Here is a 57,671-nt window from a genome sequence, read left to right as displayed (position 1 = left end):
AAAGCAGGATCAGATGGTTTTTCGTAAAAGTCATTGTTTGTCATGGATGGAAACTAATAGTCATTAGTAGTCATAGATGATTTTGGATGAACTTTTATGAATTTGGCAACAAATCCTGGCGGGCATGCTATTCTACTGCAATCACCGAAATTTCTACATTCACATCCTTGGGCAGCTTTGCAACCTGTACGGTTTCGCGCGCCGGCGGTTCACTGGTAAAAAAGCTTCCGTAAATCTCGTTTACCGCTGCAAAGTCATTCATATCTTTCAGGAATATGCTCGCTTTGACTACATTGGCGAATCCCAGCCCGGCTGCTCCGAGAATATGGCCGATATGCTGCATAACCATGCCCGTTTCTGCTTTGATATCGCCGGAAGCGGCCAGTTCTGCTGCAATCTGACCGGAGACGTACAGCGTTCCATCTACTTTAACCGCCTGGCTGTAAGGCCCGATCGGAGCCGGCGCTTTTTCTGAAAATATAATCTCTTTTGGCATAAAATGGATAAATTGATTTGGTAAAATTACCAAAAATGACGTGCGGATTAAATTATCAGCCCTGAAAAAGCGCTTTAAGCTCCGTTGCTTCGGCCGGATTCATACGGCCGGCCAGAACAAGCCTCAACTGACGGCGGCGGAGTGCGCTTAGATAAAGTTCTTTTTCATCATCCGTTTCAGGTTCGAGATGCGGAACTTCAATGGGCCTTCCGTTCTGATCCACAGCGACAAAAGTATAAAAGGCACGGTTTGTACTTACACGCACGCCGGCAGGAATATCTTCAGCCCATACTTCCAGAAAAACCTCCATGGAAGAATTGAAAGCACGCGTAACCTTGGCATTCATGGTAACAATATTGCCCAGCTTGATCGGTTCGGTAAAAGAAACATTGTCAACAGAAGCCGTGACTACAATGCGGTTGGAATGTTTCTGCGCGGCAATGGCGGCGCAAATGTCCATCCAGTGCAAAAGCCTGCCTCCCATCAGATTATTCAAGGTATTGGTATCATTGGGAAGAACCATTTCCGTCATGGTGACTTCGGACTGATGCGGATGCTTGGGCTTTAACATGTGGTTATGATGAAAGATTAAAATTTCGGGCAACGGGTTTTCTTTCTTTCCTGCGCCTGCATCCGGCTACCGATCAGGTAAGTGGCGCGCATCTGCAGAAAAAGGTAACTGTCTTTGCTCTTGGCACTTCCCCTGTTCCATCCGGGCTGCCGCGGTTCCTGGCCTATTTCGGCAGAACGGTCGGAAAGTCTTCTGGCCAGATCATTCGGCAGCTGATCGGGATTCGGGTATACCGTGCTTGCGTCATCCAGATAATCGGAATTCACAAAGTTATTACAAAGCTCCACACCCAGGCTCAAACGTTCGGAAGTTTTGAAAGAAGTACCGATTCCGGCAGTAAACACCAGCGGCAGACGGTTGTATTTAACGCCTTCCGTTGTAAGCGGCGCAAGTTTGTGCCATTTTCCGTCCAGTTTTGCCTTTGGATTCAGCAGCGTAAATCCTGCGCCTGCCATCAGGTACGGATTAACGCGGGCCTGTCGGTTATACGCAAAAAGATCAGCCTGAATCCCAAGATTGATATCCGGGTTGAAAGTCCTGAAAGAAAGATTGTTCTGAAAGTTCCGGGCATATTTCTGGTCGCCGGACACCTGATAAAACCGCAGTTCTCCGCGTGCACTCACATGTTCCGACAGCCGGTACAATGCGCCAATTGAAATGGAAGGCCCGAGTCCGAGATGCTTCATATTCACGCCGTCTTTCAGATCGCCCGTGTAATAGGCGACGCCGACTCCGCCCGTAAAGCTCAGCACTCCGAAAGGATTGACATACCGATTGCCAAATGAAGATTTTCTCTGCGCGCAGACCTGCATGGCTGTTGTTATCAGCATAGCCAGTAGTAATGCTTTATTTTTCATCATGGCATCGCCTGTAATCTTGTTAATGAGAAATTGCAATTTGTAAAGGAAATGAATTTATGTCAAACACAGGAAATGTCCACAAACATCTTGCCAATATGGAGTGGAATGTAAAATGAATAAAATTGAAAGTAACTTGTGAATTGTTGTAAAAATTATCTGGAAAGTATTACTTTTAAATCGTAAAATTATAACTAGCTAACACTATGATACATACACTTCAAGTTAATGCAATGGAACTGAACAGTCAGTTTATAAAGTTCATAAAAGCAAAGTTCGGTAATCGTAACTTGCGGATTATAGTTGAGGGTATCGAAGAAAAAAAATCAATTGGCCAAATGGAAGTATTTGAAGAACTTGAAATACTTCGTACAAAATTTAGTCAAATTGAAGTGGATACAAATTTAAATTTGTCTTCTTTAGCAAATGAAGTTAATGGAATCAGTTTATGATTTATTTTGATACAGATGTAATAATCCACTATTTTATCAAACAAGATTTAAACAAGCATAATCTGGCTATTAAACTCTTTCGAGAAGCATTTCAATCTAATCAATTCTTCTGTTCACTTTTATGCTTACAAGAGGCCTCATTTGTATTCTCAAAGTTAAATATGCCAAATAGTGATATAGATGTAATGACGAATAAGCTCTTAATATCATCTCCTGTAACGTTTGATGTGGGACAATTTAAAAGAGCAAAGGTTTTGGCAAATGAAATTGGATTTCATAATATAAATGATTGCTTGCATTTAGCAATTGCAGAAGTTCATTGTAATCAACTTTACACTTTTAACAAATCAGATTTTAACCGATTAAAAAGATTAACTAAGCTTGAACTTGTGATTCTTTAAAAATATTGAATTTGATAATAACAAAATAGTGCTGTCACAGATAATGACAGCACTATTTTGTTATAAAGTAATTTCTTACTTCGGAATGTACTTACGCTCTAATCCCTCTTTACGGAACTGGCGCCCGAAGTACTGGAATGAACTTCATTATCACGGACATTTCCCGAGTATCGGACACTGCTTGCACCGCTGGCATCCGCACGCACCGATGAACTGGCAACAACCGCTGCGCTGCTTGCGCCGGATGCATCAATGTTGACGACCTTGCAGGAAAAATCTCTTCCCTTGAATGAAGATGCGCCCGAAACTTCTCCGTTCAGAACATCGCCTTTGCCTGAAAGCACCAGTGACGATGCACCGGACAAATCAAAGCTTACTTTCGGGGCCGAAAAACTCATTGTAACCTGCGATGCGCCGGAAACATCAATATCCATACTTTTAACCCCTGTAAAATCACCCACATTTGCCTTGCACGCTCCTGAAAAATCAACGGCTGTCAAAGCTGGCATGGTGATCTGAACGTTTACAGTTTTGCGGTTTCTGTTCCAGCCTTTGCTTTTATAACCCAGATGCAGCGTGCCATCCTTTACGGAAGTTTCCAGATCCTGCAGATCTTCAGTGCGGCCGCTTGCCGATACGCTGAACCTGCTTCCTTGCTTGACTTCGACTCTGAATGCACTGCCCATGGACAGTTTGTTGAAACCGGAAACATTGAAGCCGCGGGTTTCCTGCGCCAAAGCGTTAATGGAAAAACACAAAGCCAGTAAAGCAGCCAAATGAGATAAAAATAACTTTTTCATAACTAATTCAATTAGATTTTTTAAAAGATGACCGGTATGCAGTAAATGTTGCATGGGTTTAGGAATTATTCCTGTACATTGATTTTGCTGGCGCCGTTGGCATTTCTTTCCAGATTCGGTATCCGGCCCAGTTCTATTCTGGATGCGCCGGATGCTTCCACCTTTGCATTTTCGATATTCATATCGGTTGCGGTTACCTTGCATGCTCCCGATGCATCCAGATCTGCTGAACGTGCCGTTCCTTTCAGATACGCTTTGGATGCACCCGAGACCCCAAGCGTAAGCTGGTCCGTTTCAACATCTATTTCAGTCTGGGTTGCACCCGAGATATCGATATCAAGCTTTTTAAGTCCTTTAAAACCGGTGATCCTTGTTTTGTTTGCACCGGAAAGTGACACGCTTTCCACATTCGGCATGGTGATGATCAGCCCGATTCTTTTCCATTTGTTGCTGTCGAATATACTTAATTCCGATTCGCGTTTTATCTGCAGCGTTTCTCCGTCTGTTACTACCCTCAGATCATCCACATCTTCCTGACTTTCACTGTCTGCCGAAATACTGAATTCGGCTCCCTCGCGGATCAGGATGGAATAAGCACCGCCGATATCGACTTTTGTAAAATTGCCTGCCGGGAATTGCTTGATATAGTTGCCGCGCTCGCCCAGATTGATGTTGCTGTTGTCATCGCCGTTCAGCTCGAACGAGTAATCCTGATTGTTGTTGCCTTCGTTCTCTTCCCGGATGAATCTGGCAGGAATATTAACACAAACCAGTCCGGAATCACTTTTTACAGTCCAGATCAGCTTGTTCCATACCACTTCCTCATTGTCGAGGTTGTAGCGCTGCACATTCCGGAAGTTATCGCCCCAGTGTGACAGCGAATAATAAAAATCACGTGTCATATGGAACTGCCGGTTATATGGAATATTAAGGGTAAGATTAATCTGCTGATCCCGGAAGTATCCGCCTTTGCCGAGCGACGGGCCGTCATTGAAAGTAAACACAGAATCCCTTATGCTAATATCATACTTCAGAGCTTCGGCATTCTGACGGGCATTTTCGCGGGAGTTACCGCGGGAAAAAAGCGTTTTGTCCAGTTTGATGCTATCGGCCCCGCTGTATCCTTCCAGTCTGATATCAACCCGTACATTATCTTCATCGTCCATGTTTTCATGATCAAGGGTCAGCGTGCCTTTTGGCAGAGCATAATAAGCCGTTTGCTGCACTTCACTGCGGCGGGCAAAGTTTCTCTGATACGAAATCCCTCCCACTGTGCTTCCGATAATCCCGACGATCCACAAACCCAGCAACGTAAGCCATACCGAACTTCCTACAATTCTCTTTTTGGACAAAAGCGTAAGGCCAAGCAGTAAAAAGGTAATAAAAGGAATCGCAGCGACAAGCAGTCCGGACAGAATCAGGATACCAGGAAGTTCCTGAAAAATCCGGAACGGTGCCGGCAGGTTTTCAAACGGCGCGGCATTGGTTACGCCGAGTGCCACGCCGCCGCTGATCACAAGTCCAAGCAAAGAAAGCACTGCAATCGCAATCAGTATGGCTCCGATCAGAATACGTACAACGGGGCCGAAACTTCTGAGCAGATTTCCCAGGGCACCAATTATCAGTGCAATGGCACGGAAAGGAAATAACAGAATTTTGGTCACGCCATGCTCTTCACCGCCCTTTTCGTCCAGATTGAGGCTTTGCTTGATATTTGACTCAATATTGGAAAGCGTAATGGGCTCGCCCTGCATTTCCATCTTTTCCGTTAGCGTGTTGGCTGCCGGGGCAATTATCCATAGGACAATGTAAATAATAACACCCGTTCCAAACACAAAAATGGACAATACCCAAAGAAACCGCACTACACCCAGATCCACACCGAAGTAGGAAGCGACTCCCGCCGCTACCCCGCCGACTACCTTGCGGTCCGGATCACGATAGAATTTCTTGATCTTGGTATCTTCTTCCAGCGTGGTTGTTCCCGGAAATGCAATCCACATGGCAATGTAAACCAGCACCATAAAACCGGAAAGCGGACCCAGTTCATCTTCAATATTCAGATTCAGTATGCCTGAACCCGCCGGCAAGCCAATGACTGCAAACAGAAAAGCCAGACGAACCCAGATCGGATCAATCGTAAAGTAGTGCGCCAGACCAGCGGCAACTCCTCCGATCAGCTTGCGGCGAAGGTCTCTGTACAGCTTTCTGGGCGCAGCGGTATGGGCTGTTTCCGTTTTCGGTGCGCTGTAAGATGACGAAGAAGAAGCATACGTTTCCTGTGCCGGTGCGCTATGGGTTTTTGCAGATACCGATTCCAGCGGATCAGCAAATATATCATCAGACTGCTCAATGGCTTCAAAGTCGGCAACGGTTCCCATGGCAGCAATCAGTTCATCAACGTCTGAAAGTGAAATAACCTGCTTGGCCTCCGCTTTCTGCTTGTTGATAAATCTTTCCGCAATCCTTCCTTCAATGTCCGAAAGTATCTCCTTGCTGTCAGCAAATGAAGAAAAATACTTCTGTATCGATGAAAGGTACCCTTTGAGTTTCTCATAACCGTCTTCCTCGATATGGAAGATGATGCCGCCTATATTTATGCTGATTGTCTTTTTCATGATGGTAAAAATCGAATGTCTCTAAGTGATCAGTTAGGGTCCGGAAGAATCGTTGAATCGGTATTGCTTAGTTCTTCTGTCCGGTGAATGATGGTTTGTACCGATTGCGCCAGCTCGAACCATGTAGCCTGCATGGCATCCAGAAATATTTTCCCCTCATTGGTCAGAACATAATATTTCCGCGGAGGCCCGGACGACGATTCCACCCATTTGTAATCCAGCCAGCCCGAATTTTTCAACCTTGTAAGCAGCGGGTACAATGTCCCTTCCACAACCATTATCTGAGCAGATGTCAGTTCATCCAACATATCCGAAGCGTACACTTCGCCTCTGGATATGATATGCAGTATGCAGAATTCAAGAATTCCCTTTCGCATCTGCACCTGGGCATTTTCAATATTCATGTGGATTCATGTGTTTATTAAATGAATAAGTTCATGGCTAATAGACAGGATTGGTACCTTCTACTATACAAAGGTATACACAGGTACTTTGTGATGCAAGGTACCATGTTAGAAAAATATTTGCTTCGGGATGAAAGGTTGCCAAGCTGGTTAACCGGTTGAAAATTCATGTGACATTCCTTCCATAAATTACGTTACTGATAAAATGCAATTAAATCCCTGCAAATACTTATGAGTCAGACACAACTATACATGATTGCCGCAATGAGTGAAAACCGTGTCATCGGGCTTGAAAACAGACTTCCCTGGCATCTTCCCGACGAGTGGAAGCATTTCAGAAAAGTTACTGAAGGCAAAGCTTTTCTGATGGGGCGCAAGAGTTTTGAAGCACCGGACGCACTTCATTCCGCTTACAGAAACGTCATTCTCTCTTCACAAAAACCGGAAAAGACAGAACCGGATGTGGAATATGCAAAAGATATTTCCGGGGCGCTTGCGTTACTTTCCGGCGAAAACGAAGTATTTGTATTAGGCGGCGCAACAGTGTTCAGGGAAATGCTTCCGATGGCTCAAAGACTTTATCTGACAATCGTGCACACGCAGGTGGAAGGAGACGCGTTTTTCCCGGAATTTGATCCGAATGAATGGGTCCTTGCGAGTTCGGAATTTCACGATACGGATGATGAACATGCGTATGCTTTTTCAATGAACCTGTATATCAGAAAAGCTGCCGGATGAATAAAACCTGTAATCAAATGACTTGATGTCCGGATTATCAACGCACACTTTATACCTGATTTGCTTTTTAACGGCTTTTTCAACATTGCTGAAAGCTCAGAAACCTGCCGGAAATGAATGGATCCATACGGCGCAGACCTACCTTCGTATTCCGGTTACCGAAACCGGATTTTACAGCATAACGGGCCGGGAACTTCTTGCAGCAGGATTTCCGGCGGATGCTGTTGCCTGTTCGGCATTGCAGCTTTTCCGGCGCGGAAAGGAAATCGCCATTGAAATTCACAGTAAGGAACCGGAAAAGATTGGCTGTGAAGGCTTTGTCCGTTTTTATGGAGAGCGGAACGACGGCGCACTGGATTCGTCGCTTTACATTTCACCCAACGCAATGCCGCATCCGTATTACAGTCTGTATTCGGATACGGCGGCTTATTTTTTAACCTGGAACCAGCAGGACAAAACCGGAAAAAGGATAACGATGGCAGTACCTGAAAAAGCTGCAGATACGGTTGATCATCATTTTGAAGAAATCACGCATATTCTCCATTCACATTATGCATCCGGCCATTTTTATCCGGCAGGGAGCAGCTTTGAAAACGGCTCGGCACTTTCAGATTATGATTTCGGTGAAGGCTGGACAGGACCGGAAATCAGGCAGGACCAATCTTTTACTATTTCAGAAAATACGAAAAATGCAGTACGGCAGCTTTTCAGTAAAGCCGAAATCGAACTGATTGCAGTCGGACGATCAGCTGGAAACCATGCTTTTGAAATCTGGTCGGGCGACAAAGACAACCTTGCTGAAAAACTGGCTTCGTTTCAGCTGAAAGATTACAATTCCACACGCATTCATTTGTTTTTAAAACCTGAAAACCTGCATGCGGACGGCAAAGTAAACCTTACGCTTTTGCCGGCAAAAAATGAAGGCAGCATTTCCGTTTCATTCTTCAGGTTGAAATATCCGCAGCAAACGCTCCCGACAACCGAAAATGCACAGGAAACATCTTTTTTTGATGACGCTGAAAAAGCACGTTTCTGGAAAAACCGCAATGAAGAAGATGCCGAATTTTATGATTGTTCGGATGCATACAACCTGCAAAAATTAAACCAAGACAGTTCAGGAATTCTGCTCGGCCACGCCCGGAAAGTAATCCGCGTCAGCAAACCTTTGAGAGTACAGAACCTGAAAATAATAAAGTTCAGCAATATTGACCCGCAATCAACGGATTACCTGATCATTACGCACCCGCTTATGCACGTTCCGGTCGGGGACAAAGACCCGGTTCTGGAATATGCAGCTTACCGCGCATCAGCCAAAGGAGGAAATTACAAGCCTTTGATTATGCATATTGAAGAAGTATACGATCATTTTAATTACGGGGAACCCGGCCCGCTGGGATTAAAGAAACTGATTGCATGGATGCATGAAAAAGGCAGGCTGAAATTTGTGCTGCTGATCGGCAGATCCACAGATCCTCAAACCGCGCGTAAATTACCCGGTGCAAGGCAAATTGATATGGTTCCCAACGCCGGCTGGCCGGGCTCCGACCTTGCGCTGGCCATGCGGCCGGACGGCTTTCCGATGGTTCCGGTCGGGAGGATCAACGCATTTTCTTCTCAGGATGTGTCCGATTACCTGCAGAAAGTAAAGGCTATGGAAGCCGGACCTTCGTCTGCCGCGTGGCGTAAAAACATGCTGCATCTCAGCGGAGGAAGATCCCGGGACGAACTTGCGACTTTCAGGGATTATGTCAAATTATTTGAAAAGAAAATTGCCGGCTCGGCTTTGTCGGCCCGCGTTCAAACGATTTCAAAGGAAACCGACGATCCGGTGGAACATTTTCCCATTCAGGACGCTGTGAACAAAGGCGTTGCGCTTGTAACGCTATTCGGTCATTCCAGCCTTGATGTTACCGATATGGACATAGGTCTTGCGACCAACGGAAAGTACAAAAACAAGCCTTTTTATCCGGCTGTCATTGTAAACGGATGTGCGTCGGGAAGTATATTTTATTCGGCTAATACGCTCAGCAGCAACTGGATATTTGCAAAAGAAAGTGGCGCCGTTCTTTTTCTTGCGCATACTTTCAACGGCGTCTCTACTGCACTGAAAAAGTATACGGAATCTTTTTACGAAGTATTGTCAGATTCTGCATTTACGGACCAACCTTTTGGCAGCATACAAGTGGAATCAATCCGGCGTAATTTGAAAAGCAATCCGGACTTGTATCATATTATTACGGCGCAGCAAATGAACCTGCACGGAGATCCGGCGATCAGGCTATTTCCGGCCGCACTTCCGGATTACATGCCGGACATTGACGCTGTTGAATTTTCGGATCAGTACGGAAAGAAGCTGACTGCCGGAAGTGACAGCATCCGGATCAGAATTACCATTTTAAACAATGGCCGTTTCCGGAAAGAAAATTATGATTTACGGATAAAAAGGAGCAGGAATTCAGAAGTTATAAGCACATATAAATCGACGCATGCCGCAATGCCGGATTCTGATACGCTGGAATTCAGGTTTTCAAATGAATTTCAGACTGCGGGAAAAGAAAAGTGGACATTTCAGATTGATCCTGAAAATGTGCTTGCAGAAGAAAACAAGGCCAATAACAGTGCATCCTGTGAAATGGAATTAACAGAAACGGGCGCATGGCCGCTTCTTCCTCTGGCCGGCTTTGTAACCGGAAAGCAAATGACAGAACTCGTGGCCCGGGTTTCTCCTGAAAACGAAAACACCAAAGTCGTTTTTGAATGGGCGGATAATGAAAACTTTCATTCAAGTCATAAAAGCTACGTTACCGCTTCTCACTTGACTGCACGGCATTGGATCCGTATTTATCCGGAAAAAACTTACTGGCGCGTATATCCTGACGGAAAACCGGCATTTCCTCCGCACAGCCGCAGTATAATCTATAATACTGAATTCCAAAATGTTGTACAATGGCCTGAATGTGTGGTTTATTCAGAAAATACCGGAAAGACTGATGTGGAAGAAGGCGATAAATTCCAGTTGAATGCGGCTTTTCAGAATGTCACAAATGTTCCGTTCATTGATTCTGTCGCTGTGCGGATTACGCATAAAAGTCCGGAAGGAACAAGTACTGAAACTGTAAAACTTGCGGCATTGAAAGCAAATGAACTTCAGGAATATAAAACCAGTTTTCAAACTGCAGCGGCAGCCGGAAATCACGAAGTAACGGTTGAGTTCAATACTTCGCGTTTACCGGAAGAAATTTACACAAACAATTCAGTCCGTTATGCATACCGTGTCATTCCGGATCAGATTCCGCCGGTTCTGATCGTACATGTTGACGGAAGGCAATTGTCTGATTACGATTATGTTTCCAGCAAACCGGTTGTTGAAATCCAGCTTTTTGATGAAAACAGGTTTCTCATCCGCAGCGATACTTCGGGAATTGCATTGTGGCTCAAAAAGAAATGTACGGGCTGTACCGAACAAAGCATTTACCTGCGGAATGCCCGGCTGAAAAGTCTTGCGCCGAATCATTTTTTTCTGAGCCTGGATTTCCCTGAACTGGAATCGGGCGAATACATGCTTTTCGTTCAGGCGCAGGATTTAAGCGGCAATCCTGTTCCGGATTACTACATCCATTTCATCGTTGGTGACGTGCTGAAATTAGCGGATGTTTCCGTTTCACCGAACCCGTTCAACGAAGATATCCGGATCAGTATGAACTTTGAAGGGTCATTTGCATCTGAAAAATTGAAATTTTCCGTTTATCATGTTTCAGGAACAAAAATTGCAGAAACAGACCTGGACGCGCATTCAGGGAAAAACGAGTGGTTCTGGAATCCGGAAAACCTGCCTTCGGGACAATATATTTATTCGCTGGAACTGAATGAAAAAAAGTGGTCGGTTTCGGAGAAAGCAAGGGAGGCCATGCGCGGAAAACTGATCCGGGTTCGTTAAAGAGCATCGTTACAGGTTTCATTCCGGCTCGGGATTTTATTTGCAGCTTTTCTTTCCACAAAAACTTCTTATTTTTGTCAATAATAAAATAATTCATACTCTTGAAAGAATACGGTAGTAACGTACAAAAACTTGCCGATCACATCGTAAAGATGGAAGATAAGGCAAAACGCAACCTTTACGCGCACATTCTGATTGAACTCATGCGGCAAATCCATCCCAATATGCGGGATAATCAGGATTACACCAATAAATTGTGGGACGACCTGTACATTATATCCGGCTTCCAGCTGGATGTCGACAGTCCGTTTCCGCCGCCATCCAAGGAAGCATTGGGTAAAAAGCCGCTCAAAGTAGGCTATAACCAGCAAAACCTTACTTACAGGCATTACGGCCGTAATATTGACCTGCTGCTCGAAAAAGCAGTCCAGACCGAAAACAAAGAAGACAAGCTGGCATTTGTATCTTATATTTTCCGTTTGATGCGTTCTTTCTTCAATACCTGGAACAAGGACAACCCGGAAGACAATGTGCTGCTTGTGCAGCTGGAACAGCTCAGCAAGGGTCAGTTGAAAGAAGAAATCGATTATATACGCCAGAACGGACCTGTAGAAGCAGCTCCGAAAGACCGGAACAACAATCAGGAACGAAACCGGGGAAATCATCAGGGAGCCGGCTTCAAGTCACAATCCGGTCATAATCCCGAAAGGCAGGGCGGCAACAATCAGGGGAACGGCAATCCGAACCGAAATCGGCCCAACAACAAGTTTTCGGGCCGGAACAACAATACAAACAATAACAGTAACAATAACAACAACCGCAATAACCGCAAAAAACCTGGAATCTGACTTCCAGGTTTAATTTTATACAGTCCATTGCCCCAAATTCAAATATGGCTTCATTCAAAATAACTGGAGATAAACGCCTGAAAGGTGAAATTGTACCACAAGGTGCTAAAAACGAGGCATTACAAATTATTTGTGCTGTACTTCTGACCAAAGAACCGGTAACTGTTCATAATATTCCAAATATCCGTGATGTAAATCAGCTCATCAGCCTTTTGGGGGACCTCGGTGTCACTTGTACCCGGCTGAGCGATTTGTCCATCCGTTTTGAAGCCAGCAATGTCAATCTTGATTACCTAGAATCGGATGCTTTCCGGCAAAAAGCAGCGGCCCTTCGCGGGTCTGTCATGCTGCTCGGGCCAATGCTTGCAAGGTTCCGCAAAGGAAGGATTCCGCGTCCGGGCGGAGACAAAATCGGGAGAAGAAGACTGGATACCCATTTTCTGGGTTTTGAAAAACTTGGAGCGGAATTCAGTTACGATGAAGCAGACGGCGGTTTTTACAAAGTAGATGCCGCTAACCTCAAAGGCACGTATATGCTGCTGGATGAGGCTTCTGTAACCGGAACGGCCAATGTACTGATGGCTGCCGTAATGGCTGAAGGAACAACAACAATTTACAACGCAGCCTGTGAGCCGTATCTTCAGCAATTGTGTAAAATGCTGAACAGAATGGGCGCAAAAATATCGGGCATTGCATCCAACCTGCTTGTTGTGGAAGGTGTAAGCGAACTGCACGGAACCGAACATACCATGCTTCCGGATATGATCGAAATCGGAAGTTTCATCGGGCTTGCAGCCATGACGCAGTCCGAAATCACGATCAAAAATTGCCAGATTCCGCAACTGGGCATTATTCCGGATGTTTTTCAAAGGCTCGGGATTAAAATGGAATTCCGCGGCGATGACATTTTTATTCCTGCCCAGGAACATTACCGGATCGAAAATTATCTTGACGGTTCCACGTTATCCGTGGCCGATGCGCCGTGGCCAGGCTTTACGCCGGATTTGCTGAGTATTATCCTGATTACGGCTACTCAGGCGCAGGGAACCGTACTTGTTCATCAGAAAATGTTTGAAAGCCGGCTTTTCTTTGTTGACAAACTGATTGAAATGGGCGCGCAGATCATTCTTTGCGATCCGCACAGAGCAACTGTAATCGGCCACAACCGAGAAACGCAGCTTCGTGGGATCCGCATGACTTCTCCGGATATCCGTGCCGGCGTTGCGTTGCTGATCGCTGCCTTGTCCGCAAAAGGAGTCAGTATTATAGATAATATCGAACAGATTGACCGCGGATACCAGAATATTGATGTGCGGTTGAATGCAATCGGCGCTGAAATAGTAAGGCTGTAAGCGTTACATTTCAACGTAATGTAAAAAATAAAGTCTTACTACAGCAAATCTGCATTGTAGTAAGACTTTATCATTTTTAACTTCTGTAAAATTTACCTCTTCTTGTAAGTGCATTGACTATTATCCGCTTTTACAAAATAGGATTTGTAATTGGAAGCTTTCGGGTCCATGCAGCCTTTCAGGTCCAGAATTTCCACTTTCCTGAATTCTACCGGATGACTTTCGCTTTGCAGGGAAATGGAGCCATGATCAAGCAATTGTCCATTTACAAGCAGAGACGCATCGTGGCCACTTACATTTCCGCCGCCGATCTGAGGTTTATTGTATTCCAGCACCATTTCTCCATTAGCAAAATGCTGAACAAGCGAGTCGCCCAGCACAAGCACTTCTGCCCTCACCCATTGGTCACCGTTATAGGTTTTTGACTTGGAAGTAACGCAGTGCTGCGTAATCAGTTTTCCATCCATTACGACATTCGTTCCCGGCGTACACAGGTTACACGTTGTACGCTTCTTGCCATCGCCGCCTAAAAGCTGCACTTCGATGGAAGCAGGAAAATCCTGATCTTTTCCCATTGCAGCAGCAGGCTGCCCGTGTATCATAATGCCGCTGTTACGCCATGCCCAGCCTTCGCCTTTCGGGGCCTGTTCTCCTGTAAAACGGTATTCAACGGCAATGCGGTAATACGAAAAATCCCCTTTGTAGAATATGTGTCCGTATTTCTGTGCAAAATCATCGTACTGGTCGTAACGCACAACCATTTTGCCGTCTTCCACCCGGAACGTGTTGCCATAATTGTTGTTCAGTTCATAACCGCGGATTTTGATGTCCCAGCCATCCAGGTTTTTCCCGTTGAAAAGCTGTTTCCATTCTTGCCGGTCTTTCTTTTCCTGCGCAGAAGCAAACAAGCAAAACAGCGTAAAAAGCATTGTCAATTGTAATTTCATGAATAAAGGTTGGTTAAATGAACTGGTTTGGAGCAGTTTTTTTATCTGGCATTGTATCTGAGGCTGCCGTTGAAGTAAATATACGATCGGAACTATCATTATATAAATTCATGAGTTCAAAAGCAAAAGAAAAAATAGCCGTGTTCTGGTTTCGCCGGGATCTTCGTTTACACGACAACGCAGGTCTTTACCGCGCTCTGAAATCGGATTATCCGGTCATTCCGCTGTTTATATTTGACCGAAATATTCTTGATCAGATTGAAGATAAAAATGACAGCCGCCTCACATTTATTTACAATGCTATACTTCAGATCCGGAAAGAACTGAAAAACAATGGCTCCGATATTCTGGTGCATTACGGCTTTCCGGTAGAAATATGGAAAAAACTCAGTGAAGAGTATGATATTGCCGAGGTTTATACAAATTCCGACTACGAACCTTACGCAACAGACCGTGACAGTGAAGTAGCACAGATTATCCAGAAAAAAAACGGTGTTTTCAAGGCGTATAAGGATCAGGTTATTTTTGAAAAAAATGAAATTCTGAACCAGAAAAATATGCCGTACACAGTGTTTACAGCTTACAGCCGCGCATGGAAAAGTAAATGCAACCGTTTTTATCTGTCTTCTTATCCAACTGAAAAGTACTTTGATAATCTGTACAAATGGAAGGCGCCGGATTTCCCTTCTCTGGAAGAAATGGGATTCAGGAAATCGGACTATAACTTTCCTTCCAGCGTTGTTCCGGTAGAATTACTTCAGAGATATGAAAAAGAACGAGATTTTCCGGCTATGGAATCCACCAGCCGGATTGGCATACACTTGCGGTTTGGAACGGTAAGCATTCGTAAACTGGCTAGAGAAGCACAGGAAAACAGCTCTGTATACCTGAGCGAACTGATCTGGCGTGATTTCTATCAGCAAATCCTGTGGAATTTTCCTTTTGTGGGAACCGGCAAAGCTTTCCGCGCTGCATATGACCGTATCAAATGGCGGTATGACAAGGAAGATTTCAGAAAATGGTGTGAAGGCAAAACAGGCTACCCGCTTGTGGATGCAGGAATGCGGCAACTGAATGAAATCGGGTTTATGCATAACCGTCTGAGGATGGTTACGGCCAGTTTTTTATCCAAGCATTTACTGATTAACTGGCGTCTCGGTGAAGCTTATTTTGCTGACAAACTGCTGGATTATGATCTCGCGGCCAATAACGGCGGCTGGCAATGGGCAGCGGGATCGGGAACGGATGCTGCGCCTTATTTCCGGATATTCAATCCTGAAGCACAGGCCAAGCGATTCGATTCCAAAGGTGAATATATCAAAAGATGGGTTCCGGAAATTGGAACGGATGCCTATCCGGAACCGATCGTTGATCACCAGTTTGCAAGAGACCGTTGCCTGAAAGCCTATAAAGAAGCACTGGACCAGAAGTAAGCGCCGGACTTTTACTTGCCTCCTGCAATTACCGTTACCATATCTTCGGGATTGAGATACAAAGAAGCCATGGAAAGCACATCCTGACTGGTTGTAGCATGAATCTGATCGATGTATTTGTTAAAGAAGTCAGCCGGAAGACCGTCGAGCAAAAGTATTTTCTGGCGGTCGGCTACTTCAAACGCAGTATTGAGCGATCCGGCAAATTCGCCGGCCATAAAATTTTTAACGGTTTGCAATTCGTCTTCCCCAACGGGTTCGGTCTGCAGCCTGTAAATTTCTTTTTTGATTTCGTCGATAGTCTGTTGCGTAAATTCTTTTTTTACATCTGTTGCAATCATGAAATAGCCTTCATTTTTCAACGTAATCAGGTGCGAGGAAATGCCGTAAGTCAGGCCTTTTTCCTCACGGATATTTTTCATCAGCCTGGAACCGAAGTATCCGCCCAGAATTTCATTGGTGACCAGCATTTTGAAATAATCCGGATGATGCCTTGTAAACAAAATGCGACCCATGCGGATGGAAGACTGCACACTTTCCGGCCTTTCCACAACGACTTCCGAATTCTGATATGCAGCTTCCGGAGCGTAACCGGTTTCATCCGGATGACTAATTACCGGTTCGGCACCTAGGTATTTGTTGACTGCCTCCATATCTTTTTCTTCAATCTGGCCGGCCAGCACAACGGTAAACTTTCCGTTTTTAATAAATTTATTGTAATGCCCGGTTATGGCATTCAGCGACAAGCCTGAAATATTATCCTCTTCCTGGCTCTGGCCATAAGGATGATTGCTGCCAAACAACTTGGCCCTGAACGCTGCATTGGCAAGAAAAGCATTCTTTTCCTTGTTAACCCGCAGATTCTGGATGGTTATGTTTCTTAATTCCTGCAGTTCCTTTTCCGGAAAAGCCGCATTCTTAATCAGCTCACTAACGATGGGCAGAACTTCATCCAGAAAGCGCGAAAGGCAATAAACAACAATTCCGATGCGGTCGGAAGAATGCGTCATTTCGGTGAATGCGCCCACTTTGTCAAATGCTTCACTTATTTCCTGTGAAGTAAGGCCGGCGGTTCCTTCCGGCAGCATTTTGATTGCAAAATAGGATGCTCCGATTTCACTTTCCTGCCAGTTTCCGGCTTCAAAAATACATTCCAGCCTGATCACCGGCTGATCGCCAATGTTTATCGCATGCAATGTAAGGCCATTGTCCAGCGTACGGGTTTGGGGTTCCGGCAGGTTGATGGAATGAATAACTTTGAAATCAGGTGCTGTGGTGCGATCAAGTAACATATTCGGCAATGGATATAAAAAAACGAATGACGCTGCAATAACGTCATTCGTTTTCAAAAATTTAAACTTGTTGATTCACTTCGTTATTCAGCGTCGCCAACATCCAGTTTTTCAGCCTTGTTCAATCCAAGTGAAAGTGTGATACGCAGTGTCTGAGCCAATGGGTTTCCTTGTGCTACTGGAAAAAGATAAGCAAAGTCAAAAGCATATTTATCCATAAAACGAGCGCCTGCACCAGCTGTGAAATACTTCATGTTGCCTTTGTTCCTGTTTTCAGCATTGTAACCGCCGCGTACTGCAAAGATGTCGTTGTACCAGTATTCAACACCGGCAGCAATGCCGATTTCCTGCATTTCTTCTTTAAATCCGTCGGGAGCATCCGAAAATGACCCGAAGATTCCTTTCAGGAGCGGACGGGAATTAAAGTCTGTTCCGTCCGGAGTCGGTACCATCAGTTTTCTTGCATCCACAATGAAATTGAAACGGTTGCGGCCATCACCTGTGAATGACAGTCCGGCTCCGACTTTCAGATTGGTAGGAATAAAGTTTTCGGAGTCTGTCCCTGAACCGTAATTGATTTTACCGCCCAGATTGGAAAGTACAGCTCCCAGTGACCATGCCAGTTCGCTGCCGCTTTCTTCGTTTCTCAGTTCTTTGCGGTAATAAGCGCTGATATCACCCGCTGCAACGCGTGCCGGATTCAGTGAAATTCCATTGATTACCGCAGTTCCAGCCAGATTGGAAGAAATATACTTCAGCGTTAAGCCCATCGAGAAGTTCCGTCCAAGCTGACGTGAATACGTTCCGTTGATAGCCATTTCCCTGGAAGTAAAATAACCGTTCTGCTGACCGGTTGAAGTTCTCAAATCCAGTTCACCGTTATTGAAATAATTAACGGATAAAGCAACTGCCTGTCCTTTTCCAAGTTTTTTGTAAGCACTTAAGTAACCAAGCCACATATCATCAACGAGGTTTCGGAGCCATGGCGTGTAAGATGCAGATACCCCGAAGTCTTTGGTGTTGTAAGGAAGCTTGGCCGCATTCCAGTACGTTGCATTGGCATCAGGACTCAAAGCTACACCTGCTTCTCCCAGACCGGCACTTCTCGCATCCGGCGCAAACGTTAAAAATGACAGTGGTGAGTAAGGAATTCTGGATGTGGGTGTAGTCGTAGTCTGAGCAAATGCTGCACCGGTTACTGAAATTAATAAGGAAGATAAACTAACAAAAAATAGTCTCATAGAAATTGGATTTGCGATAGGAAGTCCTTTGGATCAGCTTCTTTTAAGGTGTCAAAAATACAATGAAAGATAATTATTACTAAAAATTAAAGATTATTATATCAGGGATAGCGAATAAGTTTTCCGGATCGCTGGTCAGAAGAATTGTCTTTTAATGACCTGATCTGCATTTGATACAACAGCGGCACGTTGTACGGAATCCGGTTACCTCCAAGATCAAGAGGGTTTAAAGTTTCCTTTAACATGGAATCGCTGTTATAATATTGTCTTAGAAATGTACTCAGACGTTGCCCATTGTTGAGAAATATACTAAAAATAATTTCTACATCTTCATTTACTCTGTTGTGAATAAGTTCGAATGAAAAATTTTCATGAAATGGGTTAGGATAAATTGTCAGCGCATTGAATTGGACTCCGCTCGGGACACCTACTTGAAAATCGAACGCAATTTCGGATAAGTTATTATAAGTATCCCATACTTTTAAGCGAATAACATATTTTCCGGCAGGCATGTTTTCCAGCGGATAGCGAATCGTTCCGGAACGGTAATCATCCAGATCAGCCGTAAAATAATCATTCAGCGTAACGGTAAGCGTATCATTAATCGTTAAGGTGATGCCATGCCCGATTCCAGCATCTGAAATATTGATCCCGTTTTCGTCACTGACCTTTACATACAAAACCGAAGACGGATCCACAGTATCGCCCGGTTTGAAATTCTCACGATCAAGATAGGCTGCGAGCTTCGGCGGCGTACGATCAGGTGCCGTCTGTACACTTCCTCCTACAATTACATTCAGCTGCGCAGCGGCATCGGAAAGCGCATTGCCCGTTTGATATGCATATATATTGGCCCGGCCCGTTCCTGTTCTGTAATCAATATCCTTCGGCATTGTGAAATCGCAGGTGAATTTTCCGTTTACAACCTTCACGCTTCCGCTGAATAACCGGGTGCGGAACTCGGCGTAACTTTCCGGATTACCTTCATTTCCAAGTGTTTTGAAAGCTGATTGCTTGTCATAGATTTCTATCCTTGCAATTCCATTGAAAAATTTGTCGGTGAATCCATTTGCCGGATTATAAATTTCACCCTGCAGACTTACTTTCTGCAAGGCACGCAATGTATCCGGCTGCAAGGTCCAGCGGATTTGCTTTCGGGCTTTTGCCAACTGCATGGACGGGTCTGCAAGCAGCGTGAAGTTCCGGTTCAGACTGCCTGCAAGCGCCTTGTTTTTGGTTTCCAGGAAAATGTCGCCTGTTCTTGCATCCGGGCCGGACTTTATCAGGGATTCATAAAAAGCTTTGCTGAGCGTGAAATTTGTACTGGAATAAACCGGCCGGGTAGTACTTATTGCACCAATTGCAGCTCCTCGCGGGCTTAAAACCATCAACTCAGCGCCTGACACAATTCCCGGATCATCAAACCGCCCGAAATCGCACGTTGCGGTAAACAGCAACGGCATATTGTTCATGCCACGCACCGATTGCATGTCGGCCAGTGTCAAAACCTGTTCTTCGGCCCAGCCGCTTACGCCGCCATGCCCGGTGTAGTTAAGGATCAGCGTTCCTTCATCAATACTTTTCCTGATGGCATTATTTATTTGCGCAGCTTTCTGGCCTTCTCCTGTAGTAACCTGAGGAAAAGCATCCAGAAATAAACGGGAGGACAAAAAGTCATTCTGAACCAGTCTGGCAAGCTGGTCGGCGTGAGACTGATGAATATTCCCGTCTCCGTCATCGGCCACAAAACGGATCGTATTTTTCCAGTTTCCGGAATTGCTTTCAGCAGAATTGTAATGCATCAGCTTGTTTACGACAGTCTGTGCCTCTGAAAATGATTTTACGGGAAGCCTTCCAATGCTGATGTCCACCGTATGATCGCCCGCCGTCGATTCGGCCCATTCGCCCTCGCCGTCTTCCATAAAGCCGAAATAATCATCGGAAGAAAAGGTGTAAACCGGATTCAGCGATTCATCACTTTCATAAACCGGAACCCAGTTGTTGCGCTGCGATTGCGTCTGGTTGTTTAAAAGGTTTTTATAGTCAAAAGTAGCGTCCCCGAACAAAAGCAGGTATTTCAGTTTGCCCGGTTTTTTTCTGTAAAGTGCACGCGCGTAATTCCGGATTGCACTTACATCAGGTTTCCCGGAGGCAAATTCATTGTAGATTTGCTCAGTAGTTACAACTACAGCTTCAAGGCCGTCATTAACTTTCCGGAATTCTGCCAATCTCTTTGCTTCACTTTCCCAGGCAGCAGGCGTAACAATCAACAGATCGGGTGTAGGGTAACTAATGATATTCTGGTTATTGATGAACTGCCATGAAATAGGCGTAAAAGCCTGGTCAAATCTGAATCCGAGCAGTTGCCGGGTATTTTTGCCATTCCGCGCGGTAATTGTCAGAAAAGCGTTTGCTGCCGTATTTTCAGCCATGATTTCCGGACTGGCAGGATCGGTAATATTCCAAAGGTTCCAGCCGGAAGCAACATCTTGAAAACGGTACGTTATGGTGTCTGAATTTTCCGGCAAAAAACGGTAAATCTGCTGGTTATTGTAAGAACGTAATGTTCTTTTTGCATGCAACGCAACATAATTGAGATAAGCTTGCGCTGTACTCTGGCCATTTTTGTCGTAACTGATCCCGATTGCAACCGGATTTTGCAGAGAAGCGTCCGCATTCAGGATATAAGTTGCTTCCGAGCGTCGTCCTTTAATATCATACGTATTGGTACTTACCGTTCCGATTGTGTTCTCACCAATCTGTTTTCCATTAATCTGCCACAAAAATCGTGTTGCTACCTGCGCGCTGCCGATAGCAGAAGTACGCAGTCTGATCTCGGAACCAGGAACTATGCCGGGAATATCTGCTTCTATATTCAACGGTCCTGAACTTAAATATTCGCCCCACCATTCTCTTCCCGATTTCAGTAAATTGGAAATATCTGTTTCATGAAACCAGTAATCTTCAAACTGACTGACTGTTTTTCCGGATATGCCGGCAGTATTTTCAGCCGTTTTGATCCGGCGCCCGGCGGCTTGTCCTACGTTCAGAAAGTAATAACTTGTATCCGTGTAGCAATTTTTACGATGCTGAAACTCTTCTTTCAGTGAATCAAAAGTAATTTCGTCGGGTCCTTCGGCATAAAAATACACCGCGTCATTGTTGTCAAATTTTCCGTCTATTTCCCCTTGCACCCAAATGGCGCTTTCTTTTAAATTACCTGAAAAAGCAGGACCATTTTTTTGTGGCAACATTCCGCCTTTGCTTCCGTATATGCGGATCTGGTCCGGAATAACAGAAACGGGATCAATACCCAGTTCACGCAGAAAATCGGCATCAAGCTTGCAGACACCGGTCTGATTGACGGCCAGTTTGTACCAGTTTCCACTGGATAAAACCGACGATTGTTGTGCAGAGGAAGTATAACCGGATAATAATCCAAAGCAGCTTATGACTGAATGAAAAAGGAAACTGCGCAGATTAACATGCTTCAACCAATGCATTTGCCGGAATTGTATAAAGACGTTGTGATTTTTTATCCCTGCAAAGCACACGCGTCCGGCGTAACGAGCCTCTGACAAACAATCTGTCCTGAAAAACGAAATCGGCTCCTTCATTCAGCTGTACAAGCGTGGTTTTACCGGAATGCAATGCATGTTCATCATATTTGCGAATGGCATTATACAGAACCGGATCGCCTCCGGTAGAAGCTGCAGGGTTTTTTGCATAACGAACCAACGCACTCAGAATGTCTGCCGGAAAAATATTTTCGTTCAGAACCGGCAGCAGTAGTTCACTAAACTCGCGCTTCCACTCTTTTCCGTGCGGCGCAACGCGCTTTTTCAGCCGGCGGTTGTAGTTCTGATGTACGGCACAATGCGCAACTTCATGAATGTAAGTTATCAGAAAATGATATGGATTAAGGTTGGCATTGACCGTTATTCTTGGGACGAATCCTGCTTTTACTGTAAAATCGCCCAAACGGGTTTTACGCGGACGTGACAAAGCAAAGCTGAAATGAAAAGTATGATATAACTGCTCACAATAGGAAATGGCTGCCTGCGGAACGTGGAGGCCCAAGGATATGTCTTTCATTCATTAAATAAAAAAAGAAAAGCTCTATTTTCATAGAGCTTTTCCTGAATTCTGACCTGTACTGCTGATTACTTGATAGAATCAGAAGCAGTTGTATCTGTTGACATTGTAGTAGAATCAGTTGTTGCAGTTGAATCTACAGTCGGAGTTTCTACAGAAGTTACTGTTGTAGTATCAGCCGCTTCATCAGCTGGCTTGCTCGTACAAGCAGCGAAAGTCACCATTCCGGCAACGAACGCCAATGCAAATATTTTTTTCATTTCTCTGGTGTTATTAAGGTTTGATACAAATGTAACAGGATTAATCTGAAATTTTCAAACTTCATGATTGCATTTTCCCAAGAACTTAAAATTTCCTTAGAAAGCTTGTTTCACATACATCAGCTTGCTTCCATTCCTTTATGACAAAACCAATGAAAACTATGCATTTACAAATAAGTAATTGTAACTTAAACAGACAGCAGCTGTAAGTAATAAATAAGAATACAGAATGCAATGAAGCCGGACAAAGGTATTTTCAACTTTATGAACGATAGCAAATGCCTGTTTTTAAAACAAAGTTGCGAAATAGTTCTATCACTTAATTGTATTTTATAGAGAATTCGGCTACTTACAAGTACAATTTGCCGTTTGATCCTGTTGAAAATCAGTATTTGAGTAGTACAATTAAACTTTGAAGCTAAGTTTTATACAGCCATGCGAAAAGAAAATCGTGCGGATAATGGAATGTTACCGGATGCAGCAAGTATTATTTGCAGCTGAAAGAAGCAGTTGTATTTACGCTATATATAAAAAAAGAAAAGCTCTATTTTCATAGAGCTTTTCAAAAATCCTGGCTTGTACTACTGATTACTTAACAGAATCAGAAGAAGCTGAATCCATTGACATTGTTGATGTTGAATCAGTTGCCATTGAATCTGATTCCATCATTGGAGATTCAGTTGTTGCAGCAGATGTAGTATCACCAGCAGATTCGTCAGCAGGTTTGCTTGTACAAGCAGCGAAAGTTACCATCCCGGCAACGAACGCAAGTGCAAATATTTTTTTCATTTCTTGGGTGTAATTAAGGTTCGATACAAATGTAACAGGATTAATCTGAATATTCCCAAACTTTGGTATTGTATTTTTCCAAGAACTTAAAATTTCCTTAGAAAACGCTTGAAATTCTTGGTTTTGTATAATTAAATCTACAAACCTCTCAAAACTTTATCTGATTTTCGGTTAAATGCCTTTACGCACGCGGCTATTTCAGGTAGTAAATCCGGGTTTTGTTCAATTCCGTTTCCTACTACAATGACATCCGCCCCGGCATTTAATGCATTGTCTGCTTTTTCATAGGAATCAATCCCGCCCCCGACAATAATGGGTGTATCCACGGTTTGGCGAACGGCTGCAATCGTTTCGGCTGTTACCGGAAACAATGCTCCGCTTCCGGCATCAAGGAATATGTTTTTTAATCCCAGAAACTCTCCTGCCAGAGCAGTACAGGCAACGATGCCCGGCTTGTCGCGGGGTAAGGGAATGGTGTTGCTTATATAGGAAACAGTTGTAAGCCTGCCGCTTTCTATCAGTAAATAGCCGGTTGGCAATACTTCAATGCCGCTTTGTTTCAGAAGTGGCGCAGCAATTACATGCTGCCCGATCAGCAAATCCGCATTACGTCCGGAAATCAGTGAAAGCAGCAGAATGGCATCTGCAGAAGGATCAATATGAAGGCTGCTGCCCGGAAAAAGGATAGCAGGAATGTCTGTATTCTGGTGAATTGCGGAAATAAGCTGATCAATGGCATAATGGGTAATGAGACTTCCTCCTACAAAAAAGAAATCCACGCCATGTTCTGCCGCATATTCAAGGAATGTCGGAAACGTAGAAAAATTTACTTTATCAGGATCTAAGAGAACAGCAAACGATTTCCTTTTTTCTGTTTTTCTTGTTGAAAGGAGGTCTGCGATTTTATGATTCGCTGTTTTCATTCAGTTTTACGTTCATCTGCAATTATATGGTTAAGCTTCTGACGTGCCCATCCTACTGCTAACGTCCATGCTAAACTTTGAACGGCTTGTCCAACTGCAAATTTGCTTTTCTTTTTATTAATTTTCTTTTTTTCTTCCTCGTACAGATAATCTTCTTCTTCATACTGATGCTTTTTGCCTTTCGGAAGAACTGCTTTCAGCAATACGATGGATGTCACAAGTACGCCTCCAATGATCAAAGCCTGCTTGCTGTACTGCGTTGCGTCACTTTTAAGATCGTTCCACTGAAGTTCAAGCTTGTCACGATAAAGATCTGCATCCAGCATCAGGTCCTGCTTATCTTTATCCGTGTCGGAAGAAAATGGTTTTGTGATCTTTACAGAAGAATCTATTGGAGAACTCATTTCATTATCTTGTTTAATGATGACCCGAAATTTTTAAAGAGGAATTCAAAAATAGTAATTTGAGTGTATTTTTCCCCAAATTACTATTTCAAATCTATCAATCCTCCTTTGCATGCATAATGCGGACGATGATTCCGCGGATAAATTCAATAATCTTTTCTTTGAGAACGATACAGATTGTAAGCAGTAAAGCAAAGAATGCCAGTAAAATCACATAACCAAGATAATCGCTGTCCAGCCATTTGTTCAGGAATGTCCCAAGCAATATAATCACCAAAATAAGTACTGTAAGGCCAATACAAAGCAAAATTGCGGCATATACCGCCATTACAACTGCACGCTCGATTTTATCCCTTGTTTCGATTTTAAATAAATCGATACGGGTTTCGAAATACTTGAAGAGCGTGTCCTTGATTTCCTCTAGTTGACTTAACATAGGCAGTATTTATCAAATCATGTATATCTATTTAAACTCACTTCGAGTTAGATTTTTACACTAATCCAAAAACATACCAAGTATTCCGGAAACAATGGAGACAACCAGACCAAAGAATAATGCGGACATAAACCCGCTTATTGAAAAACCGTCAACAAGATAACTTGCCAGATAAATGATAAATACATTGACAACGATGTAGAAAAGTCCAAGCGTCAGAATCGTAATGGGCAGCGCCAGTATCTGAAGTACGGGTTTCAGGAAAGTATTCAGGATTCCGAGCACAATCGCCACGATTACCGCCGTCATGGTGCCGGCAACTGCAACGCCGGGAACTATGTTAGCTGCGACAATAATAGCCAATGTGCTGATTACAAGACGTATTAACAACTTCATACAACATCCGTTTTTATTGGTGACGGCTGCGAAGTACGTTAATTACCTCATCTAAGTCAATGTTTTTCTGTTCCAGAAGCACCAGCAGGTGAAAAAGAAGATCCGAAACTTCATTTTTAAAAAGATCCTTGTCATCATCTTTGGCCTCAATCACAACTTCAACCGCTTCCTCGCCTACTTTCTGGGCAATTTTATTAATGCCTTTTTTGAACAGGCTGCTTGTATAGGACTCTTCCGACGGGTTTAATTTTCTTTCCCGTATGACCTCTTTCTGAAGATAGTTGAGAAAGGAAGCTTCCCCGATTCGTGTATCCTGGCTATTTTTTTCCCCAAAGCATGTATCGGAGCCGGTATGGCAGGTCGGGCCCGCAGGCGTGGCTTTTACCAGGATTGTATCGCCGTCGCAGTCCGCAGTTATTTCATTTACAAAAAGAAAATTGCCCGAAGTTTCGCCTTTTGTCCACAAGTTTTGTCTGCTGCGGCTGAAAAAGGTTACGGTTCCCTGGCTTTTTGTGATCTCAAGTGCTTCCTTGTTCATATAGCCAAGCATGAGAACCTTGTTTGTATTTACGTCCTGAATGATAGCCGGCACAAGCCCGTCCGATGATTTATCAAAATCTATTGTTGAAAAGGTATCGCTCATTTTACAATTTGATCATTTTGGCAAAGTTGCATTCTTTCCGGTAAATTCAGCTGAATTAATTCTGCATTATCAGCATTTAGAGTACGTAAAATATCCTATTTGGTCATTCTTACCGGCAGGTTTCTGTCATTAAGATATTTTTTCAGGTCCGGAATATCAATTTCGCGGAAATGAAAAATACTGGCTGCCAGGCCGGCATCCGCTTTTCCTGAGGTAAATACATCGTAAAAATGATCCATATTGCCTGCACCGCCCGAAGCAATGACCGGAATATTTGCATTGCCTGAAACCGTAGCCGTCAGTTCAAGTGCGAAGCCGTTTTTTGTTCCGTCCGTATCCATTGACGTAAGCAGGATTTCTCCGGCACCGCGTTCTTCCACTTCCTTTGCCCAGGGAATCGTACGGATTTCCGTAGGCTTGCGGCCGCCGTGTGTATGCACAATGTGTTCGTGTCCGTTTTCCGTCAACGTATAACGCGTGTCAATGGCAACCACAATGCACTGGCTTCCGAATTCCAGCGAAAGTTCGTTGATCAGATCCGGATTGCGGACAGCTGCCGAATTGATGGAAACCTTGTCCGCGCCGGCGTGAAGCAAAGCCGAAACGTCGCCGATGGAAGAAATTCCGCCGCCTACGGTAAAAGGAATGTTGATTGTATGCGCAACCCTGCGTACGAGCTCTATAAAGGTGGAACGTCCGTCAATCGTGGCGGTAATATCCAGATAAACAAGTTCGTCAGCTCCGTGTTCGGCATACATCGCGCCGAGTTCCACTGCATCGCCTGCATCCCGCAGGTTCACAAAATTAACGCCTTTTACGGTCCGGCCGTCTTTGACGTCCAGACACGGGATTATTCGTTTTGTAAGCATAGTTTAATTTGAAAAACGCTGTAGGTCGACGAGACTGATCCGGTTTTCATAAATGGCTTTTCCAATGATCACTCCATAGACATTCATTTCAGCCAGCTTTTCCACATCTCCGATTCCGCTTACGCCTCCGCTGGCAATGATTTTCAGATCCGGGCATTTATCCTGAAGATTCCGGTAAAGGTCAAAAGACGGGCCCTGCAGCAGACCGTCCTTGGCAACATCCGTACTGATCGCATACTGAATGCCTTTTTCGACATATTGTTCTACAAAATCGTAAACCCATATTTCAGTACCTTCTTCCCAGCCGCTGACCGCTACTTTTTCTTTCTTCGCATCTGCGCCCAGAATAATTTTTTCGCCGCCGTGAACGCTTATCCAGTTTTGGAATAAATCCGGCTGTTTTACAGCAATGCTTCCGCCCGTCACCTGCTTCGCACCGTTTTCAAACACGATTTTCAGGTCATCATCCGACTGGACGCCGCCGCCGAAATCAATATGCAGGGAAGTTCTGGAAGCTATTTTATCCAGCACTTTCCAGTTGACCACTTTTTTCGCCTTCGCCCCGTCCAGATCCACAAGGTGCAGACGCTTCAAACCCGCATCTTCAAATTGCAGGGCAACTTCAAGCGGATTTTCGTTGTATATCGTTTTCTGTCCGTAATCGCCCTGCGTAAGCCGGACGCACTTTCCTTCGATCAGGTCTATGGCTGGTATAATTTCAATCATTTTCAACAGGCCGGTTTTATCAGATATTTAAAAAGTTTTCCATGATCTTCTGCCCTGCATTTCCGCTGATCTCGCAATGGAACTGCGCTGCATAAAAATTGTCCTTCTGCAGCATGGCGCTGAAAGGAAGTACGTATTCGCAGCTCGCCACGGTATATTCACAAACCGGCGCCGCATAGCTGTGAACAAAATATACGTAAGCATTATCGGGAAGGTCGCCGGCAAGAACCGTTTTGTAATCCATGATATTGTTCCAGCCCATATGCGGCACTTTCATGCCCGGAACAGCCGGAAAACGTTTTACATCGACATTGAAGATTCCCATGCATTCCGTATTGTTTTCTTCCGAAAAACGGCACATCAGCTGCATACCGATGCAAGTACCGAACACAGGCTGTTTCAGTGAAGGAATGACTTTATCCAGACCCACTTTGCGAAGATAATTCATGGCTGTGCTGGCCTCGCCTACGCCGGGGAAAATCACCTTGTCCGCAGAACGGATTTCTTCTTCGTTGTCGGTATAAAGGTATGTCGCCCCGATGCGGTCCAGCGCGTACATGACGGACTGCACGTTTCCGGCGTTGTATTTGATTATAACTGTTTTCATTCGATCTGTTCTGAATTGAGACAAAAAAAGCCCGATTTTATCAATCGGGCTTCTGGGATACTATGTATTCAACCTTATTACAACACTACTTGCAAAAACACATTACCCAAGACGTCCGAAAGCCAGATGGCTTTGATGAAAACGATGATATGTTTCAGCTACTAACATGTTACAAATATAGGGAATTCTACGTATATCTGAAAGCGCTCTTTTAAATATTATATTAAAATTTGATTAGAAGATCTTGCAAATGCAGCCTTAAACTGCCATATCTCCTTTTACTTTTTGATCCGGTGCTTTTGGATGATTTCAAGTCAGTTGTTTTATTTACAATTCATTCTGTTCGTACCTTGCAGTCACATACAGGATTTTCACAATTCATGAAGCTATTTATTTCACAACTGTTTTTTTTCTTCATTATCTTGACAACTGTCGAATCAAAAGCACAGTCGGGCGAACTGGCGGACCGGCTTTACAATGCGCATGAAACTTACAAGGAAAGCACACTGACACAACGCCGCTTCAAGCAAAAGGACATTCTTCCGCTCATTGCCAAACGGCAGGGAAATCCGCTTTATATCATTGAAAAAGCCGGTGATTCCTTTGAAGGACGTCCTATTCAGATGATCACGGCCGGAAAAGGAAAGAAGAAAGTGTTGCTGTGGACGCAAATGCACGGCGACGAGCCCACGGCAACCATGGCCACTTTCGATATACTGAATTTTCTGGAAGGCAAAAATGACGGCTTCGACGACTTCCGCAAGGAACTGCTTGAAAAAACAACCTTGTACTTTGTCCCCATGCTCAATCCCGACGGTGTCGAACGGTACCAGCGCAGAACGGTTCAGGGCATTGACATGAACCGCGATGCAGCGGCCCGCCAAACGCCGGAAGCTGTAATCCTGAAAGGACTTGTGGATCAACTCAAACCGGATTTCGGCTTTAACCTGCACGACCAAAGCCCGAGGTATTCAGCGGGAAGAAGCCCCAAAGCGGCGACCATCTCTTTTCTGGCCACTTCCTACGATTATGAGCTTTCGATCAATGCAGTTCGCGAACGTTCCATGCAGCTTATTGTAGGCATGAACAAGATTCTGCAAAAGTATATTCCCGGACAGGTTGCACGTTACAGCGACGATCACGAACCGCGCGGCTTCGGCGACAATGTCCAGAAATGGGGAACAACGCTGGTGCTGATCGAATCGGGAGGTTATGTGGGCGATCCGGAAAAGCAATACATCCGCAAGCTTAATTTCATGGCAATCCTTTCCGCGCTGGACAAAATTGCAGACAATTCACTGACGAAGGAAAAACGCGACCATTATTACGACATTCCGGAAAACGGCCGCTGGCTTTATGATCTGGTGGTCAGAAATGCAACCGTAAAGCAATCCGGCAAAAGCTTTACGACTGATCTGGGCATCAACCGCAATGAAGTAAATTACGCCAATGCAAGCAAGTTTTTTTATTACAGTAAAATCGAGGACTTCGGCGATCTGCACCCGCAATACGGCAGCCAGGAAATAGATGCGACCGGACTTACCGTTGAAAAAGGAAAAGTGTATCCGACGGCATACAAGAACCTTGGCGAAATCAGCAAGCTTAATGCATTCAACCTTTTAAAAGAAGGCTACACGTACATAAGGCTGGCTCCGGATGCCGGAACACGTTCGCTTGGGCTGTATTTCATTGCGTCGCCATTGCACGTATTGCGAAGCGGACAGGCCACGCCGGCCGGAACACCCGGACTTGGAAATACAGCTACATTTATCCTGAAAAAAGGCAGTAAAGTAAAGTATGCAGTCGTAAATGGTTTTGTATACGACATGGAAAATTACGCAGCCACAAAAGGTCAGGGAATAATAGAATAAACTTCCCGCATTTTACTTCTTACATTTTCTGTTTTACTTAAAAAACCAAAACCCTCAGAAACAAAATTTGATTGTTAAAGAACAATCATGTTCCCGTAATCCTGCTGTTTTATACTTTTTGTTGTTGCTTTCCTGCGCCGAATAGAATATCTTCGGTTTTGGTTTTTTGTCTTGACAATTATTTTATTTCTGTGATCCTAAATCCTAAAACTGTTTAATGTCCGAATTCCAGGCTTACCTTCAATTGGGTTTCGACCATATAACAGATTCCAATGGCTATGACCACATTCTGTTCATCATGGCGCTCTGTTCCGTTTATACGCTTATCGACTGGAAAAAAGTAATTATTCTGGTAACTGCTTTTACAATCGGGCATTCGATAACGCTTGCACTGGCTACGACCGGGCTTGTCAGCGTTAATCCCGACTGGATTGAGCTTCTGATTCCGGTTACGATCATTATTACGGCCATACTGAACTTTTTTTACAAGGTTCCGGCCGCTTCTTTCAACCGCCAGGAAAAGGCTTCCGGCCTGAGGTACCCGTTTGCGTTGTTCTTCGGACTGATTCACGGTCTGGGATTTTCTAATTATCTGAGGGTATTACTCGGAAAGGAAGCAGAGATATTCAATCCATTGCTCGGCTTTAATGTCGGGCTGGAACTTGGTCAGCTGATTATCGTATTTGTTGTTCTGTCCGTTGCCTTTGTTGTAATCGAGTTGTTTAAAGTGCAGAGAATGAACTGGATCAATATTTTATCCGGAATCATTGTCGGCATGTCGCTTTCCCTTATCCTGAACAATGAATTTTTCAGAAATCTTGCAGGCTTGTCTGTCAATTAAAAGAACCTATATCCAATCACCAATATATATGAAAAAAGTACTGCTCCCTTTACTGATCTTGATGGTTTCTGTGGCCACGATGGCGCAGCAGTTGCCGAAATCACCGAATTATCAGGCCAATGACCGTTTTGAACAAATGGGCACAATGCTACCGACGCCCAATTCATACCGGGCAGCTTCCGGTGCCCCGGGCCGTGAATACTGGCAGCAACGTGCCGATTACGACATCAAAGCAGAACTGGACGACGATAACCGGCGCATTACCGGCTCGGAAACGATTACTTTTTTCAATAATTCTCCGGATGAACTGAAATACATCTGGATGCAGCTTGACCAGAACCTTTTTAAGAAAGACGGCATCGGAGCAACTTCCAGAACCGGCACGATCAGCGAAAAAGGCATGAGTACTACACAGCTTGAAGCAATGAACAACGGAAGAGGCTCATCACTTGACCCGAAAAAAGAATATGGGTATGAAATTGCAGCCGTAAAGGACAAAGCCGGCAAAGCATTGCCATACAAAATCGTGAACACCATGATGCGCATTGACCTTCCCGTTGCCATGAAGCCGGGTACCAATGTGGTTTTCAGCGTAGACTGGAGTTACAACATCACAGAATATTACGGCCGCAGCGGGTATGAGTATTTTCCGAAAGACGGCAATGCCAATTATTTTATTGCACACTGGTTTCCGCGCCTTGCGCCTTATGATGATGTAAACGGCTGGAACCACAAGCAATTTCTGGGACAAGGAGAATTTGCATTGATTTTCGGGAATTACAAAGTAGCCATTACCGTTCCTGCCGACCATGTTGTAGCGGCCAGCGGCGAATGCCAGAACTACGCACAAGTACTTACGGCAACACAGAAACAACGTCTTAAGAAAGCCGAAACTTCCAAAACGCCCGTTATCATTGTAACGCAGGCCGAAGCGGAAAAAGCAGAAAAACGTGAGAACAAGTCGCCGGGAAAGAAAACCTGGATTTACAAAGCCGACAACGTTCGTGACTTTGCATTTGCAAGCAGCCGTAAATTCATCTGGGATGCCATGCAAACCGACGTTTACAAAGATGGCCGCAAAATATGGTGCATGTCCATTTACCCGAAAGAAGGCAATCCGCTCTGGGAGCAATATTCCACCCGCGCTGTTGCACATACGCTGAAATCGTATGGAGCACGTACTTTTGAATACCCTTATCCGGTTGCTATTTCCTGCCATTCCGTTGCAGGCGGCGGCATGGAATATCCGATGATCAGTTTCAACGGCGGTCGTCCGGAAGAAGACGGAACATACAGCGAAGCTGTTAAATACGGCATGATCGGCGTAATCATTCATGAAGTCGGACATAACTTTTTCCCGATGATCGTCAATTCCGACGAACGTCAGTGGGCATGGATGGACGAAGGGCTGAATACATTCTGTCAGTATCTTGCCGAAAAAGAGTGGGATTTCAACTTTCCTACCAGACGCGGCGAGCCTAATCAGATTACCGATTACATGTCTTCCGACAAATCGGTACTTTCCCCGATTATGTCTTCTGCTGAAAACGTAATCGGTCTGGGACCAAATGCCTATGCAAAACCCGCAACGGCACTGAACATTCTGCGTGAAACCGTTATGGGCCGTGAGCTTTTTGATCATGCTTTCAAGGAATATGCTAATCGCTGGCGGTTCAAAAGCCCTACGCCTGCTGATTTCTTCCGCACGATGGAAGATGCTTCGGGCGTGGATCTTGACTGGTTCTGGAAAGGATGGTTTTACGGAGTCGAGCCTGTTGATCAGGACCTTGTAAGTGTTGACTGGTTTAGCATCGATACACAAAATCCGGAAATTGAAAAAGAACTGGCCCGCAAAGAAGCAGCCCGCAAGCAGGCCACGATCAGTAAAATCCGTGATGCGCAGACCAAAGGTGAAACCGTTGTGGCGCAGGATTCCACCATGGCCGATTTTTACAACCGCTATGATCCTTACAAAGTTACGGATGCCGATCGTCAGAAGTATGAGCAGTACTTGGCCGGACTATCACAAAGTGACAGGGAACTGATCCAGAACAATACCAATTTTTATACGCTTTCATTGAAAAACAAAGGCGGTTTGCCGATGCCGGTGATTGTTAAAATGGAATTTGAAGACGGCACAGATTCCGTAGCAACTTTCCCCGCTGAAATCTGGCGCTTCAATGATCAGGAAATCAGCAAGGTTATATCGACGAGCAAGAAAGTGACGCAATGGACGCTGGACCCTTATTTCCAGATTGCTGACATTGATACCGAAAACAATTCTTTTCCGCGTATTGCCAAGCCTACCCGCTTTCAGATATTCAAGCAGCAGCAGCTCAGACGCGCTCCGAACCCGATGCAAATGCAAGGAGCCGGCGCCGGAAAGATCAGCAGCGACCCCAAGAATTAACACCCCGAAAATGCACAATGGCGGCCTTCCGGAAAATTTTCCGGAAGGCTTTTTTTGTCTGAATCCAGAATAAGCTTACTTTGACAAAATCCTTTGAGTCACAACTCATTCAAATGCCTGAATCAAAATCTGAAATTGCAGCATTTGGATTTACAATCTGTAAAAAGCAACTTTCGAACTTCAATCCGTACCAAAATGAACATCGTAATCCTTGACGGCTACACGCTTAATCCCGGCGACCTTGACTGGACACCGCTTACCAAACTGGGAAATGTAACCATATACGACCGTTCCGGTGAAAATCAGATTGTGGAGCGTTCAAAAGAAGCTGATGCCTTGCTGGTGAATAAAGTTGTTCTTTCTGAAAAAATAATAAGCCAGCTTCCAAATGTAAAGTACATCGGCGTGATGGCGACCGGCTTTAATAACATTGATATTGCGGCTACCCGAAAACTGGGAATTACCGTAACGAACGTAAAAGCATATAGTTCAGCTTCTGTTGCGCAACATACTTTTGCCATGCTGCTTTCCCTTGTAAACCGGATTGAAACACACAGCCAGAGCGTTTTTAATGGTGACTGGGTAAACGCACCGGATTTCAGCTATACCAAAACACCGTTGACCGAACTGGCCGGCAAAACCATGGGGCTTGTCGGATTCGGGGATATCGGTTCGCAAGTAGCTCAGATTGCATTGGCATTTGGAATGAAAGTCATTGCTTACCGAAAACATCCGGCTGCTGTAAACGGAGTGGAAATGACAACGCTAGAAAATGTCTTCAAAAACAGCGATGTAGTCAGCTTGCATTGTCCGTTAACAGACGAAACCAAGGAGATGGTGAACGCACAGCGACTTGCAACAATGAAACCGAATGCCATAATTCTGAACACAGGACGCGGACCACTGATCCAGGAAACGGATCTTGCCGATGCACTGAAAAAAGGAATTATTGCCGGCGCCGGACTGGATGTTTTGTCAGCAGAACCGCCAAAACCGGACAATCCTTTGTTGTCTGCGCCGAATTGCGTCATCACGCCGCATGTGGCATGGGCAACGTTCGAGGCCAGAAAGCGTTTGCTGCAGATCGCTGCCGACAATCTGGATAGTTTTATACGTGGCGATCAAAAGAACGTGGTATAAAGCCCTTTCTAAGGAGCTTTATTTTTTGTCCCAATTTTCTTTCATATCCTCGTAGGATTCCTTGCTGACCGTTTTCTCACTCTTCGGTTTGGAAATTCCTTTTTTCTTGCGTGCATTGATGTTGTTGACCAATGAATTTTTAACGCCCAGTTTGTTCTTTTTTGTTGCGGTTTTGCTTTTTGCCTTAGCCATGTTATTGAGGTTTTTTATTTGATTATCTCAATTATTATGCCCGGCCTGTTTCTTGTATGGAAGAAATACTTTTCTAAATTATTGAAATTGCAATTCATTGATTTCGATAATCTACTCGGCTTTCATTTCAATACGTTCTGAATTTAAAAGAACTGCATTTGGAACAGCATTTCCGATGGCAGTTCTTACCAATTTGAAAAGCATACGCTTTTTTTCGGGAACCCTGCGATGTATTCGTCCATATTCTTTGGTTTCATAAATGCCGCTTTGTCACAATGATTAAGTTCTCAAACCGCATTTACAGGAAAGTATAAATCTGAAGCGTCTTCCTAAAATCCTTACCATAAGGTTTTTATAAAAGCAGGATATTAAAAGCAGATTAATCAAAAGTATATTCGGCTATAACTTTGCCTTAATACTATTTATAATATGCCGGTATTAAATCCGGCAGATCCGCATTCCAAAGTTACTTTACCAAAAATCTGAATTAAAAACTATTATGCTAAAAAAATTACTTGTCCTGTCTCTTGTAATTGCAAGTGCAGCCTCATCGTATGCGCAACAGTTTAAAGTTTTACTCTTTACCAAAACGGCTGGTTTCCACCATACTTCTATTCATGAAGGTGTTGCCGGCATAAGAAACCTTGCAGCAAGGCACAACTTTACCGTTGACTGGCAGGAAAATGCTTCTGTGTTCAATGAAAAACAACTGAACAATTACAATGCGGTCATTTTTTTAAATACGACAGGCGATATCCTGAATGCGGAGCAACAAACGGCATTCGAGAAATTTATCCAGTCGGGAAAAGGCTGGGTGGGCATTCACGCCGCAGCAGATACGGAATACGAATGGCCCTGGTATACAAAAATGGTTGGTATGATGTTTAAAATTCATCCGGAACAGCAGACTGCTTACCTTGATGTTGTAGACAGCAACTTTCCCGGCATGGAACGGTTTCCAAAAAGAATGATCTGGACAGATGAATGGTATGAATACCAAAAGCCGTATAAATCCAACGATCTTAAATTTCTGGTCGGCGTTGATGAAAAAAGCTATGATCCGAAAGCCAGCTGGGGCAACGATAATAAAAGTGCAGGAATGGGCGATTTTCATCCGATTGCATGGTACCATAATTACGACGGCGGCAGAGCTTTCTATACCGGTCTCGGCCACATCGGGCTTGTCTACTCCGACCAGACTTTTCTAGATCATCTTTATGGTGGAATTTACTGGGCTGCAACCGGAAAAGGCGTAAAGTAAAAGCAAGAATCCATTTTTAAATAAGTAACAGAAAAGGGGACAGATCATGGAATCTGTCCCCTTTTCTGTTACTGCCATCGGCAAAAGCCACAATTTCGCTTCAAAGCTGTCACAGCATACCCCTTTAAAAGTCGCAGTACCCCCCTTCCAAACCAGCACGGGTTTAGTAAACTTGTAACAACTATTTTTTAATAACATTTTCAACTAACTGTACTTTACTCCAATGAACAGCTCCATATATCCTTGCTTGTGGTTTGACGGAAATGCGAAAGCTGCGGCAGAATTTTACTGCTCTGTATTCAAGAACTCAAAAATCCTGCAGGAAAATCCGGTCGTAGTCACTTTCGAGCTCAATGGCTATAAAGTTATGGGCCTTAACGGCGGACCGAAATTCAGATTCAGCGAGGCTTTTTCATTTGTTATCAACTGTGACACGCAGGATGAAATTGATTATTACTGGCAAAAGCTTACTGCCGATGGCGGCCGGGAAGATCAATGCGGCTGGTTGAAGGACAAATACGGCTTTTCATGGCAAGTGGTTCCTTCAGTACTCAGCAAACTGATGTCGGATCCTGAAAGAGGGCAGCGCGTAATGCAGGCTATTCTGCAAATGAAAAAGCTGGATATTGAAAAACTTGAGAATGCATGATGAAAAGCCTTGCACCTTGTTTGTGAAGACACAAACATAACCGGAATGCGTAGTTTGTGTCCTCACAAACGAAGTGCGAAGCTATTCCGGATTAGATTCTTTCTGATATGTGTGTAAGAAATTTGAATTCGTCTTTTCCGGTCATGTAAAAGCTGGCCGAAGAGAAGCGATATTGCTCAGGAGCGGCAGCCAACTGCCACTTTTCCTGTACCGGAATGTTGTGTATGTATGTCAGTTTTGAAAGGAATATTGTGGATGAAAATACCTGTGTGGCAAGTGAATTCATTTGCCAGAAATGATACTTTCTCGTTCTGAAATCTACCCTGTACTGTTCTAGTAATTCCGGATCATTCTTTCGCAAATCCTTCTGGAAAAGATGACTTGTATATTTCATAAAACTTGCATGCGGATACTCTTTTCCATTGGTCTCAAGTAATTCCCATATCAGGTGAATGTGGTCTGGCATGATTACGAAACCGTAAACTGCCATTTTTCTGCAATGGACCAGATAGTACAAACTGTCAAGTACAACGCATTTATATTTTTCAGATTGCAGTAAATTCCGCTGTTTCGTAATGGTTGCTGTATAAAGGTAAATTTCCCCAAGTTCCATTTTTGAATATTCCGATTAAAGCACATATTTATACTTTACGTAAAAAATGCTTTTTGGTAACAGGGTGTAAAATCCAGTCAGTACATTAAATTCATAGCTGTCTGTACTTTCTTTATTGTCGTCATTTGTGAAGACACAAACGACGACAATAAAGCCAACGCAGCCTAAATGAAAGCATCAAGCTTTAACATAAACCAATGCATCTGAACCGTATATAGCTCAGAATATGAGTTTGTACACAAACAACACCCGGAAATTGACCTTAATCTTTTGGTAAATACAATACAGATGAACAAGAAAATCCATACAACCAATTATACAAATACATTTATTGAAGTTGCGGAAGACTGTCCGGCTGCAAAAGGAGAAGTGCCGCCGATGAAGGGCAATACAGAAACCGTTGCCGGCATACAGTACGATATGATCAGCAAAAACCCTTATGAATATACCTCGGATGATATATTGTTCAGGGTTTATGCCAAACGGAAAGATCTGACGGAAAGCGAACTGGAAGAAGCAAGAAAAGCATTTTTCTCCAAAGGCCAGCCCTGCTTTCGCGCTTCGCCACTGACAAAGCGTTACGGCTGGGGAATTCACTGCGACAACAATGGCAAAGTGGCTTTGTACGGCAATCAAACCGAAGAGTATAACCGGCTTCTAAATGACAAAAAAATAAAGATATTAAAAGCAATGAAATCAGCTAAGTAATGCCCGTTGCCATTTTCAGATCTTCCTAATATCCTTCCGAAAGTTTTACTTCATCTTCAATCTCCTCGTGATTCAGGTATTTACGGATGTTGGAAATGAATTTTTCAACTTTGTCCTGATCTCTGCCCGCATGTTCTGCGCCGGTATGCTGCGTTAGAATAACATTTTCCATTTCCCATAACGGACTGTCTTCGGCAAGCGGCTCTTTTTCAGTAACATCAAGAACAGCGCCTGTTAACTTGCCACTTTCCAGAGCATTTATCAATGCTGCTTCGTCGGTTGTATTTCCTCTGCCCACATTGGCATAAAGACTTCCTTCTTTCATGGCATCAAAAAATTCCTGAGAAACGTATTTGTCAAGATTGCCTGGCAGTGTATTTACAACCAGATCTGTTTCAGTCAGTTGCTGTAACAAGTGATCAAACGAATGAATTTCTGCCTGCGGGTCGCTTTTGGCAGTCATTTGAGTGCTGCAGCCAAATGCCTGCAGAAGTTTATTCACATGTTCTCCGATGGCCCCCGAACCCAGAATAATAACTTTTTTGCCGCTGAGGATCTGAAGTCCGGCGCTGGATTTTTCTCCTACCCACTCCTTTTTAACCTGATTTCTGACCATCTTGGGAATACCACGGTAAAAAGCCAGAATACCGCTTACGATGGTTTCGGCGCAGGGCACAGCGGATATATCACCTACATTGGCCGTTTTTCCTTTGTAATCAACTTCCTTATACTGCTCGAAACCGACATTTTCAAGCTGCCAGAATTTTAGTGCGCCGGGAGTTTCTTCAAACCAGTCTGCGGGCGGATTGCCGATAAGCACCTCGGCAGATTGCCACGCCTCTTTTACTTCCTGTTCTGAAATATCAGATGCAAACAGTACTTCTGCGTCATCAGGCAAGTGCTTCTCTAATTCTGACTGCATTTCCTTTTCCAGCTTGGCGTATACAAGGATCTTCATGTAATTGAAATGATTTGTTTGAAACCTGGTCAAACAAATACCATTCCATAAAAGACAGATTGTAATTTTTATTTGCCTGAAATCTTTTTGCTTATAAAACATTAAAGGCAATTTGCATTGCTGCATTTGTATCCGGACATCTATTTATCCGAATCTGGTTTGCTGTTTGACAATGATCTACAAAAAAATGAATTCAGAAAATACAGGTTGAAAGCACAATCCGGTATCCGAGATTGAGCGGCTTGTCAATCCCGTCTTCTCAATTTGAAATTTACCGGCTTTTAAAATAAAGATCTGCATTTTTAATAAATTGAGCCCAGTCATATGAAGTCATATCATGTACTCCTTCACGGATATGATATGCCAAAGGAGGTTTGACAAACGGCATATTGATGGCCGGAATGGATTCCGGCAAGGCTGATTTCAACTTGTAAAGTCCGTATACTCTTTCAGCCTCTTTTAAAGACAAAAACGTTCCGACAGGATCTGCCCATAAATCCTCAGAAGCATTGGTTACGTAGACAGGCCTTGGCGCAATCAAAGAAACAAGCATATGCTGATCCAGAGGCAATGCACTTTCGTTATCATTGAATTTCTTGTAATTGTCAGCAAACCAATGCGGAAATGTTGTATTGATTGCTTGAATCGTTTCTCCAAAACGGCGGTGAGACAAAGCAGCTCCGGTATTTCCTGAACAATTTGAAACGCACATGGCAAAACGGGAATCTTGTGCAGCAGCCCACAATGATGCTTTTCCTCCCCTGGAATGTCCTGTGAGAACAATCTTTGATGCATCTATGTCCTTATCATTTTCAAAATAATCCATGATCCTGCTGGCGGCCCATGCCCAGGCTCCGATAGCCTTCATACCATTTCCTGCCTTCAACTGCTCGGGATATAACCGCAGAACACCATTCTGGTAGCTGTCTTTATGATCCGGCGCAGCGTCATTTACATGAAATGCAGCAACGGCATATCCTGCATCAATAACCTGTTCGGCCGGCCAGAAACCACTCAGTGTGTCTCTTGTGGGAGAAGTATTGTTTTTCCCTCTGTTATTAATTAGTAAAAAAGCGGGTACCGGCTTTTTTATTCCCGTCGGAACAAACAAAACCAAATGAATCATTACAGTTTGATTATGATTGGTGACAGCAATTTCTACTTCTTTTAAATGAGCTTTCCCATTCATGGAATGCTTGTTTTCATTTTTTATTTTAAACTCGTATTTATCAAATGTTTTCGGCATTTGTCCATAAACATTTTCCTCAAAAAGAGTAAGGATTTCCGGTCGCCGAATATTTTCCCAATCTTTTACATTGGTTACAACTTTTTCACTCTGGGCTTTCAGAACATCAGGTAAAATGTAGGAAGGCACCTTGGCTTCATCGTAATTCTGCGCAATCAATTCAGTAGAAAGAAGTATAGAATACACTAAAATTATAAATACGTTTCTCATCCTTATAATACACATTTGATTCATTTTAACTTTTATACATTGGAGCAGTTATTCATTAAGATGATTTGTTTTATTTTCTCCCGGAGAATTTCAGGAAAGACAAACCTGTTCTGCTGTATTCTTTAATCCTTAATAAGCAGAAACTTGGATTGGAATACTTTTGTAAACCAAGCATTAAAATAATAAGAGGAAAAAGAATTTGATCTCTAAGCAACAACTCGCAAAGTAGCTTTCTATTTATTACTTATTTTTCTTTCAATCACCAGAAGGCTCCTCCGGAGCCGCATAACCTTTTGTTGAATGCTTCTTTGCTATAAACAGATAGCTCCTCCGGAGCTTTTTGTTGTGCTTCTTAAAAGTATTGTTGCTTAGAAATGCTTTTCGACAAAACCTTCGTGCAGCAACAGCCCCAGAGCGGCTCCCTGTTTATAGCCACAAGTCAGCCATTGTCATGGTTAGGCCCCGGCGGGGCCGCCTTATTGCTTGCTGATTACCAGAAGGCTCCTCCGGAGCCGCATAACCTTTTGCTGAATGCTTTTTTGCTATAAACAGATAGCTCCTCCGGAGCTTTTTGTTGTGCTTCTTAAAAGTATTCCTGCTCAGAAATGCTTTTCGACAAAAACCTTCGTGCAGCAACAGCCGCAGAGCGGCTCCCTGTTTATAGCCACAAGTCAGCCATTGTCATGGTCAGGCCCCGGCGGGGCCGCCTTATTGCTTGCTGACTGCAAAAAAAATCCCATTGATATCAAGGGATACTTAACAATTTCAAAATCACAAATTTCACCTGCTAATCGTTCAGTTTAGTACTACTCTTTATGCTTTTTTCCGCCTTCTTCATTCCCGTAGGCATTAAGAAAGAACACCGAAAAGTTTTGTTTTTTGAAGAAGGTAACATTTGCTAATTTTGGTAATCTCATTACCTCCTTCTATATGATTAAATGTTTACTTACCCTCATTCTGTCCTGTTTTTCCTTAACCGTTTTTGCCCAAAGTCCCAGCCTCCGGATTGACAAGGTTTATTCCGAAAATTATTGTCTTGGAACTGAACTCAGCATGGATGTTACCATAAGCGGCGTTTTTCCATCTGACAATAAATTCACCGTTGTAGCTTATAAAGACTGGAACAACCCAGCTAGAAGATGGGAATATCCCGCACAACTTAGGGGCAACAAGCTGGTTACAATCTTAAGAGAACCTGAACTTGCTAATTCACAAAACTTTGGACTTAAAGTAATTGCATCCAGTCCAGAAACTGAAACTGACGCTTATTACTCTTTCAAGGCATTTACAAAATCAACAGTCCGCTTAACTTCAAAATGGGGATACGAAGCGGATACACTGAATTCAACCGATCCGATCGTACTGGCATTTACGACTACTCCGATGAGTCCAGGAGAGATTACATTGAATACAGGTAATAAATTTCAGCTGCACTATAGTGATTACGAATGGGTAAACGGCTATACGACGACTGTCAATCTTCCGAAAACGAAGGACGGCACGTATTTTATTAAAGAAGCCAGCAACGTTTGCGGTTCTATGGATATATCGGGGCAAGTCACAGTCAAGGTAAATTCCATTGATTTCATGCCGGTCAGTATTAGTGCTGCTCCACTTTGTATAGGCAGTGAATTCAAGGTCAAGTTCAGTACGGACAAAGCAGATTTTAATGCAAATACAAAATTCAGGATCAGGTTCAGTTCGGATAACACCTATTTTGACAGCTATGACTACATGGATGCACCGGCCGTCCTGAGTGGCAAGAAAGAGCTGACAGCCATCATTCCCGAAGGTCTCAGCTCAACGATGCTCAACCAGGGCATCTACATTGGTATCGTAACGGAAAACCCTGCTGCTATATCCATTAACAAAGGCTTAAAAATCAATATAAATCCAAAGCCTTCATTTTCATTTACACCGGATTCGCACAATATCAATATAGGAGAACATGTGCAGGTATCTGCAAACCCAACCGGATTTCCTCCTTTTAAGTTTACCTTAACCAACGGAGAAGTTTTTGATTATAATGTTCTGTTAAGCCCTGAAACAACAACTCAGTATCAGGTTAAAACATTTGAATCGGGGTGCGGCATTATAGAAAATCCTTCCCATACGCCGCTTACCGTTACGGTAAAGCCCAGCCTTCTACTTGGAGAGCCTGAATCGACAGGTCCTTCCAGAACATTCTGTGAAGGACAAACCGTACGGATGCGCTTCCGGGCAAATGGTGTTAATCCGCAGACTTCCTATGTTTTGGAAGGCACAACCGAATCGAATGAGAAGTTTGTTTTTCCCGCCAAAGTCATAGGAGACTCACTGGAATTTTTTATCCCTAAAAACACAGCACAGGATCCAAAGCGGGATTACAGTGACTTGTACATGCTTCGGATTGTATCCAGCAATCCGGCACTTGCATCTCCGTACAGCGCTGTAAAAGTTCAAAGTCCGCCTTATATGCTGATGGCAGAAAATTCCCAGAAAAGCGTGCCATTCCCATCTGCTGTCCGAATGGACTACAATTTATATGGCGGAGGGCCATATATTGCAGAAATGGCCGGTGGCACCAAACAGACGTACGAATACCGCAATATCTGGTTTTACCAGTATATCCTGCAGGATACCACTTTCAAGCTTGCTTCTTTATCCAATGAATGCTTTCGGAATAATGATCTTCCTGCTTTTTCATTAAAGGTCGATAATCCTGGTAATACTACGCCTGCATTGTTTGCACGGCTGATCAACAAGGATTATTGTATGGGCGACAGCGTGGAAGTTGAGCTTAATTTTAGCGGAAAGTTCGAAGCTGGCAATCAGTTCACTATTTCCTATCTGAGGTTTGCGCAAGCTGACACTTATCCGATCAGAAATGTTACCAAGCCGGGAATTTATAAAGTAAAGCTTCCTGAAAGGCTGCAAGAAGGCTATGATGCAAGTTTACAGCTGAGTTCCAGCCTGCCCCGTTTAATCTCGGAAACGGACCGTTTTAACCTGAAAGTCAAACCGTCGATGCCTTCAATACAGCCGCAGGCCAGCAAAGATCAACCTGCTAAAATGTTTCTCGGAGAGTCGCCGGGCGTAGCAGTATTTACCAGTGATTATACGCTTATTCATTATGCGCTGGATGGAAAGGAAAATACTATTCGCACAAACCAGAACGGGACCTTTTCCATTCCGCTGGAACTGGCCAGTAACAAGGTTTCGGAATTCAGGCTGAAGTCTGTTACCAATTCATGCGGCAGCTATGCCGGTGAAATAACATCATACTTTATTGGTGTTGCATACAAGATCAATATCAATCCGTATACATTTCCTGTCCGGCAATGTATCGGAAGTGATTCCGAAATTCAGTTTTCGCTGGAAAGCGGCACAGCTGCTCCGTCAACCAAGTTTACACTTCAGATTTCGGCAACCGGTTCGCAGGATACTTACACGGACCTGGCAACTGCAACGGACAGCCACCTGTTCAAATTCGCAGTTCCAAACGTTAAAACCGGCAATTACTATTTCAGGGTGCGTTCCTCCGACAACATCTACTCCGAACCGGTCTATTTTTATATCGGGGATGTACCCACTGCAACATTTCAGGCAGGCTACGAATCAGCACCCGGCGATACAATCGTACTGGCGGACTACGGCTCGCAGGTATATCTCACGACTTATCTGACTGGAAGCGACCCCTGGGGGCTGGTTTACAATGACGGCAGACAGGAACAGGTTACAAGCAACTACACAACCTATGCGCCCACAGTAACAGGTGAACAAACTTTCTTTGTCAGCAAAGTCTGGAATTCATGCGGATATGGGACTGCTTCCGGGAAAGTTACGGTAAAAGTGAAGCCGGGCCTAGAACTGAAAAAATACCCTGAAAACGCAGATGCAATTATCTGTCCCGGACAAAAAGTCCAGCTGGATTATGAAATCAAAGGGATGGAACCTCAAGGCAACAGTTATCTGGTTTTCAGCATTACAGGTGATGACAAAAAACCGGTAAAGCTGGACTCTGTCAAAAATGCAAGCGGGCGGATCGAGCTGAAAATACCGCAAAATATAGTCGGACAAATTTTCTTTATCAAAGCAGAAGTGGCATCATTGCAGCTTTCTAAAACCATTTCGTACCAGATCTATACTTCGCCGGATATTACCTTGTTTGGCGACAATATTATTACGGCCGGCGAATCGACAAATTTGTATGTTCGCGCCAACAATTCATTTGCTTACAGTACTTCCTTCGAACTTTCCGACGGCACTTCACAAGCACATACGGCGCCGTTTCCCGGAGGTGTCACGCAGATTAAGGTTACTCCGTCCATTACAACGACTTTTACTTTAAAAGAGCTGAAAAGTACTTGTGGTGTCGGCAAAGTTTCAGGTTCGGCCACGATTACGGTACAGCCCAGGCTGCCGCAATGGCTTTCCATACAACGTATTGAAGGATTAAGAAAATCAAACATCTGCGGTACGGACACCGTACAGATCTATTTCAACTTAAATGGAAATCAGGCAGGTGTGAATGAATACGAAGTTTTGTTATCAGACAGTACGGGCAGGAATTTCGTTTCCATTCCTACGTCTGGTCAGTTCTCACCTCTTACGGCAGTGATTCCTGCAGGTGTAAAACAGTCTGGTTATTACAGAATTCGCCTCATTTCAAAAAGTCAGAATATTAGCGGAAGTACTTATCCGGAAAGCTTAAGAATCGGATCATACGCGCAGGCCAAGGTACTAACGCCTGCTGCTTACTACTTGCCGGGCCAGCCGGTCAATGTAGTTATTGGTCTTGAAGGAAGTTCGCCCTTTTATTACCGCTTTGGAGACGATAATTTTTCTCTGTACCGCAATACTGCAGGATATTCGGACACGATCCGGCTCACACCTGTAACGCCCGTCGCAACTTACAAGATCTTACAGGTTGAAAATGAGTGCGGAGTCGGAAAAGTTGGCGATCCTTCGTCATTCCAATTTGAATTGATAACTGCTGCCGAGCCTGCTTCCACTGGAGAAGTCATTCAGTTAGGTCCTAATCCGGCAAGCAGTGAGCTGGTGATTCAGTTTGTAAATTCGTCTGCCCGACAACTGGAAATCCTTCATTTAAATGGTACCAGAATGTATACAGGCTTATCCGCGCAACAGAATGCAACGATCGATTTGTCCCACTTCCCGACAGGCATTTACATTTTGCAAGTTCACAGAAAACAACTGGTCAGTACTTACCGGATCATCAAATATTAACATTACTCAACGGAAAACCTTTTTAAAATGAAGTTTGGAAATCTACTTCTGCTTACGCTGCTTTTATGTACCAACCTGGCTGCTGGCCAGAACAATGTCCCGCAGATTTTACTTACAGACGCATATGACCTGTCACTCTGTGCTTATGCGGAAACGAAAATACCTGCTCAGATCAACGGTACATTTAACAGCAATAACAAGTTTTATATCCAGTTTTATGCCCTTTACAACGACAAGCAAATAGCGCGTTATGAGGCCGTTTACAAAAATGGAAATTTTGTTTTTACAATAAATGATGACAAACTGGAAAGCTACACACAATTAAGTTACCAAATATCGTCCACAAGCCCGGTTACACAAACCACTATTTACTCAAGACCTTTTTACAACCGCGGAAAGGTTTTACTAAGCCGCCATGCAGGCGAGCCGGACACGCTGAATGCCGGAACCGAAATTGTCATGCATATTGACATAACAACGAATAATCCGGTTACTGTTATGCTTAGTGACAGTTCTGAGCATGAGATACTTCCTACCGGCAATAATCAGTTGGGAATTGCATTTATTGCTTCAAAAACGGCGGATTTATTTATAGTAAAATCTGTAAACAGCTGTAATGTAGCCGTTCCGTTTTCGGGAAAAGTACCGGTGACAGTCAATCCAATTTCTATCATTCCGACTAAAATCAATAACACGACGCTTTGTGAAGGAAGTGAAATGGAACTGAGTTACGACGAAAACGGCGGCGTTATTCCGGAAACTGCAACCTTCAAACTTCGCTTTCTGAAACTGAGTTACTCGGATAGCAATGAAAAACGAACCTTTGAAATTCCTGCAAAGCGAAAGAGCAACGGCGTGCTTACAGCCAGACTACCTGATGATATCTTACTTTATTCCATGCTTTATCAGGTTGCAATTGTAGTCGATGGACCGAAATTGCTGAGTCCGTATTCAAAGCCGTTTGCTATCTATGAAAAGCCTGTTGCTTCATTCCAGAGTCAGAGTGACTCGGTCCGGCTCGGAGAAGATTTTGCCCTGTGGTTTAATGTTTCGGGTCCAGAACCTTACTCGATCGAACTCAATAACGGCAATTCCTATACGCTTGACAACAATCTGAATCTTAATTTTAGGCTGAAAAAAACCGAAACGTTCTCGATCAAATCCCTTAAAACACCTTGCGGTGTAACAACCGATTTGCCGAAGCAAACGGTTGTAGCAACTGTACTGCCCGGCATTGCCATTGATGCTCCCGTTCAACAAAAACGCGAAATCTGTGAAAATCAGAAATTACGTTTGCCGTTTGTTACGAATGCAGTGCTGAATGCCAGTACAAAATTTACAGTAGAAGGTATTACTTCGAAAAACACGGTTTACCAATTTGAGGCAAAGCTTGTAAATGACTCTATTGAGTTTTTTATTCCGCATTCACCTGCCAGCTGGATAACGGAAGGTTATTTCAGTATAACCGGCTTTCGTATCAAAACGGCAAATCCGTCCTATACTTCCGAGATCAGATATGGATTTACAATCCGGGGGATTCCAAGAGTAACCTACGCAACCAGCAACTCCAGAACACTGCCTTATCCGCAATATTATAGTTACAACCTGATTGTTTCCGGAGGTATTCCGTTTGATCTGGTTGATTACAAAGGAGAAAAAACCTATGTGGACTATTCTGAAAAAGGGGAAGAAGTTTTCGCTGCTGCTTCCGGGAACTTTGCCCCGAAATCCATTGAAAACAGCTGTTACGCAAATAGCGACCTGCCGAGGCTGGACTTAGCAGTCAATTCGTATTCAGCTCAGAAGCCTGTTATCATTGTTCATCCGCCGGTGCAGAAATACTTGTGCGATCCTGACAGCATTGAAGTTTCGTTTGATGGACTTGGCCAGTTTGGTAATGGAAACGAGTTTCAGATCACACAACCGAACAACCCGAATAACGTTTTGCTTGCTGTCAAAAAACCCGGCCGGTATAAACTGCCTGTTTCAGCATTTGTAAACCAGAAATATGCTTTTATTTCCATAAAATCCACTGTTCCTGAAATCTGGGGCACTGCCGGTCTGCCTTTAATTATAGAGAGCAAACCCAAACTGACTTTTTATGAAGGATTTGACGGAACAGCCCAGAACCCCATCGTTCTCGGAGTAGATACCGGGCCTCATTTCAGTATACAGCTTGACAATTTTTCACCTTATACAGCTGAATATACGGATGGAACCAATGACTATCATTCTGAACAAAAATCACAGTACCATACTTTTCGTCCAGCATTGCCCCGATTAAAAGTCACAGCTTTTACACTCAAATCACTGACCAATGTATGCGGAACGACGGATGTGAATCTGACCAGTTATTTATACTGGAACAGTTATAAACTAGGGATGAAATATTTTACTGACAACCATGTATACTGTGCTGGGGAAGAAATAACGGTGCCGTTTACCATTGAAAATGGAAATGCTCCAAACGGCACGACTTTCTATTTACAAGTGAAAAAAGATGAAGAAGAATTCAGGACAATTTTGTCAAACAAAACCGGAGCGGATTTCAGATATTTAATTCCTGAATCCATGGAAGGTACGTATGACATTCGGGTAATTACGGATGAGCAGATCAGTACGGAAGGAAAGAGAATTGTTGTAAACCGGAAGCCTTCCGCAACCATTTCATTCGGTAGTCAGAATACAGTTAATCCCGGCGAGATCAAGTACGGACAGGAAATTACAATAGACTTCAAACTGACAGGCGGCGGCCCGTGGAAAGTAATGGTAAGCGGAATGCAGGAAACTGAATTTTCTGGAGACAGTTTCAGCAGCTTTTACAAGATTACAAAAAGTACACAGTTTCAATTGCAATCTGTCAGTAACCAGTGCGGATATGGCCCGGTTTCAGGAAGTGCAGCGGTGAAAGTGAAACCGCAGATTTTAAGTCTTAAACCTGAAACGGACAATGTCTGCAGCGGAACCGCAATCAATGTGAAATATCAGGTTGCAGGCGACCTTCCGGCGGGAGAAAAAGTCGGGTTTTATCTTACCAATGCTAACAAAACAAGATTTGACCTTACAAAAGTGACAGCTACTTCTGGTACAATTTCACTTCCGGTGTCTCCCAATATGCACAGCGGCAGCTACGAACTGACTTGTTACATAACCGGGACCAATGTTTCATTTTCCCAGCTTGTTAACATCAACAAGGCTCCGGATATTGAATTAAGCGGTAATGCAACGATTAATCCGGGAGAATTTGCTTTTATCAACATTCTTGCAAAAAGTGAAGGTAACCAGCAGGTCAGGATTACACTTTCAGACGGAACGTCAGGGGCTTTTCAGTTTTTCAGCAATTACGGCACTTATAGTATAAAAGTATCTCCAACAGTTACGACTACCTATACGATTGTTTCTTCTGAAAGTAACTGTGGTGCCGTCCGATCATTTGGAAGTGCAAAAGTCATTGTAAATCCACCATCTGACAGAACGTTGAAGATTGCGGGTTTCAACAAAAGTGCATTTTGTGAAAAGGATACTGTTTTGGTTTACTATACCAAATCAGGCACATTTTCTGCTGATAACCAGTTTACGGTTCAGATAATGGACAACCAGGGAAAGGTGGCTAAAAATCTGATTACTACTGGAAAAGAATCTCCGCTGCAATTCATTGTTCCGAGTGGCTTTTCGACTACGGAAGGCTATCGCATCCGGCTTGCTGCTACTGATGGGAATACAGTCTCCGGTGATTTTCAGCAAACTGTGTGGTTTAGCACCAAAGCAAGTGCATCTTTTGCAAGCAGTATTGTTAATCTGGATACAACGCGCAAAGCACAAGTCGTAGTTTTACTAAATGGAACCGGCCCCTGGCGGTACAGTTATGGAAATGACCTTGGTGCAATAAATAGATATGCTGATATTTCGCCTGATACCATGCTGGTTGCAAGCAATGAGCCTTCAGCCTACTTTAAATTATTATCTGTAAGCAATGCATGTGGCATTGGCTCCATTAACGAGCCCTCCGCCATAAAAGTAGAAGTGATATTGGGTGCAGAAGAACCAATTATAGATTCAGATAAAATATCCATAGGCCCAAACCCAACAGAGGACTGGGTAACGGTTCGTTTTGCAACAAATTCCTTGCGAACGTTAACCTTGTACAACTTATCCGGGATTCCATTCTGGATGCAAAACAGTTCTGAAAAAGAGGTTGTTCTAAGTTTGGAGCAATTTCCTTCCGGGATTTATTTACTGAAACTGGAACAGAAAGAAAGAATGCAGATTTTCAGGATCATCAAACAATAAAAACTGAACATTGCAGTAAATGTACAGCAACAGCCGCAGAGCGGCTCCCTGTTTATAGCCATAAATCCAGCCATTGTCATGGTCAGGCCCCGGCGGGGCCGCCTGTCTGCTGATTCCAAGAAGGCTCCTCCGGAGCCGCATAACCTTTTGCCGAATGCTTTTTTGCTATAAACAGATAGCTCCTCCGGAGCTTTTTCTGCCTGCTTCTTAAAAGTATTCCTGCTCATAAATGCTTCTCAACAAAAACATTTATGCAGCAACAGCCGCAGAGCGGCTCCCTGTTTATAGCCACAAGTCAGCCATTGTCATGGTTAGGCCCCGGCGGGGCCGCCTTATTGCTTGCTGATTACCAGAAGGCTCCTCGGGAGCCGCATAACCTTTTGCTGAATGCTTTTTTGCTATAAACAGATTGCTCCTCCGGAGCTTTTTCTGCCTGCTTCTTAAAAGTATTCCTGCTCAGAAATGCTTTTCGACAAGAACATTTATGCAGCATAGCCGCAGAGCGGCTCCCTGTTTATAGCCACAAATCAGCCATTGTCATGGTCAGGCCCCGGCGGGGCCGCCTGTCTGCTGATTCCAAGAAGGCTCCTCTGGAGCCGCGCAATGTTTTGCCGAATGCTTTTTTGCTATAAACAGATAGCTCCGGAGCTTTTTTGTCTGGTGCTCAATTGTACATTTCCGAATTCCTGTTACTCGGACCAGATCATGGCATTTTCTATCATTTGGACGAAATTTTCATTTTGCCAGACTTCCTTGCCATGCCCCATCGAAGTATAGAAAGTTTTGCCTTTGCCAACGTTTCGATACCAGGCAACCGGATGATATTGTCCCATACCAAAGTCCTTATCTCTGATCCAGAGCAGATTGCCATTGGGAATGATTTTATCTCCGTTGATATAAGATAAAATCTGCATGCCTTTGGGCTGGCTCAGGAAAACATACCATTCATCCTGGTTTGTCCAGACAGCGGGCAACTTACGGGTTAATGACGAATCGGAATCAACCTCCACATGCACGTCTGCTTTCTGGAATTGCGGGTTGAGTGGATGATGAGAGAATTTTGTGCCGAGTAAATGAGTTTGATACCATGGCCAGTGATGGGAGTCATCTCCTGCTCCGTGAATACCCAGTAGAGTTCCGCCTGATTCTACATACTGGCTCAAAACTTTTTGTTGTTCATCGTTAAGAACTCTGCCGGTAGAATTGTTGAAAATAACAACCTTGAAACGTTTCAATTGCTCGGGATTAAAAATACCGCCTTCTTCTGTTTGATAAATAAACCAATTATTTTTTCGTGCTATTTGAGAAAAAACAGGCAATGACGCTTCAATCGACTCTGCATGTCGAAAACCGGTTGTTTTAGAAAAAATCAGGACAGCTGATTGATCAGGCGGAAAATTTATTGCTGGCTTTTCTGTTTCATATGACACAGGAAAACCATTCTTGATTTTGTAAAAGAATATTCCTGTTGTCGCTCCTGCAAACAGTATGATGCATAATAAAATCCATAAAGTAATTTTAATCGTCCTTTTCATATCTAGTTGTATAAGAGTAACATTGCTCTGAAAGTAACTTCCGGCAAATACCTTAATAAGAGATACCGGAATGACTTTATACTAATGAATGTGGATCAATCACGGCATTTTACCGTGCTGTCTGCTTGCCAAATTTCAGAACTTCACATTTGTTAACATCAACGTGCAACCTGACTGTATTCCCAAACAGCAAAAGCCGCAGAGCGGCTCCCTGTTTATAGCAATGAAAATCAATTATTAAATAATATCGATCTTGGCTGGAATTTGATTTTATTCTATTTTCTGCAATGAACAAGTTTGATTCTTCTGCCTAACATTATATTTGTAACTTTTATTTTGCAGTGTTATAAGTTCAGATTATTAAAAACCGAAAATTAGTGACAACCGGCAAATGTTTAACTTACTTTAAGTAACATTTGATAAAGCCGCTTATATTGCATTGCGACTACTTTTTCAGAATAAGAATTAATTACTTTTTGTCTTGCCTGCTTGGAAAGTACGCCGTTCAAATTATTTTTTAGCACCCAATTGATTCCTTCTGCAAGAGATTCTGAAGAGCCATAGACTGACAAATACCCATTTTGTTTATGTTCAATCATTTCTGATATACCTCCTACATCAAAACCGACAACTGGTGTACCACAGGCAAAGGATTCCATGATTGTATTAGGTAAGTTTTCTTCAAGTGAAGGTATCACAAAGACGGAAGCAGCATTGTAAGCAAGGCTAATTTGTGTCTCACTTGATAGATGTCCCAGAACATGGACAGGAAATGGCAGTTGCTTGAAAATTTCACAATTTCCTGATCCAAAAACAATTATTTCTATTTCATTGGCCGTTTCACTATTATGTTCTTTAAAAATTTGTAATGCTCTTTCAAAATAAATAAAACCCTTCTTAACAGCATCAATTCTCATAGCAGCGAACAAAATCAACATTTTGTTATCAGGCAGATTAAGAAATCGTCTTGCCTGAGATTTTAAAACAGGACAGAAAGTAGCAGTATCAATGGGATTTGGAATAGATGCTGTGTAACAATTAGCAAGCAAGCTACTGCTTTTGGCCCGGTTTGTCAGCCATTTGCTGCAACCAATAGCGGCAAATTCAGTATATGTCTTTTTTTTCAATAACCAGTCTTTATATGATATATCATTGCTAGACGGATTTCGTAAGAATTTACAGTTACCACATGATAATTGATAATTTTCACATTTACCACTATGATGACAACCGCCTGTAAAAGCCCACATGTCATGTAGCGTCCATACAATCGGCTTGCCTAACGATAGTAATTTTTTAAGGGAATGGATAGAAAGGAAACCAAAATTAATCCAGTGCAAATGTATTATATCTGCATTTTGAACAAGTGGATGTGAACTAATATCAATTCCTACAATACCACGATTGAATAAAAAGCGAATTTCTCTGGATTTTTCATACGGAAGAAATAACAGCCTTTCTGCAACGAATCTAAACCAAGCCATTTGTTTTTTCCAGCGTGTTGGTGTGAGTGATATAACAGAGGAGTTTTCAAGCTTCTTTTCCTGTGTTAAAATTACTCCATTTATGTTCAAATGCTTTTCAAGTGCTTTTTGCAATCTGGAACAGGCAATAGCGGCACCACCACTGCTGTCACTTGTGTTAATGAACACTACATTCATATATACGCCGTAATAATAATGTAAGGAGATAGTGCTTTACTTTCAAAAGGAAAAAATCTGATAGTTATTTTTAGTACAAACCAAGTCACGGTAAAGAATAAACGCATATATAGCGGTTGTTTCTTTTTATTTTCTAGCCACAACATAAATCGGTCGGTATAATAAATTTGAATATTCTTTAACCCCAGCTGATTACATATATTTCTCAGATACTCGAGATCCATACATTAAACAAAGTGCTTATAGTAATCATCTTGATCAAAACTTCTTTGAAACCATTTGTTAAGCCCACGAAAGTTTGGCAAAGTGATAAATAATATACCTTGGTCTGAAAGCAAGGAAATATGCTCGTTAATAATGTCTTTATTTTTGTAATGCTCAATTAGTTCATTAGACATCACCAAATCATTTTTTTTGTTAGAACTGTATTTGAACAGGTCTGTTTCTAAAATATCGATTTCACCTTTTTTAATGTTATTAGCTGCTTCCAGCTGATGTACAAGCTGCCGATATATTACAAAATTCAGTAACGTAACCACAATTGACACTTTCTTTCTTATCCAAGCTGAGTAATAGCCGAGAAAGCCTCCTATTTCAAGAAGTGATTCAATTTTGTTATGATCCATAAGCTTCTGCAGTAAAGACAAGAAAGGGTAATTATTGGGAATTTTAAAAATAAGCCCCGTCTTATTTTCCCAATAGTTTAGCCAAAATTGCCTGTCAGTAAGATTGTTCATGCTTTTGAAGCTCTAAGAACATTTAAGAAATTACATATCCTGCTCATTATTTTTATTTGCTGATGGCTGATGCATTTATGAAGACATTAATCGCAGACTAATATTGCTCCACAACTCCCAAATGGAATGTTTTTGCATTTGCATTTGCATTATCGCCAGAGCAGCGCCTTATGAAAACATTGCCGAACAAGCAATCAGTGTCAGGCTTGAATGAATTACTATTTTTAAAATTATTCATTATTATCAATGGCAATTTTATGTACACTTTAGTAGAACCAAAGTTTACAAGAACTTCATGAATTACAGTTCTCCATTTAGCCTGTAGCCAGCTTGCATTATCAAACGGCGGCAAAAGCATAGTAATTTAAAACAACGTCTCTTAATTGGTGTATAAAGACCTTGGGAAGAAAGCAGTAAAAGCGAGCTGACAATAGCAGATATTACAAAATTGTCAGGGTAAGGAAATTATTAATCGACAGGACAATTCCTACAATATTTTTAAAAACTAATGAATAATGGCAGAATAGCTTTGCAGCAGAAGTTTTAAATACCATATCCAACATAGTATTTATACAATAAAAATAATGTATCAAATACCACATCAGATATAAACTCGATTGGTTGCCAATCAATACCTAAGTTACTGCATGGCAATTTTGTTATACCGGATTCTGCCGTATTGCCAACTTCAAGTTTCTGATCCAGCCGCATAGCTGTTAGCATCCGGAATACTCAGGCCTGAAAAGGCCATTGAGGGCGATAATTGTTTTTTCTACAATCGTTCTGCCATCCTGTAATTCGATGTAGGGATTTGGGTCATTAGGGTAAATTTGCTTTATTATTCCCTCAGCCCGTTCCAGTCCGTTGATGTCCAGAATCATTTCTGCTTTTGCTCCGCGGTTTTTGCAATCTGTCAGCATTTCCATAAAGCTCTCATTGACCGATAATGTCGTACGTAAGTCCATGATTTTGTTGTTTACTTGCTTGTAAAGTAGTTAGATTAGGACACAATGTCCCTACTTGATTACGCCCTCAGTCAACAATTGGTTCAATGACTTTTTTCATTCTTTCAATCGTATCATCGTACCTTTGCGGCTTCAAAAAATGAGACGATGATTACAGTTGAAAATTTGGCCGTTGAATTCAGCGGTTCTGTCCTTTTTAGCGAAGTTTCCTTCGTGATTAATCCTACTGATAAAATTGCCCTTATGGGTAAGAACGGAGCGGGAAAATCCACCATGATGAAGATTATTGCCGGTGAACAAAAAGCCAATCGCGGCCATGTACGTGCACCCAAAGATGCTATCATTGCTTATTTGCCGCAACATTTACTTACAGAAGACAATTGTACCGTTTTTGAAGAAGCGGCCAAAGCGTTCAAACAGGTTTTTGAAATGCGTACCGAAATGGAAAAGCTGAACCTTGAACTCGAAACCCGTACGGATTATGAAAGCGATGAATACATGGCCATCATCGAACAGGTTACCGAACTGGGTGACAAATACTACCAGCTTGAAGAAGTCAATTATGACGCGGAGGTTGAAAAAGCGTTGAAAGGTTTGGGATTCAGGCCGGAAGATTTCCATCGGCAAACCAAGGAATTCAGCGGCGGATGGCGTATGCGCATTGAACTTGCCAAAATACTTCTGCAAAAGCCGGATCTGATTTTGCTGGATGAGCCGACAAACCATATCGACATCGAATCTGTAATCTGGCTGGAAGATTTTCTGGTGAATAAATCAAATGCCGTAATGGTGATTTCTCACGACCGTGCCTTCATCGACAATATCACCAACCGTACGATTGAAGTAACCATGGGCCGGATTTATGACTACAAGGCAAACTATTCGCATTACCTGATATTGCGCGAAGAGCGCAGGGCACATCAGATCAAGGCGTATCAGGAACAGCAGAAAATGATTGCCGATAATATGCAATTTATCGAACGCTTTCGCGGCACGTACTCCAAAACCAATCAGGTTTCTTCGCGCGAACGCATGCTGGAAAAACTGGAAATCATTGAAATTGATGAAATCGATAATTCAGCTCTGAAACTTCGCTTTCCACCTTCGCCACGGTCGGGTGACTATCCGGTTACTGTAAAAGATGTATCAAAATCCTACGGGGATCAGGTTGTGTTCAAAAATGCAAGCATGACCATTTCAAGAGGCGAAAAGGTGTCGTTTGTAGGCCGGAATGGTGAAGGTAAATCTACGATGATCAAAGCCATCATGGGCCAGATCGATGTGGACGGAACCTGCCAGCTTGGACACAATGTGAAGGTCGGCTATTTTGCACAGAACCAGGCATCGTTACTGGATCCCAACCTCACTATTTTCCAGACGGTGGACGAAGTTGCAGAAGGAGACGTAAGAACCCAGATCAAGAATATTCTGGGAGCCTTCATGTTTCAGGGTGAAGACATTGACAAGAAAGTAAGTGTATTGTCGGGTGGAGAAAAAACGCGCCTTGCCATGGTGAAGCTGCTTCTGGAACCTGTAAACCTGCTGATTCTCGATGAGCCTACCAACCATTTGGACTTAAAGTCGAAGGATGTTTTGAAAGAAGCACTCAGAAACTTTGACGGAACGCTGGTGCTGGTCTCTCACGATCGTGATTTTTTGCAGGGCCTGTCCCAAAAAGTCTTTGAGTTCAAAGACAAGCGCGTGATCGAGCATTTTGAAACCATTGATGCTTTTCTGGAACGAAACCGGATCAAAAGTATAGCAGATTTGCAGCTTGCGAAGTAACATTTCAGGACTTGCTCCAAGTAAATATGCCACTTCAAAGGCAGCTTTCAATTTGCTTCAAATTACAACATCCTGCGGATTGCAGATATCCAAATCGCCGGCATTCGGTCTAAATCACCGGATGCCGTTTTCAAAACCTCATTTCACAAGTATCTTTCCATCCAGGTTTCCGTTATACTTGGCACATTTCACAACATACTTCCTATCCGGCACATAGCCTTTTCTGATATTCATACCATATATTTCGTTTAACACTTCTTTTCACATCTTTACATAATGCATGCATTTTTCCGGTAAAGAGCTCTGAAGTGTTAAAAACATTTACATTAACTGCAAACGGATTCAGCAGAAGTTTTCCTTCCGTTTAATCTGTATATAGATGGCTTACCGGGTCTGTTCTGTATTGATATCTTCATGATGTGTACTTTATTGATGCAGATGTTATCTGAACGTATTGGGATGTAAACAGGATTTCCAGTACTCGATTATGGACGATAACCGGCCTTTCAGTTCACCGTAATTCTGAGGCTTTTGAAAATATCCCTGAATAGAGCCTTTATATGCCTCATTCACCATCACAGCACTCCCGGATGTTGTAAAATAGACAAACGGTATGGCTTTCTTCTTCAGTTCGGGAGAACTGTCAATGTAATCTCTGAGTTCTATGCCGTTCATTAATGGCAGATTTACATCACAAAGTATCAGGAAAGCCTGTTCGGTAGTCGAGCTAAAATACTGTATTACCTGTGGTCCATTTTCAAAAAAAAGTACTTGATTATTAACTCCCAACTCTCTCAAAGCTTCCAGGGTAATAAACTGATCGTCTTTGTCGTCT

Annotated in this window: 47 protein-coding genes (1 of these 47 only partly in view); 17 read left to right on the top strand and 30 right to left on the bottom strand. The window is 43.2% G+C overall.

Features of this window, described 5'->3' with window-relative positions; all coding sequences use genetic code 11:
* Positions 1 to 127: 127 nt before the first annotated feature.
* From FEM55_RS17520 to FEM55_RS17510, 3 genes are read right to left on the bottom strand one after another with little or no spacing between them, the layout of a single operon-like run.
* Entirely contained in the window at positions 128 to 496 is a 369-nt protein-coding gene (locus FEM55_RS17520) for a Rid family detoxifying hydrolase (RefSeq protein ID WP_138282700.1), read from the bottom strand.
* 55 nt (positions 497 to 551) lie between these two features.
* Positions 552 to 1,067 (bottom strand): acyl-CoA thioesterase, encoded by a 516-nt coding sequence (locus FEM55_RS17515; protein ID WP_138282699.1) that lies wholly within the window; start codon positions 1,065 to 1,067, stop codon positions 552 to 554.
* 17 nt (positions 1,068 to 1,084) lie between these two features.
* The gene (locus FEM55_RS17510; RefSeq protein ID WP_138282698.1) at positions 1,085 to 1,927 is read right to left on the bottom strand and encodes an outer membrane beta-barrel protein; all 843 of its coding nucleotides are present in this window, start codon (positions 1,925 to 1,927) and stop codon (positions 1,085 to 1,087) included.
* Between the two features lie 203 nt (positions 1,928 to 2,130).
* On the opposite strand from FEM55_RS17510, the gene FEM55_RS17505 reads away from it, so the two are divergent.
* Together FEM55_RS17505 and FEM55_RS17500 are read left to right on the top strand one after the other, a co-directional pair.
* Complete coding sequence (locus FEM55_RS17505; protein WP_138282697.1) at positions 2,131 to 2,376, top strand: hypothetical protein; 246 nt, start codon at positions 2,131 to 2,133, stop codon at positions 2,374 to 2,376.
* Positions 2,373 to 2,777 (top strand): type II toxin-antitoxin system VapC family toxin, encoded by a 405-nt coding sequence (locus tag FEM55_RS17500; protein WP_138282696.1) that lies wholly within the window; start codon positions 2,373 to 2,375, stop codon positions 2,775 to 2,777. Before FEM55_RS17505 ends, FEM55_RS17500 begins: the two co-directional genes overlap by 4 nt.
* Positions 2,778 to 2,875: 98 nt before the next feature.
* Here FEM55_RS17500 and FEM55_RS17495 read toward each other — a convergent pair whose 3' ends face one another.
* The 3 genes from FEM55_RS17495 to FEM55_RS17485 all read right to left on the bottom strand — a co-directional run bounded on the left by FEM55_RS17495 (position 2,876) and on the right by FEM55_RS17485 (position 6,599).
* On the bottom strand, positions 2,876 to 3,577 hold the full coding sequence (locus tag FEM55_RS17495) for a head GIN domain-containing protein (protein ID WP_138282695.1): 702 nt from the start codon (positions 3,575 to 3,577) through the stop codon (positions 2,876 to 2,878).
* A gap of 65 nt (positions 3,578 to 3,642) precedes the next feature.
* Entirely contained in the window at positions 3,643 to 6,195 is a 2,553-nt protein-coding gene (locus FEM55_RS17490) for a PspC domain-containing protein (RefSeq protein ID WP_138282694.1), read from the bottom strand.
* Positions 6,196 to 6,224: 29 nt separating this feature from the next.
* Positions 6,225 to 6,599 (bottom strand): PadR family transcriptional regulator, encoded by a 375-nt coding sequence (locus FEM55_RS17485; RefSeq protein ID WP_138282693.1) that lies wholly within the window; start codon positions 6,597 to 6,599, stop codon positions 6,225 to 6,227.
* Positions 6,600 to 6,830: 231 nt separating this feature from the next.
* Between FEM55_RS17485 and FEM55_RS17480 the strand changes: the two genes are divergently transcribed.
* From FEM55_RS17480 to murA, 4 genes are all read left to right on the top strand, one after another.
* Complete coding sequence (locus FEM55_RS17480) at positions 6,831 to 7,337, top strand: dihydrofolate reductase (protein ID WP_138282692.1); 507 nt, start codon at positions 6,831 to 6,833, stop codon at positions 7,335 to 7,337.
* A gap of 25 nt (positions 7,338 to 7,362) precedes the next feature.
* The gene (porU2, locus tag FEM55_RS17475; RefSeq protein WP_138282691.1) at positions 7,363 to 11,274 is read left to right on the top strand and encodes a putative type IX secretion system sortase PorU2; all 3,912 of its coding nucleotides are present in this window, start codon (positions 7,363 to 7,365) and stop codon (positions 11,272 to 11,274) included.
* Positions 11,275 to 11,375: 101 nt separating this feature from the next.
* A complete protein-coding gene (locus FEM55_RS17470) occupies positions 11,376 to 12,122 on the top strand; it encodes a DUF4290 domain-containing protein (RefSeq protein ID WP_138282690.1) in 747 nt (248 codons plus the stop codon).
* A 44-nt stretch (positions 12,123 to 12,166) separates the two neighbouring features.
* Positions 12,167 to 13,474, top strand: coding sequence for a UDP-N-acetylglucosamine 1-carboxyvinyltransferase (murA, locus tag FEM55_RS17465; protein WP_138282689.1), 1,308 nt, complete (start codon positions 12,167 to 12,169; stop codon positions 13,472 to 13,474).
* Between the two features lie 92 nt (positions 13,475 to 13,566).
* Here murA and FEM55_RS17460 read toward each other — a convergent pair whose 3' ends face one another.
* The gene (locus FEM55_RS17460; protein ID WP_138282688.1) at positions 13,567 to 14,421 is read right to left on the bottom strand and encodes a 3-keto-disaccharide hydrolase; all 855 of its coding nucleotides are present in this window, start codon (positions 14,419 to 14,421) and stop codon (positions 13,567 to 13,569) included.
* Positions 14,422 to 14,531: 110 nt separating this feature from the next.
* Here FEM55_RS17460 and FEM55_RS17455 point away from each other — a divergent pair, with 110 nt between their 5' ends.
* Complete coding sequence (locus FEM55_RS17455; RefSeq protein WP_138282687.1) at positions 14,532 to 15,854, top strand: cryptochrome/photolyase family protein; 1,323 nt, start codon at positions 14,532 to 14,534, stop codon at positions 15,852 to 15,854.
* A gap of 11 nt (positions 15,855 to 15,865) precedes the next feature.
* On the opposite strand, the gene FEM55_RS17450 is transcribed toward FEM55_RS17455, so the two are convergent.
* The 14 genes from FEM55_RS17450 to hisH form a co-directional block, all read right to left on the bottom strand.
* On the bottom strand, positions 15,866 to 17,146 hold the full coding sequence (locus FEM55_RS17450; protein WP_138282686.1) for a M16 family metallopeptidase: 1,281 nt from the start codon (positions 17,144 to 17,146) through the stop codon (positions 15,866 to 15,868).
* Positions 17,147 to 17,229: 83 nt separating this feature from the next.
* Positions 17,230 to 18,387 carry a type IX secretion system outer membrane channel protein PorV gene (porV, locus tag FEM55_RS17445; RefSeq protein ID WP_138282685.1) on the bottom strand — a complete coding sequence of 386 codons (1,158 nt, stop codon included), beginning with the start codon at positions 18,385 to 18,387 and terminating at the stop codon, positions 17,230 to 17,232.
* 101 nt (positions 18,388 to 18,488) lie between these two features.
* Entirely contained in the window at positions 18,489 to 21,890 is a 3,402-nt protein-coding gene (porU, locus tag FEM55_RS17440) for a type IX secretion system sortase PorU (RefSeq protein WP_138282684.1), read from the bottom strand.
* Entirely contained in the window at positions 21,868 to 22,482 is a 615-nt protein-coding gene (locus FEM55_RS17435; RefSeq protein ID WP_229209316.1) for a SprT family zinc-dependent metalloprotease, read from the bottom strand. The genes porU and FEM55_RS17435 overlap by 23 nt, the downstream gene beginning before the upstream one ends.
* Before the next feature lie 68 nt (positions 22,483 to 22,550).
* Positions 22,551 to 22,742: a hypothetical protein gene (locus FEM55_RS17430; protein WP_138282683.1), complete on the bottom strand. Its 192-nt coding sequence runs from the start codon at positions 22,740 to 22,742 to the stop codon at positions 22,551 to 22,553.
* Between the two features lie 588 nt (positions 22,743 to 23,330).
* Entirely contained in the window at positions 23,331 to 23,531 is a 201-nt protein-coding gene (locus tag FEM55_RS17425) for a hypothetical protein (RefSeq protein WP_138282682.1), read from the bottom strand.
* 137 nt (positions 23,532 to 23,668) lie between these two features.
* Positions 23,669 to 24,454, bottom strand: coding sequence for a phosphoglycerol geranylgeranyltransferase (locus FEM55_RS17420; protein WP_138282681.1), 786 nt, complete (start codon positions 24,452 to 24,454; stop codon positions 23,669 to 23,671).
* Positions 24,451 to 24,858 (bottom strand): hypothetical protein, encoded by a 408-nt coding sequence (locus FEM55_RS17415; RefSeq protein WP_138282680.1) that lies wholly within the window; start codon positions 24,856 to 24,858, stop codon positions 24,451 to 24,453. The genes FEM55_RS17420 and FEM55_RS17415 overlap by 4 nt, the downstream gene beginning before the upstream one ends.
* A 97-nt stretch (positions 24,859 to 24,955) precedes the next feature.
* The gene (locus FEM55_RS17410; protein WP_138282679.1) at positions 24,956 to 25,294 is read right to left on the bottom strand and encodes a phage holin family protein; all 339 of its coding nucleotides are present in this window, start codon (positions 25,292 to 25,294) and stop codon (positions 24,956 to 24,958) included.
* A gap of 60 nt (positions 25,295 to 25,354) precedes the next feature.
* Positions 25,355 to 25,690, bottom strand: coding sequence for a phage holin family protein (locus FEM55_RS17405; RefSeq protein WP_138282678.1), 336 nt, complete (start codon positions 25,688 to 25,690; stop codon positions 25,355 to 25,357).
* Between the two features lie 13 nt (positions 25,691 to 25,703).
* Positions 25,704 to 26,333: a bifunctional phosphoribosyl-AMP cyclohydrolase/phosphoribosyl-ATP diphosphatase HisIE gene (hisIE, locus tag FEM55_RS17400; RefSeq protein ID WP_138282677.1), complete on the bottom strand. Its 630-nt coding sequence runs from the start codon at positions 26,331 to 26,333 to the stop codon at positions 25,704 to 25,706.
* Positions 26,334 to 26,428: 95 nt separating this feature from the next.
* Positions 26,429 to 27,202, bottom strand: coding sequence for an imidazole glycerol phosphate synthase subunit HisF (gene hisF, locus FEM55_RS17395; protein ID WP_138282676.1), 774 nt, complete (start codon positions 27,200 to 27,202; stop codon positions 26,429 to 26,431).
* Between the two features lie 3 nt (positions 27,203 to 27,205).
* Positions 27,206 to 27,928: a 1-(5-phosphoribosyl)-5-[(5-phosphoribosylamino)methylideneamino]imidazole-4-carboxamide isomerase gene (gene hisA, locus FEM55_RS17390; protein ID WP_138282675.1), complete on the bottom strand. Its 723-nt coding sequence runs from the start codon at positions 27,926 to 27,928 to the stop codon at positions 27,206 to 27,208.
* Positions 27,929 to 27,947: 19 nt separating this feature from the next.
* Positions 27,948 to 28,535 (bottom strand): imidazole glycerol phosphate synthase subunit HisH, encoded by a 588-nt coding sequence (gene hisH / locus FEM55_RS17385; RefSeq protein WP_138282674.1) that lies wholly within the window; start codon positions 28,533 to 28,535, stop codon positions 27,948 to 27,950.
* Between the two features lie 380 nt (positions 28,536 to 28,915).
* On the opposite strand from hisH, the gene FEM55_RS17380 reads away from it, so the two are divergent.
* From FEM55_RS17380 to FEM55_RS17365, 4 genes are all read left to right on the top strand, one after another.
* Positions 28,916 to 30,406, top strand: coding sequence for a M14 family zinc carboxypeptidase (locus FEM55_RS17380; RefSeq protein ID WP_138282673.1), 1,491 nt, complete (start codon positions 28,916 to 28,918; stop codon positions 30,404 to 30,406).
* 217 nt (positions 30,407 to 30,623) lie between these two features.
* Positions 30,624 to 31,247, top strand: coding sequence for a HupE/UreJ family protein (locus tag FEM55_RS17375; RefSeq protein WP_138282672.1), 624 nt, complete (start codon positions 30,624 to 30,626; stop codon positions 31,245 to 31,247).
* 28 nt (positions 31,248 to 31,275) lie between these two features.
* Positions 31,276 to 33,657: a M1 family metallopeptidase gene (locus FEM55_RS17370; protein WP_138282671.1), complete on the top strand. Its 2,382-nt coding sequence runs from the start codon at positions 31,276 to 31,278 to the stop codon at positions 33,655 to 33,657.
* A gap of 195 nt (positions 33,658 to 33,852) precedes the next feature.
* Positions 33,853 to 34,797 (top strand): D-2-hydroxyacid dehydrogenase, encoded by a 945-nt coding sequence (locus FEM55_RS17365; RefSeq protein WP_138282670.1) that lies wholly within the window; start codon positions 33,853 to 33,855, stop codon positions 34,795 to 34,797.
* 18 nt (positions 34,798 to 34,815) lie between these two features.
* On the opposite strand, the gene FEM55_RS25015 is transcribed toward FEM55_RS17365, so the two are convergent.
* A complete protein-coding gene (locus FEM55_RS25015) occupies positions 34,816 to 34,989 on the bottom strand; it encodes a hypothetical protein (protein WP_171036600.1) in 174 nt (57 codons plus the stop codon).
* 499 nt (positions 34,990 to 35,488) lie between these two features.
* Here FEM55_RS25015 and FEM55_RS17360 point away from each other — a divergent pair, with 499 nt between their 5' ends.
* Positions 35,489 to 36,250, top strand: a complete 762-nt coding sequence (locus FEM55_RS17360; RefSeq protein WP_138282669.1) for a ThuA domain-containing protein — start codon at positions 35,489 to 35,491, stop codon at positions 36,248 to 36,250.
* A gap of 223 nt (positions 36,251 to 36,473) precedes the next feature.
* Positions 36,474 to 36,899 carry a VOC family protein gene (locus FEM55_RS17355; protein ID WP_138282668.1) on the top strand — a complete coding sequence of 142 codons (426 nt, stop codon included), beginning with the start codon at positions 36,474 to 36,476 and terminating at the stop codon, positions 36,897 to 36,899.
* Positions 36,900 to 36,990: 91 nt separating this feature from the next.
* Here the strand turns inward: FEM55_RS17355 and FEM55_RS17350 are convergent, their stop codons facing one another.
* On the bottom strand, positions 36,991 to 37,512 hold the full coding sequence (locus tag FEM55_RS17350; protein ID WP_138282667.1) for a transposase: 522 nt from the start codon (positions 37,510 to 37,512) through the stop codon (positions 36,991 to 36,993).
* 288 nt (positions 37,513 to 37,800) lie between these two features.
* On the opposite strand from FEM55_RS17350, the gene FEM55_RS17345 reads away from it, so the two are divergent.
* The gene (locus tag FEM55_RS17345) at positions 37,801 to 38,220 is read left to right on the top strand and encodes a DUF6157 family protein (RefSeq protein ID WP_138282666.1); all 420 of its coding nucleotides are present in this window, start codon (positions 37,801 to 37,803) and stop codon (positions 38,218 to 38,220) included.
* A 25-nt stretch (positions 38,221 to 38,245) separates the two neighbouring features.
* Here the strand turns inward: FEM55_RS17345 and FEM55_RS17340 are convergent, their stop codons facing one another.
* Positions 38,246 to 39,178, bottom strand: a complete 933-nt coding sequence (locus FEM55_RS17340; RefSeq protein ID WP_171036599.1) for a D-2-hydroxyacid dehydrogenase — start codon at positions 39,176 to 39,178, stop codon at positions 38,246 to 38,248.
* Between the two features lie 271 nt (positions 39,179 to 39,449).
* Positions 39,450 to 40,610, bottom strand: a complete 1,161-nt coding sequence (locus tag FEM55_RS17335; RefSeq protein ID WP_229209315.1) for a dienelactone hydrolase family protein — start codon at positions 40,608 to 40,610, stop codon at positions 39,450 to 39,452.
* Between the two features lie 1,077 nt (positions 40,611 to 41,687).
* On the opposite strand from FEM55_RS17335, the gene FEM55_RS17330 reads away from it, so the two are divergent.
* Positions 41,688 to 45,863, top strand: coding sequence for a T9SS type A sorting domain-containing protein (locus FEM55_RS17330; protein WP_171036598.1), 4,176 nt, complete (start codon positions 41,688 to 41,690; stop codon positions 45,861 to 45,863).
* 27 nt (positions 45,864 to 45,890) lie between these two features.
* Positions 45,891 to 50,153 (top strand): T9SS type A sorting domain-containing protein, encoded by a 4,263-nt coding sequence (locus tag FEM55_RS17325; RefSeq protein WP_138282662.1) that lies wholly within the window; start codon positions 45,891 to 45,893, stop codon positions 50,151 to 50,153.
* 689 nt (positions 50,154 to 50,842) lie between these two features.
* On the opposite strand, the gene FEM55_RS17320 is transcribed toward FEM55_RS17325, so the two are convergent.
* From FEM55_RS17320 to FEM55_RS17305, 4 genes are all read right to left on the bottom strand, one after another.
* Positions 50,843 to 51,688 carry a ThuA domain-containing protein gene (locus tag FEM55_RS17320; RefSeq protein WP_138282661.1) on the bottom strand — a complete coding sequence of 282 codons (846 nt, stop codon included), beginning with the start codon at positions 51,686 to 51,688 and terminating at the stop codon, positions 50,843 to 50,845.
* Between the two features lie 395 nt (positions 51,689 to 52,083).
* Complete coding sequence (locus FEM55_RS17315; protein WP_138282660.1) at positions 52,084 to 53,349, bottom strand: glycosyltransferase; 1,266 nt, start codon at positions 53,347 to 53,349, stop codon at positions 52,084 to 52,086.
* A gap of 227 nt (positions 53,350 to 53,576) precedes the next feature.
* A complete protein-coding gene (locus FEM55_RS17310) occupies positions 53,577 to 54,086 on the bottom strand; it encodes a class I SAM-dependent methyltransferase (RefSeq protein ID WP_138282659.1) in 510 nt (169 codons plus the stop codon).
* A gap of 716 nt (positions 54,087 to 54,802) precedes the next feature.
* On the bottom strand, positions 54,803 to 55,051 hold the full coding sequence (locus FEM55_RS17305; protein ID WP_138282658.1) for a hypothetical protein: 249 nt from the start codon (positions 55,049 to 55,051) through the stop codon (positions 54,803 to 54,805).
* A gap of 147 nt (positions 55,052 to 55,198) precedes the next feature.
* On the opposite strand from FEM55_RS17305, the gene FEM55_RS17300 reads away from it, so the two are divergent.
* A complete protein-coding gene (locus FEM55_RS17300) occupies positions 55,199 to 56,836 on the top strand; it encodes an ABC-F family ATP-binding cassette domain-containing protein (RefSeq protein ID WP_138282657.1) in 1,638 nt (545 codons plus the stop codon).
* Between the two features lie 441 nt (positions 56,837 to 57,277).
* Here the strand turns inward: FEM55_RS17300 and FEM55_RS17295 are convergent, their stop codons facing one another.
* Positions 57,278 to 57,671: the 3' portion of a response regulator gene (locus FEM55_RS17295; RefSeq protein ID WP_138282656.1), read on the bottom strand. It continues 32 nt past the right edge of the window; 394 of the gene's 426 nt are visible here — the last part of the coding sequence; its start codon lies off the right edge, out of view; the stop codon is at positions 57,278 to 57,280.

The organism is Dyadobacter sediminis (assembly GCF_005860765.1).
In the GTDB taxonomy this organism is placed as follows: domain Bacteria; phylum Bacteroidota; class Bacteroidia; order Cytophagales; family Spirosomataceae; genus Dyadobacter; species Dyadobacter sediminis.
This window is presented reverse-complemented; position numbering and strand designations above follow the sequence as displayed.

Bases quoted from the DNA above. Each gene is read 5' to 3' on its own strand.
- FEM55_RS17520 (WP_138282700.1), bottom strand. From the start codon at position 496: ATGCCAAAAGAGATTATATTTTCAGAAAAAGCGCCGGCTCCGATCGGG.
- FEM55_RS17515 (WP_138282699.1), bottom strand. From the start codon at position 1,067: ATGTTAAAGCCCAAGCATCCGCATCAGTCCGAAGTCACCATGACGGAA.
- FEM55_RS17510 (WP_138282698.1), bottom strand. From the start codon at position 1,927: ATGATGAAAAATAAAGCATTACTACTGGCTATGCTGATAACAACAGCC.
- FEM55_RS17505 (WP_138282697.1), top strand. From the start codon at position 2,131: ATGATACATACACTTCAAGTTAATGCAATGGAACTGAACAGTCAGTTT.
- FEM55_RS17500 (WP_138282696.1), top strand. From the start codon at position 2,373: ATGATTTATTTTGATACAGATGTAATAATCCACTATTTTATCAAACAA.
- FEM55_RS17495 (WP_138282695.1), bottom strand. From the start codon at position 3,577: ATGAAAAAGTTATTTTTATCTCATTTGGCTGCTTTACTGGCTTTGTGT.
- FEM55_RS17490 (WP_138282694.1), bottom strand. From the start codon at position 6,195: ATGAAAAAGACAATCAGCATAAATATAGGCGGCATCATCTTCCATATC.
- FEM55_RS17485 (WP_138282693.1), bottom strand. From the start codon at position 6,599: ATGAATATTGAAAATGCCCAGGTGCAGATGCGAAAGGGAATTCTTGAA.
- FEM55_RS17480 (WP_138282692.1), top strand. From the start codon at position 6,831: ATGAGTCAGACACAACTATACATGATTGCCGCAATGAGTGAAAACCGT.
- porU2 (WP_138282691.1), top strand. From the start codon at position 7,363: ATGTCCGGATTATCAACGCACACTTTATACCTGATTTGCTTTTTAACG.
- murA (WP_138282689.1), top strand. From the start codon at position 12,167: ATGGCTTCATTCAAAATAACTGGAGATAAACGCCTGAAAGGTGAAATT.
- FEM55_RS17460 (WP_138282688.1), bottom strand. From the start codon at position 14,421: ATGAAATTACAATTGACAATGCTTTTTACGCTGTTTTGCTTGTTTGCT.
- FEM55_RS17455 (WP_138282687.1), top strand. From the start codon at position 14,532: ATGAGTTCAAAAGCAAAAGAAAAAATAGCCGTGTTCTGGTTTCGCCGG.
- FEM55_RS17450 (WP_138282686.1), bottom strand. From the start codon at position 17,146: ATGTTACTTGATCGCACCACAGCACCTGATTTCAAAGTTATTCATTCC.
- porV (WP_138282685.1), bottom strand. From the start codon at position 18,387: ATGAGACTATTTTTTGTTAGTTTATCTTCCTTATTAATTTCAGTAACC.
- porU (WP_138282684.1), bottom strand. From the start codon at position 21,890: ATGCATTGGTTGAAGCATGTTAATCTGCGCAGTTTCCTTTTTCATTCA.
- FEM55_RS17435 (WP_229209316.1), bottom strand. From the start codon at position 22,482: ATGAAAGACATATCCTTGGGCCTCCACGTTCCGCAGGCAGCCATTTCC.
- FEM55_RS17430 (WP_138282683.1), bottom strand. From the start codon at position 22,742: ATGAAAAAAATATTTGCATTGGCGTTCGTTGCCGGAATGGTGACTTTC.
- FEM55_RS17425 (WP_138282682.1), bottom strand. From the start codon at position 23,531: ATGAAAAAAATATTTGCACTTGCGTTCGTTGCCGGGATGGTAACTTTC.
- FEM55_RS17420 (WP_138282681.1), bottom strand. From the start codon at position 24,454: ATGAAAACAGCGAATCATAAAATCGCAGACCTCCTTTCAACAAGAAAA.
- FEM55_RS17415 (WP_138282680.1), bottom strand. From the start codon at position 24,858: ATGAGTTCTCCAATAGATTCTTCTGTAAAGATCACAAAACCATTTTCT.
- FEM55_RS17410 (WP_138282679.1), bottom strand. From the start codon at position 25,294: ATGTTAAGTCAACTAGAGGAAATCAAGGACACGCTCTTCAAGTATTTC.
- FEM55_RS17405 (WP_138282678.1), bottom strand. From the start codon at position 25,690: ATGAAGTTGTTAATACGTCTTGTAATCAGCACATTGGCTATTATTGTC.
- hisIE (WP_138282677.1), bottom strand. From the start codon at position 26,333: ATGAGCGATACCTTTTCAACAATAGATTTTGATAAATCATCGGACGGG.
- hisF (WP_138282676.1), bottom strand. From the start codon at position 27,202: ATGCTTACAAAACGAATAATCCCGTGTCTGGACGTCAAAGACGGCCGG.
- hisA (WP_138282675.1), bottom strand. From the start codon at position 27,928: ATGATTGAAATTATACCAGCCATAGACCTGATCGAAGGAAAGTGCGTC.
- hisH (WP_138282674.1), bottom strand. From the start codon at position 28,535: ATGAAAACAGTTATAATCAAATACAACGCCGGAAACGTGCAGTCCGTC.
- FEM55_RS17380 (WP_138282673.1), top strand. From the start codon at position 28,916: ATGAAGCTATTTATTTCACAACTGTTTTTTTTCTTCATTATCTTGACA.
- FEM55_RS17375 (WP_138282672.1), top strand. From the start codon at position 30,624: ATGTCCGAATTCCAGGCTTACCTTCAATTGGGTTTCGACCATATAACA.
- FEM55_RS17370 (WP_138282671.1), top strand. From the start codon at position 31,276: ATGAAAAAAGTACTGCTCCCTTTACTGATCTTGATGGTTTCTGTGGCC.
- FEM55_RS17365 (WP_138282670.1), top strand. From the start codon at position 33,853: ATGAACATCGTAATCCTTGACGGCTACACGCTTAATCCCGGCGACCTT.
- FEM55_RS25015 (WP_171036600.1), bottom strand. From the start codon at position 34,989: ATGGCTAAGGCAAAAAGCAAAACCGCAACAAAAAAGAACAAACTGGGC.
- FEM55_RS17360 (WP_138282669.1), top strand. From the start codon at position 35,489: ATGCTAAAAAAATTACTTGTCCTGTCTCTTGTAATTGCAAGTGCAGCC.
- FEM55_RS17355 (WP_138282668.1), top strand. From the start codon at position 36,474: ATGAACAGCTCCATATATCCTTGCTTGTGGTTTGACGGAAATGCGAAA.
- FEM55_RS17350 (WP_138282667.1), bottom strand. From the start codon at position 37,512: ATGGAACTTGGGGAAATTTACCTTTATACAGCAACCATTACGAAACAG.
- FEM55_RS17345 (WP_138282666.1), top strand. From the start codon at position 37,801: ATGAACAAGAAAATCCATACAACCAATTATACAAATACATTTATTGAA.
- FEM55_RS17340 (WP_171036599.1), bottom strand. From the start codon at position 39,178: ATGAAGATCCTTGTATACGCCAAGCTGGAAAAGGAAATGCAGTCAGAA.
- FEM55_RS17330 (WP_171036598.1), top strand. From the start codon at position 41,688: ATGGATGTTACCATAAGCGGCGTTTTTCCATCTGACAATAAATTCACC.
- FEM55_RS17325 (WP_138282662.1), top strand. From the start codon at position 45,891: ATGAAGTTTGGAAATCTACTTCTGCTTACGCTGCTTTTATGTACCAAC.
- FEM55_RS17320 (WP_138282661.1), bottom strand. From the start codon at position 51,688: ATGAAAAGGACGATTAAAATTACTTTATGGATTTTATTATGCATCATA.
- FEM55_RS17315 (WP_138282660.1), bottom strand. From the start codon at position 53,349: ATGAATGTAGTGTTCATTAACACAAGTGACAGCAGTGGTGGTGCCGCT.
- FEM55_RS17310 (WP_138282659.1), bottom strand. From the start codon at position 54,086: ATGAACAATCTTACTGACAGGCAATTTTGGCTAAACTATTGGGAAAAT.
- FEM55_RS17305 (WP_138282658.1), bottom strand. From the start codon at position 55,051: ATGGACTTACGTACGACATTATCGGTCAATGAGAGCTTTATGGAAATG.
- FEM55_RS17300 (WP_138282657.1), top strand. From the start codon at position 55,199: ATGATTACAGTTGAAAATTTGGCCGTTGAATTCAGCGGTTCTGTCCTT.